This window comes from Streptomyces sp. NPDC044704 (assembly GCF_056433525.1).
Genome location: NZ_JBWKGY010000009.1, coordinates 109925 through 165169, shown reverse-complemented (window position 1 = coordinate 165169; position 55245 = coordinate 109925). Strand labels below are relative to the sequence as shown.

Below are 55245 nucleotides of genomic sequence, written 5' to 3'. Positions count from 1 at the left end.
TCGACGAGGTCGACACCTTCAAGAAGGACGCCTTCCCCACCGACCGGGTCTACGGCGACACCCACGGCAAGGCCGAACTGCGCCTCGTCACCTGCGGCGGCGACCTCACCCCGGACCGCCACTGGGACGCCAACGTCGTCGTGTTCGCCCACCTCACGGGCAAGGCGTAGCCCCGCACGCGATACCTTCAGCAGTTCGGGGCAGGCGCGGAAGGTTCCGGGCCGGGCGAGTTCTTGGAGGCAGCGGCGTGAACGTGCGAGTGACAGCGGCACAGAGTGGCGTGGACCCCTTCGGGACCGCACGGCTGCGACGCGGGGTGCTCGACGCCTGGGGCGCGGGCCCGGCCCGCTTCCGGGAGGACGCCAACGCCGAGGAGGACCTCGCGCTCGGCGGCTACCGGGACCGGCTCGTCGTCGAGTTGGCGCAGAACGCCGCCGACGCGGCCGCCCGCGCCAAGGTCCCCGGCCGGCTGCGGCTCACCCTGCACCCCGGCGAGGGCGGTCACGCCGTCCTCGCCGCGGCCAACACCGGGGCCCCGCTCGACGCGACGGGCGTGGAGTCGCTGAGCACCCTGCGGGCCTCCGCCAAGCGCGAGACCGACGGCTCCGGCGAGACCGTCGGCCGCTTCGGCGTCGGCTTCGCCGCCGTCCTGGCCGTCTCCGACGAACCGGCGGTCCTCGGCCGCCACGGCGGAGTCCGCTGGTCCCTCGCCGAGTCCCGCGAGATGGCCCGGGACGCCGCCGTCGGCAGCCCCGGCCTCGGCGACGAACTCCGCCGCCGCGACGGCCACGTCCCGCTGCTGCGCCTGCCGTTGCCCGCCGAGGGCACCGCCCCCGAGGGCTACGACACCGTCGTGGTCCTCCCGCTGCGCGACGCCGCCGCCGAGGAACTCGTGGAGCGGCTGCTGGCCGGCATCGACGACGCCCTGCTGCTCACCCTGCCCGGGCTGCGCGAGGTCGTCGTCGAGACCCCGGCCGCCGGGCACCGCGTCCTCTACCGGCGCACCGACGGCCCCTACACCGTCATCGAGGACTCCGCCTCCGGCACCCACCGCTGGCGCACCGTCCGCCACAGCGGCCCCATCGAGAGGGAACTCCTCGCGGACCGGCCCGTCGAGGAGCGGCTGCGGCCGACGTGGACCGTCACCTGGGCCGCCCCCGTCAACGCCGACGGCGCGCCCGAACGCCCCCGCACCGCGCCCGTCGTCCACGCGCCGACCCCCACCGACGAGCCGCTCGGCATCCCCGCCCTGCTCATCGCCTCGCTGCCGCTCGACACCTCGCGCCGCCACCCCGCCCCCGGCCCGCTCACCGACTTCCTGGTGGAACGCGCCGCCGACGCGTACGCCGAACTCCTCGGCGCCTGGGACCCGGTGACCACCGCCCTCGTCGACCTCGTACCCGGCCCGCTCGGCAAGGGCGAACTCGACGGGGCCCTGCGCGGCGCCGTCCTCCGGCGCCTGCCCCGCACCGCGTTCCTCGCCCCGGCGGCCCCGGCGGCGCAGCCCGACGAGGAAGCGCCGGAGGAGGCCGGGGAGCGGCGGAGCGCCCTGCGCCCGTTCGAGGCCGAGGTCGTCGAAGGGGCGGGCGCCGACACCGTCCGCGTCCTCGCCGAGGTCCTGCCGACCCTGCTGCCCGCCGGTCTGGAACGCCGCCCCGAGCTGCGCACCCTCGGTGTGGGCCGGCTCCCCCTCGGCGACGCCATCGAGCGGATCGCCGGCATCGAGCGGACCCCGCAGTGGTGGCACCGGCTGTACGACAGCCTCGCCGGAGTGGACCCCGACCGGCTCTCCGGACTGCCCGTCCCCCTCGCCGACGGCCGTACCGCGATCGGCCCGCGCCACCTCCTGCTGCCCGGCACCGACACCCCCGCCGACCTGGCCCGCCTCGGCCTGAAGGTGGCCCACCCGGACGCCGCGCACCCACTGCTGGAGAAGCTCGGCGCCCTCCCCGCCACCCCGCGGGCCGTCCTGACGACCCCGCAGATCCGTGCCGCCGTGGCCGCCTCCCTCGACGCCGGGGAGATCTGGGACGAGGACGCGCTGGACGCCGACGAACTCGCCGAGGTCGTCCTGACCCTGGTCCGCGACGCGGGCCTCGCCCCCGGCGACGAACCCTGGCTGGGCGCGCTGGCCCTGCCCGACGAGGACGGCGAACCCACCCCGGCCGGCGAACTCCTGCTCGCCGGCAGCCCGCTGGCCTCGGTGCTGCGCGAGGACGAGATCCCTTACCTGGACTCCGAACTCGCCGAGCGGTGGGACGCCGACACCCTCGCCGCCTGCGGCGTCCTGACCGCCTTCCAGCTGGTCCGCGCCACCGACGTGGTCCTCGACCCCGACGAGCTGGAACCCCGCGACGGGGACTACGCCGAGCCCGACGACGTCGGCCTGCTGGACGCCGTCGACGTGTGGTGCGAGGACCTCCTCGACCAGTTCCCCGACACCCCCGTACCGCCGGTGGCGACCGAACTCGTCGCCGTCCGGGACCTCGACCTCGTCGACGACGACCGCTGGCCCCAGGCCCTGGCGATGCTCGCGCAGCCCCCGCTGCGCGACGCCCTGGTCCAGCCCGTACGGATCCTCCTCCCCGACGGCACCACCCAGTCGGTGCGCCCGTACACCGCCTGGTGGCTGCGCGACCACCCCGTCCTCGACGGCCGCCGCCCCGCCGGGCTGCGCGCCGCGGGCGGCGATCCGCTGCTGGAGGGCCTGTACACGCCGGCGGACGCCACCGGCTTCGAGGACGAGCAGGTCCTGCGCGCCCTCGGCGTACGCACCACCGTGGCCGCGCTCCTCGACGAGCCCGGCGGCGCGGCCGAGCTCCTGTCCCGGCTCGCCGACCCGGACCGCGAGGTGACGGGCGGCCGCCTGCACGGCCTGTACGGGGCCCTGGCCGACCTGGACCCCGAGCAGGTCACCCTCCCGGACGAACTCCGGGCCGTGGTGGACGGCGAGGTCGTCGTGGTCGACGCGGCCGACGCCCTCGTCGCCGACGCCCCCGACCTGCTGCCCCTCACCGCGGGCCTGCCCCTGCTGCCGGTGGCCCCGTCCCGCGCGGCCGACCTGGCCGACCTCCTCCAGGTGCGCCGCCTCTCGGACACCGTCCCGGCGGAGGTGACCACCCCGGGCGAGGAGCACGAGGTACCGGAGTCCGTACGGGTCCTGCTGGGGCCGGCGACCCCGCCGACGTACCTGGAGCACGAGGAACTGGTCGCGGGCGGCACCGAGCTCGACTGGCGCCGCACCCCGGACGGCACCCTCCACGCGGCCACCCTGGAGGGCGTCGCCGCCGGCCTGGCCTGGGCCGCGGGCCAGTGGCCCCGCCGCTTCGAGGTGGCCGCCCTCCTGGAAGACCCCTCCCGGACGGCGGAACTGGCCCGCGACCGCTGGTTCGACTGAGCTCCGGCCGATGCCCGCGCAGGGACCCGGGAACCCGGTCCCTACGCGGGGAACTTCCGGTCGACCCAGCGGAACGTGAACTCGATCAGGGTCGCGGCGGCGGCGGCGATCGCCACCGCGGTCCACGGCATCGTCGTGCCCACCAGCTTGAGTTCGAAGAAGTCCTGGAGCCAGGGCACGACGAGGACGATCAGGAAGGCCCCGCCCATCGCGCCGACCAGGCCGACGCGCCACCACGTGTACGGGCGGGCGATGATCGCCAGGACCCACATCGAGGTCAGGAACAGGGTCAGGGTCGCCGCGCTGGTCTCGGCCTCCAGCGCCTCGGGGCCGGTGTAGTGGGCGCGCGCCACGATGTACGTCACGAAGGTGGCCGTGGCCGCGATGACGCCGCCGGGGATGGCGTAGCGCATGACGCGTTTCACGAAGTGCGGTTTGGCGCGTTCCTTGTTCGGGGCGAGGGCGAGGAAGAACGCCGGGATGCCGATGGTCAGCGTCGACAGCAGGGTCAGGTGGCGCGGCAGGAAGGGGTACTCGACCTGCGAGCAGACCACGAGGACGGCCAGCAGCACCGAGTAGACCGTCTTCGTGAGGAAGAGGGTGGCGACCCGGGTGATGTTGCCGATGACGCGGCGGCCTTCGGCGACCACCGACGGCAGGGTGGAGAAACTGTTGTTGAGGAGGACGATCTGGGCCACGGCCCGGGTCGCCTCGGAGCCGGAGCCCATGGAGACGCCGATGTCGGCGTCCTTGAGGGCGAGGACGTCGTTGACGCCGTCCCCGGTCATGGCGACGGTGTGGCCGTTGGACTGGAGGGCGCCGACCATGTCCCGCTTCTGCTGCGGGGTGACCCGGCCGAAGACGGAGTTCCGGTCGAGGACGGCGGCCATCTCGGCCCGCTCCGTGGGCAGCCCTCGGGCGTCTACGGTGTCCTGCGCCCCGGGCAGGCCGAGCTTGCCGGCCACGGCGCCCACGGAGACGGCGTTGTCACCGGAGATGACCTTGGCCTTGACGTCCTGGTCCTCGAAGTAGCGCAGGGTGTCGGCGGCGTCGGGGCGCAGCCGCTGTTCGAGGACGACGAGGGCGGTCGGCCGGACGCCGCCGGCCACGGCGGCGTCGTCGAGCTCGCGGGCGGAGCGGGCCAGCAGGAGGACCCGCAGGCCCTGTTCGTTGAGGGTGTTGATCTCCTCCAGGGCCGGGTCGCCGACGGGCAGGAGGACGTCCGGGGCGCCGAGCAGCCAGGTGTTGTTCTCGCCGTCGCCCTCGCTGAAGCTGGCGCCGCTGTACTTGCGGGCGGAGGAGAAGGGCAGTGACTCGGTGCAGCGCCATTCGGCGCTGTCGGGGTAGGCGTCGATGATGGCCTGGAGGCTGGCGTTGGGGCGCGGGTCGGACTCGCCGAGGGCGCCGAGGACCTTCTTGACGTAGGCGGGGTCCGCGCCGCCGAGGGGGCGCAGTTCGGTGACGTCCATGCCGCCCTCGGTGAGGGTGCCGGTCTTGTCGAGGCAGACGACGTCGACGCGGGCGAGGCCCTCGATGGCGGGCAGTTCCTGCACGAGGCACTGCTTGCGGCCGAGCCGGATGACGCCGATGGCGAAGGCGACGGAGGTGAGGAGGACGAGCCCTTCGGGGATCATCGGGACGATGCCGCCGACGGTCCGGGCGATGGCGTCCTTGAGGTTGTTCTCCTTGACGACGAGCTGGCTGATGATCAGGCCGATCGAGGTCGGGATCATCATCCAGGTGACGTACTTGAGGATGGTGGAGATGCCGGAGCGCAGTTCGGAGTGGACGAGGGTGAAGCGGGAGGCCTCTTCGGCGAGCTGGGCGGCGTAGGCCTCGCGGCCGACCTTGGTGGCGGTGAAGGCGCCGCCGCCGGCGACGACGAAGGAGCCGGACATGACCTCGTCCCCGGGCTTCTTCAGGACGGGGTCGGCCTCGCCGGTGAGGAGGGACTCGTCGATCTCCAGGCCGTCGGCCTCGCCGACGACGCCGTCGACGACGACCTTGTCGCCGGGCCCGAGTTCGATGACGTCGTCGAGGACGATCGCGGAGGTGGAGATCTCCGCGGTGGTCCCGTCGCGGCGGACGCTGGGTTTGGCCTCGCCGATGACGGCGAGCCCGTCGAGGGTCTTCTTGGCGCGCAGTTCCTGGATGATGCCGATGCCGGTGTTCGCGACGATCACGAAGCCGAAGAGGCTGTCCTGGATGGGCGCGACGATCAGCATGATCACCCACAGGACGCCGATGATCGCGTTGAAGCGGGTGAAGACGTTGGCGCGGACGATCTCACTGGTGGAGCGCGAGGAGCGGACGGGGACGTCGTTGACGTCGCCGCGGGCGACGCGTTCGGCGACCTGCGCGGTGCTGAGACCGCCCGGTTTGAAGAGGGGGGCGGGCGGCTTCACGGGGTGCACCGGATCGAGCTCGGCTCCCGCGTCGATGGCGGCGCCGGACCGCTCCGGCCCGTCCTGGTCGATCTTCGCCCGCTGCGTCATGCTTCCGACGGTAAAGGGGGTTCGAACGGTTCACCCGCCGAGCGGTCCGAAGATCCGACCTGAGGATGAGCGGAATCCTCCGCTGGTCGCCCCTGTCCCCCGAGCCGTCCCCCGGCCCGTCCCGGAGGCCGGCTACCGGTCGGCGTCGGCGTCGGGCTCCGCGCTGCCGGGCGGGGCGGCTTCGGCCGCGGCCAGTGCCTCCTGCTCGGCGGCGTGGCGCTTGAGGGCGGCGTCGCGGCCGCGGACGTACCAGATGCCGATCAGGCCGAGCCCGCCGCCGGCCGCGCAGGTCCAGACCCACCACAGCAGGTCGCGGTCGGCGAACCATCCGTAGAAGGGGAGCTGGACGACGAACAGGGCGAACCAGAGGATGGTGCCGCCCGTGATGGTGGCGACAACCGGGCCCTCCAAGGGCTCGGGCGCCTCGTGTGTCGCAGTCCACTTCGCCATGCGGCCCAGTCTAGGTGGCCTGATTTCAGGTCTACGCGCGGAGATGGACCACGCTCCGCTCATGTGTTCATACTGAAACGGTTTGCCTACGGCCTGATTCATTCGTATGAATCGCTAAATCAACCAGTTTGAGGACCGCATGAGCACCTCGGCACCCGCCGCGGCCCCCACCAACGGCCTGGACCGCTACTTCAAGATCTCGGAGCGCGGTTCGACCGTGGCCCGCGAGGTCCGGGGCGGTCTGGCCACCTTCTTCGCGATGGCCTACATCATCGTGCTCAACCCGATCATCCTGGGCAGCGCGAAGGACATGTACGGGCACCAGCTCGACGGCGGCCAGCTCGTCACCGCCACCGTCCTGACGGCCGCCTTCACCACCCTCCTCATGGGTGTCATCGGCAACGTCCCCATCGCGCTGGCGGCCGGTCTCGGCGTCAACACCGTCGTCGCCCTCCAGCTGGCCCCGCGCATGAGCTGGCCCGACGCGATGGGCATGGTGGTCCTCGCCGGTTTCGTGGTGATGCTGCTGGTCGCCACCGGCCTGCGCGAGCGGGTCATGAACGCGGTCCCGCTCGGCCTGCGCAAGGGCATCGCGATCGGCATCGGCCTGTTCATCATGCTGATCGGCCTCGTCGACTCCGGCTTCGTCTCCCGCATCCCGGACGCCGCGCACACCACCGTCCCGCTCCAGCTCGGCAGCGACGGCCACCTGCACGGCTGGCCGGTCCTGATCTTCGTGGTCGGCGTCCTGCTCACGCTCGCCCTGCTGATCCGCAAGACGCCCGGCGCGATCCTGATCTCCATCGTGGTCATGACCGCGATCGCGGTGGCCGTCCAGCTGATCACCGACCTGCCGGGCCTCGCCTGGGGCCTGACCGTGCCCGAGTGGCCGGGCAACCCGGTGGCCGCGCCCGACTTCGGGCTCGTCGGTCAGGTCAGCCTGTTCGGCGGGTTCGGGAAGGTCGGCCTGCTCACCGGCATCCTCTTCGTCTTCACCGTGCTGCTGTCCTGCTTCTTCGACGCGATGGGCACCATCCTCGGCGTCGGCGACGAGGCGAAGCTGATCGACGAGGACGGCCACTTCCCCGGCATCAACCGGGTGCTCCTGATCGACGGCCTGGCCGTCGCCTCGGGCGGCGCGACCTCTTCCTCGGCCACCACCTGCTTCGTCGAGTCCACGGCGGGCGTCGGCGAGGGCGCCCGTACGGGCCTGGCCAACGTCGTCACCGGCGGCCTCTTCGCCGTGTCGCTCTTCCTGACCCCGCTCGCCACGATGGTGCCGTCCCAGGCCGCGACCCCCGCGCTCGTCGCGGTCGGCTTCCTGATCCTGGCGGGCTCGGTCAGGGACATCGACTGGAGCGACTTCACCATCGCCGTCCCGGCCTTCCTGGCCATGGTGATGATGCCCTTCACCTACTCGATCACCAACGGCATCGGCATCGGCTTCATCAGCTTCTCCGTGCTGCGCCTGGCGACGGGCCGGGGCCGCGAGGTCCCGGCCGCGATGTACGCCGTGTCCGCCGTCTTCGTCTTCTACTACGCGATGCCGGCCCTCGGCCTCACGTGAGCCCGTAGAACTTCTCCGTCTCGTCGACGGCGGTCTTGAACCGTTCGTCGAAGTCATCGCGAATGAGCGTCCGGACGACATAGTCCTGGACGCTCATTCCGCGTTTGGCGGCATGGTGCCGGAGCCGCTCCAGCAGCTCCCCGTCTATGCGCATGCTCAGCACATGTGTCCCCATGCCGAAAGGGTCGGGCCACAGGGTGCGGACGCGTGTCACTTTCCGCGGCCGACTCACCCGTACGAGTGACTCGATCTATACGGTGTTCCTTAGGCAGGGTAATGAGTTACTCTAAAGACATGCATGACCTTTCCCATGGCGACGACGCTGCCGCCGTGAACGACCTCCGCTCCGCCGTCATGCGGCTGGGCCGGCGCCTCAAGCACCAGCGCGTCGACGAGTCGCTCAGCCCGACCGAGATGTCGGTGCTCGGCACCCTCGCGCGCTGCGGCCACGCCACCCCCGGTGAGCTGGCCCGCCGCGAGCACGTCCAGCCGCCGTCGATGACACGCATCGTCGCGCTGCTGGAGGCCAAGGGACTGGTCACGCTGGAACCGCATCCCGACGACCGCCGCCAGAAGGTGGTCCGCCAGACCGAGGAAGCCGAAGCGATGCTCGAAGAGAGCCGTCGCAAGCGCAACGCCTTCCTGGCCGGGCTCGCGGCCGAGCTCACCGAGGACGAATGGGCCAAGCTCCGCGAGGCCGCTCCCGTCCTGGAGAAGCTCGCGCACCTGTAGGAACGACGCCAGGAGGCGAACGCTTTTGAGTACGGGAACCGGAGCAGACTCCGCACCCGGCCACACATCCACCCCCACTACAGCCGCACCCGCGGGCAAGAACTCCATGTTCAGCTCGCTGAAGATCCGGAACTACCGGCTCTTCGCGACGGGCCAGGTCGTCTCCAACACCGGCACCTGGATGCAGCGCATCGCCCAGGACTGGCTCGTCCTCTCCCTGACCGGCTCCGCCTCCGCCGTCGGCATCACCATCGCCCTGCAGTTCCTGCCGATGCTGATGTTCGGCCTCTACGGAGGCGTACTCGCCGACCGGCTGCCCAAGCGGCCGCTGCTGCTGGCCACCCAGAGCGCGATGGGCCTCACCGGCGTCGCGCTCGCCGTCCTCACCCTGGCCGGACACGTCCAGGTCTGGCACGTCTACCTGGCGGCCTTCCTGCTCGGCCTGGTCACCGTCCTCGACAACCCGGCCCGCCAGACGTTCGTCCCCGAGATGGTCGGCAAGGACCAGGTCGCCAACGCGGTCAGCCTGAACTCCGCCAACTTCCAGTCCGCGCGGCTGGTCGGCCCGGCGATCGCCGGCGTGCTCATCACCGCCGTCGGCTCCGGCTGGGCGTTCCTGCTGAACGGACTGTCCTTCGCCGCGCCCATCGCGGGCCTGCTCATGATGCGGACCGGGGAACTGCACCCGGTGGAACCGCAGCCCCGCGCGAAGGGGCAGCTGCGGGAGGGACTGCGGTACGTCGCGGGCCGCCCCGAGCTGATCTGGCCGATCGCCCTGGTCGGGTTCATCGGCACCTTCGGGTTCAACTTCCCGATCTGGCTGTCGGCGTTCGTCAGCGACGTCTTCCACGGGGACGCCGGGACGTACGGACTGTTCAACACCCTCATCGCGGCCGGTTCCCTCGCCGGGGCACTGCTGGCCGCCCGGCGCGGCCACTCCCGGCTGCGCCTGCTGGTGGCGGCCGCCGTCCTGTTCGGCGGACTCCTCACCGTGACGGCCTTCGCACCCGGCTTCTGGCTGTTCGCGGCCCTGCTGGTGCCCATCGGGGTCTTCGGCCTGACCGTCAACGTCACCGCCAACTCCAGCGTCCAGATGGCCACCGACCCGGAGATGCGGGGCCGGGTCATGGCGCTGTTCATGATGGTCTTCACCGGCGGCACCCCTCTCGGGGCCCCGCTGCTGGGCTGGGTCACCGACACCTACGGAGCCCGGATCGGCATGGCCGCCGGCGGCCTGATATCCCTCACCGCCGCCCTCGCCATCGCACTGGTCCTCTCCCGCGTCGGCAACCTCCGCCTCCACGTGGGCCGCCGCGGCCTCACCTTCGTCCCGGCACGCCCGACCCGCGAACTCACCACCGCGGCGTAGGCCGTCCGCGGCCCCGCCGCCCCGGGCCGGTGGCCGGGGGCGGGGCCAGGGGGTCCGGGGCGCGGCTATGGTCGGGGCATGAGGCTGTTCGCCGCCGTACTGCCGCCGCCCGACGCCACCGCCGAGCTGCGCGCCGCCGTCGCCGCGGCCCCCCGCCTCGAAGGGCTGCGGTGGACCGCCGAGCCCGGATGGCACTTCACCCTCGCCTTCATGGGGGAGGTCCGGGACGAGGTCCTGCCCGACCTGTACGAGCGGCTCCGCCGGGCCGCCTCCCGCACCGCACCCTTCCCGCTGCGCCTCCGCGGCGCCGGGCACTTCGGCGACCGCGCCCTGTGGGCCGGAGCCGCCGGCGGGCTCGACTCGCTGCGCCTGCTCGCCGAGCGCTGCGACGCCGCCGCCCGCCGGGCCGGGGTCCCGATGGACCAGCACCGCCGCTACACCCCGCACCTGACCCTCGCCCGCAGCCGTACCGGCGGCGACCTGGGGCCCTGCCTCGACGCCCTCGCCGGCTTCGAGGGCACCCCCTGGCAGGCCGACACCCTCAGCCTCGTCCGCAGCAACCTCCCCACGAGCGGGGTGCCGGGCGAACAGCCCCGCTACGAGGTCGTACGGGACTGGCCGCTGTCCCCCTGAGCCGCGCCGCCGCCGTGGCTGAGGGTCACGTACAGGTACTCGTCGAGCACCTTCGCCAGCGGCAGCCCGGGCCGGCCCAGGTCCGCCGTCAGCGCGGCCTCGTCCAGCCCGCTGCCCGCCAGCAGCTCCCGCGCCCAGGCCCGGCCCGTGCGCAGGTGGCGCTCGAACGCCGCGCTGTCGCGGCCCCCGTGCAGCCGGGTGGCGATCGCCGCGTCCCACGGCATCACCGTGCGCGGCCGCAGCGCGAACAGGGCCTTCGCGGCGGCGGTCGGGCCGAGGGTGCGGCGGCCGGCCGGCAGCGCGGCCAGCTCCCCGTACGCGGCCGCCAGCCGGGCCACGTCCGCGTCGGTCAGTTCCGCGAGCGGCGCCCCGGGCAGCGGGTGCCGGGTCCACCACGCGGCGAGACCGGCGCCGAGGAGGTCGGGCTCGCCGTCGCGCGGGTAGCGGATGCGGCAGCCCCAGGTGTTCAGCCAGCGGTGCAGCGCGCTGCGGTGCGCGGCGTCGGAGAGGTCGAGACCGGGCGCGGTGTCCGCGACCAGTGCCAGCCAGCTGCGGTCCACCCCGGGGAAGGCCCCGAAGACCCCGGCGGCCTCCCGCAGCCGTGCGAGACCCGGCGCGGGCGGCAGCTCCCCCGCCGGCCCGCCGGGCCCCTCGCCGGCGGAGCCCCGGGTGCGGTGTGGCGCGCCCGGGCCGTCCAGGTGTTCCCGGGCCACCCGGCCCGGTACGCACATGCGCCAGGCCTCGGTAACCAGTTCCGCCAGCTCGTCGGGGCCCAGGGCGGCCATCCGGGCGTGGACCCAGTTGTAGCGCATGTCCCCGGTGCCGGGCAGGGAGAACTTGTCCGGCTCGGACGCGACCAGCGCGGGCCGCTCCTCCTTCGGGAAGGCGAACCCGAGCTCGGTCTCGTCGCGGGAGAGGGCGAGGTAGACGATCCGGCCGATGCGGAACTTCACCCGGTCCCGGACGAGGTGTTCCTCGGTGCGCGGCAGCGCGAGCGCCAGCCGCCGTACGTCCTCCACGGTCACCATGACGGCAGTCTCCCGTACGGCCCCCGCCCGTGGGGGCCGGGGGCCGTACGAAGGACCGGCGGCGGTCGCGTTAGTCTCGACGGGTGGATCCGAAGACCAGAAACCGTGTCATGGCCGGTGTGCTCGTGCTGATGTTCGTCGTCGTCGCCGTGGCGTCCGCCCTGGGCCAGTAGCCGCCCGGTACGGCGCCCCCGGGCGGCGGTCCGGGCGGCGGCGGGCCCGGGATCCCCGGCCCGCCGGGCCCGGCCCCTACCAGGCGAACGCCTCCGGCGACGGGCCCGGACCCGGGAAGATCTCGTCGAGGCCCGTCAGGACCTCCTCGGGGAGCTCCAGCTCCACCGCCCGCAGCGCCGACGCGAGCTGTTCCTCCGTGCGCGGACCCACGATCGGGCCCGTGACCCCGGGCCGGGTCAGCAGCCAGGCCAGCGCCACCTCGCCGGGTTCCAGACCGTGCTTGGCCAGCAGGTCCTCGTACGCCTGGACCTGCGCGCGGACCGTGCTGTTGGCCAGCGCGTCCGCGGACCGGCCCGACGCCGTGCGCCCCGACTCCGCCGCCTTGCGGATCGCCCCGCCCAGCAGGCCGCCGTGCAGCGGGGACCAAGGGATGACCCCGAGCCCGTACTCCTCCGCGGCCGGGATGACCTCCATCTCCGCGCGCCGCTCGGCGAGGTTGTAGAGGCACTGCTCGCTGACCAGGCCGAGGCGTCCGCTGCGCGCCGCCGTCTCGTTGGCCTGGGCGATCTTCCAGCCGGGGAAGTTCGAGGAGCCCGCGTAGAGGATCTTGCCCTGCTGGATCAGGACCTCGACGGCCTGCCAGATCTCCTCGAAGGGGGTGTTCCGGTCCACGTGGTGGAACTGGTAGACGTCGATGTGGTCGGTGCGGAGCCGCGTGAGGCTGGCCTCGACGGCCCGGCGGATGTTCAGCGCCGAGAGCCGGTCGTGGTTGGGCCAGGTGTCGGCCTCACGGGACATGGAGCCGTAGACCTTGGTGGCGAGGACCGTCTTCTCGCGGCGGTCGCCGCCCTGGGCGAACCAGGTGCCGATGATCTCCTCGGTGCGGCCCTTGTTCTCACCCCACCCGTACACGTTGGCGGTGTCAACGAAGTTGATGCCGGCGTCGAGGGCGGAGTCCAGGAGGGCGTGGCTCTCGGGCTCCCCGGTCTGGGGGCCGAAGTTCATGGTGCCGAGTACGAGGCGGCTGACCTTGAGGCCCGTGCGTCCGAGCTGCGTGTACTTCATGGGGCACTAGCCAACTGCTTGGAGTGCGCTCCAGGCAAGACCCTCCCGTGAAGGGCGTGTTACGGCCCGTCCGCCGGCCGGTAGGGGCCGCCGACGCCCCACGCCTGGTGCAGGACGGCCGCGAACTCGCCGGCCAGCCGGTGTTCCCCGGAGGCGTTGGGGTGCGTGCCGTCGTAGGTGTCGTGGCGGATGTCGTACGCCTGCGGCCGTGCGGCCAGCAGGAGCGGCGAGGCGTCCGTCGACAGGTCGGCGACCGCCTTCGCGAGGAGTTCGTTGAAGCGGGCCACCTCCTGCGCGAAGGGCGCCTCGTCGCGGGCCCGGACGTTCGGGATGACCGGCAGCAGCACCATGCGGACGCGAGGCCGGGCGGCGCGGGCCGCGTCGACGAACCGGCGTACGTTGTCGGCGGTTTGGTCGGCGCGGGTGTAGAAGCCGAGGTCGATCAGGCCGAGGGAGACGAGCAGCACGTCGGCCTCGCCGGCCGCGGCGGCGGGTCCGACGAGGGGGGCCATGTGCTGCCAGCCCTCGCCCCAGCCGGCCAGGTGACGGCGGGCGGGCCCGGGGAAGTCCGCGGCGGCGTAGGCGTGGCTGGTGGCCGCGTCGGCGGCGGCGTCGTAGAGCGCGGTGCGCGGGCCGACGATCTCGAAGGGGGTGTCCAGGGTGGCGCGCAGGTGCTGCCACATCCGGTAGCGCCAGGTGTAGTCGCCGGCGCGTCCGATGGTCATGGAGTCGCCGACGAACATGAAACGCATCCGGTCATCATCGCGGATCGCGCGACGGAAGCCCCTGTGACGCCGGACACGCGCAGCGGGCTGGCAGGCTGGGGGAATGCGCCTGTTGCCCCGGTCGTCCGCCGTCGTCGCCGTCCTCACCGCCCTCGCCGTTCCCGCCGCGCTGCCGGGGGCCGCCGCGGCCGCGGAATCCCCCGCGGCCGGGTTCACGATCACCGACCCGCGGATCCGGGAGTCGAGCGGGCTCACGGCCAGCCGCCTGCACCCGGGCGTGTACTGGACGCACAACGACAGCGACGACGGCCCGTACGTGTACGCGGTCGACGCGGCGACGGGCAAGACGGTCGCGCGGGTGACGCTGACGGGGATCGGCACGCCCCGCGACGTGGAGGCGATCTCCCTGGGCCCGGACGGTCAGCTGTACGTCGGGGACATCGGCGACAACCGGGACGGCACCTGGGACCACGTGTGGATCTACCGCTTCCCGGAGCCGAAGCAGCTGGCCGACGCCACCGTGAAGGCCGAGCAGTTCACCGTCACGTACGCGGACGGGCCCCGCAACGCCGAGGCGCTGATGGTGCATCCGGTGACGGGCCGCGTGTACGTCGCGAGCAAGCACGAGCGGACGGGCGGCCTGTACGAGGGACCCGAACGGCTGTCGGCGGGCGGGCCCAACGTGTTCCGGCGGGTCTCCGACGTGCCGTGGGTGACGGACGGGGCGTTCTCCCCGGACGGCGGCCGGCTGACGCTGCGCGGCTACTTCACGGCCCGTACCTACCCGTGGAAGGACGGCCGTCCCCAGGGTGAGGGCACGCGGGTGAGCGCCCCGTTCCAGGGCCAGGCCGAATCCGTGGCGTACTCGGCGGACGGGACCACGCTGATGTTCGGCTCGGAGGGCGCGAACAGCCGGGTCGTCGCGGTTCCGGCGGACCCGGACGGCGGGACCTCCCCCGCCTCCCCCGGCGCCGCGTCGCCGTCGGGCGCGGCACCGGCCCGGCCCGGGTCCCCGCCGCAGGCGGGCGGCCCCGCCGGGGAGGACGGGAGTTTCACCAAGGGCGCGCTGGTCCTCGTGGTGGGCACCGCCCTGGTCCTGGCCGGCAAGCGGCTGCTGCGCCGCCGCACCCGGCCCTGACCGCAACCGGAACCCGCCGGACGGCGTCCCCACCGGTGTGACGGAGCACGGCGGAAGGGGTTGCGGAGGATGAGGGCGGAACTGTCCTCGGCCGCGGTGCCGGCGCGGGACCGGTTCGACTGGTTCACCGAGCTGATAGCCCGCTCGCTGGCGCCGACGTCGATCCGCTGCGAGGAGCCGGAGTCCTTCCGCGCCGAGGCCACCCTGCTGGACCTGGGCGCGGTCCAGGTGTCCGCCTTCAGCTACTCCGCGCTGCGTTCGCGGCGCACGCCGACGCTCATCCGGCAGAACGACCCGGAGCAGTACCAGCTGGCCCTGGTGACCGGCAGCCCGATGTGGATCGCCCAGCGCCGGGGCGAATCCGGCCCCGTGACCGGCGACCTCGTGCTGTGGGACACCTCCCACCCCTACGAGGCGGGCGCCCCCGAGGAGGGGGGCACCGTCCGCGCCGTGGTCATGCAACTGCCCCGGGCGGCGCTGCCGTTCCGGGCCGACCGGCTGGACCGGCTGCTCGCCCAGCGGATCCCCGCGGGCCGGGGCACGGGCGCGGTCCTGGCCCAGTTCCTCGGCACGGTCGGGGCGCATGCGGACGGCTGCGGGGAGCGGGAGCTGGGCCGTCTCGGCACGGCCGCGGTCGACCTGGCGACGGCCTGCCTCGCCGAGCGCCTGGACGTGTACGACGACCTGCCCGCCGAGGCCCGCGAACAGGTGCTGCTGCGGCAGATCGACGCGTTCATCGACCACAACCTCGGGGATCCACGGCTCACGCCCGGCACGGTGGCAGCCCGTCACCACATCTCGGTGCGCCGGCTCCACCTGCTGTTCCAGGGCCGGCCCGAGGGCGTCGCCGCCTCGATCCGGCGCCGCAGGCTGGAGGGGAGCCGCGCCGACCTGCTCCGGCCCGAGCTGCTCGGCCGGCCCGTCCACGCGATCGCCGCGCGGTGGGGGTTCGCAGGCCCGGCCGTCTTCAGCCGGGCGTTCCGCCGGGCGTACGGGACGACCCCGTCGGAGCTGCGCCACGGCGTGCCGTGGCCGCAGGACACCGGGCCGCCGCCTGCCGTCGCGGAGGGCCTGCGCGCAGGATCAACGTTCCTTGCGCGCGGTGCGCAGGCCGGGCCCCCGGGCCGGGCCTAGGCTCGGATTCCGGCCACCCGTTCGGGGACGGTCGGCCACGAACCGCTGCGGGCCGGTTCCTTGCCGTTCACGGGGGTGACGGCGAGGAACCGGACCGGAGTGCGGGGACGGCGCCGGGAAACGGCCCGTCCGTCGAGCGTTCCGCCCCGGGGCGGGGGTACGCGTTCACCCGTCCGCGGGGTCGCGCGCGCTCCGCCCCGCCGGGGCGGGCGTTACGAGTGACCCAGGTCCGACGCCGCCACGTCCGTCACCGGGACCGAGCCGGAGTCGGTGGGCGGGCGCAGGGGGAATTCGTCCGTGGCCATCGAGTCGAGCACCGGCGGCGCCGGCCGCAGCGGCTTCGGCATGACCGCGGCCTCGGAGTGCCCGCCGCAGCCGTACGAGAGGGACACGAGGCGGCCGTCGGCCGGACCGAACTCGTTCGCGCAGACCCCGAAGGCCTGCCCCAGCGAGCCGCCGATCTTGACGAGGAACCCGCAGGACACGCACGACGCGGGCGCCGCCTGCGCCATCGGGGTCTTCGCGCCGAAGGACTCGTCCCAGCGGTCGGCCGCGCTGTGCAGGCCGTACCGCGAGAGCACCCGCGCCCGCCGCATGCCCAGTTCCTCGGCGACCGCGGTGATGGAGCCGCGCGCCGGCACGACCACCCGATCGGTGACGTCGGCGTCCTCCGCCTCGACGAGTTCGGCCATCTGCTCCGAGACGACGGAGTTCGGCGGCGGGGCGTCCTCGTCGGACCAGCCCTGCTCCAGCCGCAGGTCGTCGGCGTCGGTGGGCAGCAGGTCACCCGGACCCATGTCGCCCGGACGCAGCCGCTCGCTCCACGGCACCCATTCGGGGGCCAGCAGCGCGTCGTCACCCGGCAGCAGCACCGTTTCGTCGAGCGTGACGTTCTTCGCGCGGGAGGCGCGGGTCACGGTGACGGCCCAGCGCCAGCCCCGGTAGCCGGGTTCCTTGCACTCGAAGAAGTGCGTGACGACCCGGTCGCCTTCCGCGACGGCGGAGACGTGCTCCCCCACCACTCCGGGGAAGGCGGCTTCCTCGGCCGCCGCACGGGCGAGTTCTACCGCCTCGGCGCACAGGCGGTCGGGGGTACGCGGGGTACGGCTTCGCGTCGTCGCAGCACTCACAGGTCTCGTTCTCTCCTACGCCGTCTCACGAGTGCGCCGTCCGTACTGTCGTCCACAACGACCCGTCGGTCTCGTCCGTACGTAGCGCGGGCGGAGCGGACCAGAGGGCCGCGTCGACGTCCGCGCCCGATCGGCCTCGGGCGCACCCCACTGCGATCCATTCTGCGGGATCGCGAAGAGGCGCGCGGCCAAGAGCAACCGCCGGTGGCGCGCTACGCACGCTACCTCCTCCGAAGCCTTCGTCCCACATGCGAGGTCCGATTCGCGGACAAGGACCGTACCCGGGACGTGCCGGGAGGGGTCCGGGAGGGCCGAGTGGGGCACTATGGCCACGTGGCACCCGCACGGTCGTCCGACGACGGCTCGGGACCGGCCAAGCGGGCCGGCCGGGCCGTCGGGCGTGCCCTGCACCTTCCCATCACCGGTACGGCGCGCGGGATCCGGCGGGCCACGCACGCGCACGGGGCGGGTGAATCGGGACTCGGCCGACTGATCGAACTGCACGCCATCAACGGCGCCGGCGACGTGATGATCACGGTGGCGCTGGCCTCGACGGTGTTCTTCTCGGTCCCCACGGACGAGGCACGCGGCCGGGTGGCCCTGTACCTGGCCATCACCATGGCCCCCTTCACCCTGCTGGCCCCGGTGATCGGCCCGCTGCTGGACCGGCTGCCGCACGGCAGGCGGGCGGCGATGGCGGCGGCGATGCTGGCCCGGGCGCTGCTCGCCCTGATGATGTCGGGCGCGGTGGCGACGGGCGGGCTGGAGCTGTATCCGGCGGCCCTCGGGGTCCTGGTAGCGTCCAAGGCCTATGGCGTCGTGCGCAGCGCCGTCGTGCCGCGGCTCCTCCCGCCGAAGTTCTCACTCGTCAAGGCGAACTCCCGGGTCACCCTGGCGGGCCTGCTGGCCACGGGCGCGGCGGCGCCGGTGGGGGCCGCCCTGCACACGATCGGCCCGCCGTGGCCGCTGTACGGGGCCTGCGCGATCTTCGTCTGGGGGACGTTCGCGGCGTTCCAGCTGCCGCACAAGGTGGACGACGCGAAGGGGGAGCGCCGGGCGCGGCTCTCCACGCACGAGGCGCACTCGCGGCGGCCGGGCCTGCGCACGGTCAGCCGGCCGGTGCTGTGCGGGCTGCTGGCGAACGCGGCCATGCGGGCCCTGTCGGGGTTCCTGATCTTCTTCCTGGCGTTCCTGCTGCGCGAGCACCCGCTCGCCGGGCAGAGCGCGGCGGTGTCGCTGGCGATCGTGGGCGTCGCGGCGGGGCTCGGCAACGCGTGCGGCACCGCGGTCGGGGCGTGGCTGCGGGCGCGGGCACCGGAGGCGATCATCGCCACGGTGCTGTGCCTGACGCTCGCGGTGGCGGTCGCCGCGGCGGCCCTGTTCAGCGGGGCGATGATGGCCGTGCTGGGCGCGACCGCCGGCTTCTGCCAGGCCCTCGCGAAGCTGTCGCTGGACGCGATGATCCAGCGGGACGTCCCGGAGGCCGTCCGGACCTCCGCCTTCGCCCGTTCGGAGACACTGCTCCAGGTGGCGTGGGTGCTGGGCGGGGCGATCGGCATCGTGCTGCCGCTGAACGGGGTACTGGGCATGGCCGTCGCCGCGACCATCGTCGCCTGCGGCACCACGATGGCCCTCCGCGGCCTCCTCTCCACCCCCCGCCACCACCCCGGCCACTCCCGCCCCCGCGTCGCCTGACACCCCGCCGGACGGACCGCGGGCGGGGGTGAGCCACACCGCACCACCCCCGTGCGGCGGTCGGGGCGGGTGGCCCGATAGCCTTCGGCTCATGACCGCACCGCTTTTCCCGGGTAGGGCCCGCCGCAGCGTCGCGGCCCTCGGAGCCGTGTCCGCCGGCCTCCTCCTCCTCTCCGCCTGCGACAAGCCGACTCCGCTCGCGACCGTGACCGTCGGCTCCTCCACGGTGTCCGCCGAGTCCGACTGCCGCGCCGACGGCAAGGACCTCTCCATGGACCGCGTCCAGGAGTGCCTGACCAACCTGAAGGACGCCAAGACCATCGACTACGGCCGCGGCGACACGCTGCGCCTCGGTGTCGAGCCGGAGGTCGTCGAGGACGGCAAGCAGTGGCAGGCGGTCCTCGACGGACAGCCGATCACCGAGCCCTCCTCCAACACCTACCGCAGCTTCCAGGGCGCCGACGTCTTCGCGACCGGCGGCCAGGGCGAGGCGCCCGCCTCGAAGATGCTCGGCTTCGTCCAGGTGGGCGAGGACGGCAAGCCGCTCGCCGTCTGGTCGTTCAAGCTCAAGCTGAAGTAAGCGGGGCTTCCCGTGCGCGCGCTCGTCGTGACCGCGGTGGCCGCGGAGGCCGAATCCGCGGCCTCCGGTCTCACCCCTCATCCGGACCCGGTCACCCCGGAGCCGCGCACCCTGCCCGGCGGGTACCTCATCACCCGCCGGGACCTGCCCGGTCTCGCCGTCGACGTGCTCGTCGGCGGTGTCGGCCCGGCCGCCGCGGCGGCCGCCACGGCCACCGCGCTCGCGCTGGCCGACTACTCCCTCGTCATCTCCGCCGGCATCGGCGGCGGGTTCGCGCCCGCCGCCCCGCCCGGTTCCCTGGTGGTCGCGGACGCGCTGGTCGCCGCCGATCTGGGCGCCGAGACGCCCGAGGGTTTCCTGCCCGTCGCCGAACTCGGCTTCGGCCGCAGCGTGCACCTGCCGCCCGCCGAACTGGCCGCCTCCGCCGCGGAGGCCACGGGGGCGCTGCTGGCGCCCGTACTGACCGTCTCGACCGTCACCGGCAGCGCCGCCCGCGCCGCCGAACTCGCCGCCCGGCACCCCCTCGCGGGCGCGGAGGCCATGGAGGGCTTCGGGGTGGCGGAGGCCGCCGCCGCGCACGGGCTGCCGGTCCTGGAGATCCGCGCCGTGTCCAATGCCGTCGGGCCGCGCGACCGGGCCGCCTGGCGGATCGGGGAGGCGCTGGCCGCCCTCGCAGACGGCTTCCGCGCCCTGGGACCCGTACTCGTCAACTGGGGAGAACGACATGAGCACCGGTGACCGCGCCCGCCTGGACATCGCCTACTCGCCCTGCCCGAACGACACGTTCGTGTTCGACGCGTGGGCGCACGGCCGGATCCCGGGGGCGCCCGCCCTCGACGTGACCTTCGCCGACATCGACGTCACCAACGGCATGGCCGAGCGCGGTGAGCTGGACGTGCTGAAGGTGTCGTACGCCGTCCTGCCGTGGGTGCTGGAGGAGTACGCGCTGCTGCCCTGCGGCGGGGCCCTGGGGCGCGGCTGCGGGCCGCTGGTCCTCACCCGGGAGCCGGGCGCGGACCTGGCCGGGAAGACCGTGGCCGTGCCGAGCGAACGGTCCACCGCCTACCTGTTGTTCCGGCTGTGGGCGGCCGACGTGCTGCCGGAGGGCGTCGGGAAGGTGGTCGTCCTGCCGTTCCACGAGATCATGCCGGCGGTGCGCGACGGCCGGGTGGACGCCGGACTGGTCATCCACGAGGCCCGGTTCACCTACCGGGACTACGGGCTGCACTGCCTGGCCGACATGGGCGAGCACTGGGAGTCCACGACGGGCCTGCCGATCCCGCTCGGCGCGATCATCGCCAAGCGGTCGCTGGGCGAGGAGACGCTGCGCGCGCTGGCCGGGGCGGCCCGTGCCTCGGTGCGGATGGCGTGGGACGACCCCGAGGCGTCCCGGCCGTACGTGCGGGCGCACGCGCAGGAGCTGGATCCGGCGGTCGCCGACCAGCACATCGGGCTGTACGTCAACGAGTTCACCGCCGACCTCGGCGACGCCGGGTACGCGGCCGTCCGCGGGCTGCTGACCAGGGCCGCCGCAGAGGGTCTTGTTCCGGCCATCCCGCCGGACGCGCTCGCCTTCCCGTAGCGTCCGCGGCCGCACGCGGCGGTGCCCCGCGGCTCGTTCGAGCGGCGGGGCACCGTGGCCGTCCGGGCGGTCAGACGTCGAGCTGGTCGGCCACCGCGCGAAGCAGTCCGGCGATCTTCGTGCCGTGCACCTTGTCGGGGTAGCGGCCCCGCTCCAGCATCGGCGTGATGTTCTCCAGCAGGGTCGTCAGGTCCTGCACGATCGAGGCGAGCTCGTCGGGCTTGCGGCGCTGCGCGGCCGCGACCGAGGGCGCCGGATCCAGCACTGTCACGGAAAGTGCCTGGTCACCGCGTTGCCCCGCGACGACGCCGAACTCGACGCGCTGGCCGGGCTTGAGCGCGTCGACCCCGGCGGGGAGCACCGACGAGTGGACGAAGACGTCTCCGCCGTCGTCGCGGGAGAGAAAGCCGAAGCCCTTCTCGCTGTTGAACCACTTGACCTTGCCGGTAGGCACGTCCGTCCTCTGTCCTTGTACTCGTCGGGTCCGGTCGGCCGGGGTGAGCGGCTCCGGATAGCAGTGCAGCGGGTCCTTCGACCCGCCTCCTCCAGGCTAATGGTCCAGAAACGGGTGACAAGACGTTCCCCGGTCCTTCCCGGGGCCCTTCCGCCGTCCTTCCGGTTCACTGCTTCGGCCAGGGAACTACCCTGGTGGGGTGACTGTTACTCCTCATCCCGACGATGCGCGGCCCGGCGACGGACTCGTCAAGGCCGGCGGCATCGTGTTCATCGCGGGCGCGGTGGCGACCCTCGCGACGATGGCCCCGCTGTTCCTCGACGTCGATCCGTTCCCGTCGTACGCGTGGGCCGTGTGCATGCTGATGGGCGTCGGCTTCGCCATCTCGGCGGCGGGCGTGCTCCGCTCGGCCGCGGCGCAGCGCAAGGCGGCCCGGGCTTCCCAGGCCGCCTGAGGGGGGCGCGCCGCCGGACAGCCGACCGGAACGCCGCCCGGACCGCCGCCCCGCCCGGCTCAGGCCGCGCGGGCCGCCGCGTACTGCGCCAGCCACTGCGGGAGCGCGGTGAGGTCCGCGAGCACCACGTCGGCGCCCGCCGCGCGCAGTTCCGTCGCCGAGCACGGACCGGTCGCCACCGCCACGGACACCGCGCCGGCGGTCCGGGCACCCCGTACGTCGCCGACGTGGTCGCCGACGTAGACCTGCGCCCCGTACTCGCGCAGGGCTTCCGCCTTGGCCTCCGCCCACAGCCAGCCGACGACGGCGTCGGCCTCGATGCCGAGGTGCTCCAGGTGGTGGCGGGCGTTGGGCTCGTTCTTCGCGGTGACGACGATCGCCCGGCCGCCGAGGGCCTGGACGGCGGCGATGGCCTCACGGGCCCCCGGCATGGCCGGGGTCGGCTCGATGGCGTGTGTGGGATAGATCTCCCGGTAGCGGTCCCGCATCGCCGGGATCTCCGCCTCGGAGAACCAGTACGCGAGTTCCTCCTCCAGGGGCGGCCCGAGGCGCGTGATCGCCTCGTCCGCGTTGATGAAGGCACCCGTCTCGGCCGACAGCGCCTGGTACGTGGCCTTGATGCCGGGACGGGAGTCGATCAGGGTCATGTCGAGGTCGAAGCCGACCGTCAAAAGGGCGGCGCCGGTCACGGTGTGGGGGTGGGAGGTCATGGGCCCATTGTGCCGAGACCCCACCGGCTAAGCGGAACGAGGACTTAGCTTTGCCTTACCAGAACGTGAAATGTGGTGACATCCCGACCCCCGTTCTCGGGGCTCCCTCCAGGCTTTCTCCAAGGACGTGTCGCATTCGGCCGCCGGGCCCGCGACATCCGGCCGCACCGCTCAGCCGCTCCGCCACGCCCGACCGCGCCGCACCGGAGGGCACCCCGCCCGCCCGCCGGAGGCTAACCGCGGCGGGAACGCCACAAGAGGTACACCGCCGTCGCCAGCGCCGCCCCCCGGGCCAGGCCGGGCCACATGTCGTGGAACGCCGCGCCCAGCCCGTCGTCGGCCAGGGCCTCGCCCCAGCGGCCCGCGCGCCGGCCCCACAGCCACAGCACCGCCCCGGTGAAGATCCCGCCCGGCAGCCCGAAGACGACCCACTTGCGTTCCGTCGGCCCGAGCACCCGGGACCCGTACGCCACCAGCCAGCCGACGGCGAACAGCATCCAGTACCCGCTCAGCGCCCCCGCGACGAGGAGGACGGCGGCCAGCAGCAGGAACGTGTGCGGGCGGCGCCGGCCGGCCGGGGCCCCGGCCGCGTCGGGGGCGGGGGCGGCGGCCACCTTGCGCTGCTCGCGGCGTTCCCGGCGCTCGCGCAGGACCCGTACGAGCTTGCGCGTCCCCGACTCCGAAGGCCCCGGCGGCGTCGCGGGGGCGGGCGCGGAACCCGGCCCGGACCCGGATCCGTCGGGGTCGTCCTCCCGTTCCCGGAAGAGGTCCGGGATCTCGATGCCGCCCGCGAAACCCTCGACCTGCGGCCCGGTCCCGAGCGCGGCCGCGCCCGGCCCGACGCGCCACCAGTCGGGCTCGGCCCCGTCGGGGGTGCCGAGTTCGTCCAGCCCGGCGAGGTGCGGCGGCACGTTCCGCGGCTCCTCCGCCGGGGGCGGCGCGGGCCTGCGCCGCAGCCGGCCCCGCTGCGTCGGCACCGCGGCGGCCGCCACCTCCGGGACGGTGACCGGCGCCGGCGCCGCGGCGCGCGTCAGCTCGCCCACGGTGTCCAGGACCTCCTCCGGCGTCCCGATCCGCTCCAGGATGCCGCGTACGGCCGCCGTGGTCTCCGGTTCGTACGTGGCGCGCCGACGGTCGATCTCGTCCCGCAGTCCCGACACCAGCCGCATCCGGTCACCCGACGACAGCTGCCGTCGCTGCGCCAAGTCCCCGACCCGGCTCAGATATTCGTAGACCAGATGGTCGCTCTCGATGCCCACGCCCCGGCTCCTCACGTCCCGCCTGCCCCGAAGGTAGCGCGTGCGCCCGTGGAGCGGCCGTCGGCGCAACGGATACCGTTGACCGGATGGGGACCGGCCGACTGACCGGCCGACGTGACCAGGAGGCGACAACGTGCCCGAGGCAAGCACCGCTGCGGCATCCCCGCGCTCCCTCGCCGAGGCGCTGCGCGCCCGCGACGACGTGGCCCTCGCCGCCCTGCTGCACGCGCGCCCCGACCTGCTGAACCCGGTGCCCGGCGACGTCACCCAGCTGGCGACCCGCGCCGGGACCCGCGCGTCGGTGGTGCGCGCCCTGGACCGCCTGGACCGGTTCGCCCTCCAGACGGCGGAGGCCCTCGCGGTGGCCCCGGACCCGTGCCCGTACGCGGTACTGGAGTCGCTGCTGACCGGGGAGAACGGGGCGGACGCCGCGGAGGGCGGCCCGGCCCGTGCGGAGCTGCCGCGGGCGCTCGGGACGCTGCGCGACCAGGCCCTGGTGTGGGGGGACGAGGACCGGCTGCGGCTGGTGCGGACCGCCCGGGAGCTGCTCGCGCCGTCCGCGCAGCGGTCCTCCCCGACGGGGCTCGGGCCGACGGTGTCCGAGGCGACGGCCGGCATGTCGCCGACCCGGATCCAGGAGATCGTGGCGGCCGTCGGGCTGCCCCCGACCCACGACGCGGTGTCCGCGGTGACCGCCCTGACCGGGCTGTTCACCGACCGGGAACGGATGTCCGCGCTGCTGGACGAGGCCCCGGCCGAGGCCCACCAGGTGCTGGGGCGGCTCGTGTGGGGGCCGCCGTACGGGGAGGTGACCCCGCAGCCCGCCCCGCCGGTGCGGTGGCTGCGCGACCGGGGTCTGCTGCTGCCCGCTTCGGCACGGACCGTCGTCCTGCCCCGCGAGGTGGCGCTGCACCTGCGGGGCGGGCTCGCGCACCGGCGGACGGCCCCGCTGGCGCCGCCGGTCGGCGCGCGCCGCGAGCACCGTCCACAGCTTGTGGACGCGAACGCCGCCGGGCAGGCGCTGGCCGCGCTGGCCACCGTCGAGGAGCTGGTGAAGTCCTGGGAACACGCCGGGCCGGCCGTCCTTAGGGCGGGCGGGCTCGCGGTGCGGGACCTGAAGCGGGCCGCGGCGACGCTGGACACCACCGAGCCGTCGGCGGCGTTCTGGATCGAACTGGCCTACGCGGCCGGGCTGCTGGCCAGCGACGGGGAGGCGGACGAACGGTACGCGCCGACCCCGGCCTTCGACCTCTGGTGCGAACTCCCGCCCGCCGAACGCTGGTCGGCACTGGCCTCGGCCTGGCTCCCGGCCACCCGTACGGCCGGTCTCGTCGGCGAGCAGGACGCCAAGGGCCGCACCCTGTCGACGCTGGGCCCCGACCTGGACCGGTCGGCGGCGCCCGAGGTGCGCCGCCGGGTCCTGGACCTGATCGCCGACCTGCCGGAGGGCGGTTCGCCCGACCCGGACGCCCTGCTGGACCGGCTCGCCTGGGAGCGTCCGGTGCGCGGTACGAGCGACCTGCGGGCCCGGCTCGCGCACTGGACGCTGACCGAGGCGGAGGTCCTCGGCGTCACCGGCCGCGGCGCGGTCAGCGCGTTCGGCCGGGCGCTGCTGGAACACCGGGACCCGGCGCCGCTGCTGGCCCCGCTGCTGCCCGAGCCGGTGGACCACGTCCTGCTCCAGGCCGACCTGACGGCGGTGGCGCCGGGACCGCTGCGCCGGCCGCTCGGCGACACCCTGGCCGTGCTCGCGGACGTGGAGTCCAAGGGCGGGGCGACGGTGTACCGCTTCACGCCGGGCTCGGTACGCCGGGCCCTGGACGCCGGGCACACCGCCGTCGACCTGCACGCCTTCCTCGCCGAGCACAGCCGGACCCCCGTGCCGCAGCCGCTGTCGTACCTGATCGACGACGTGGCGAGACGGCACGGGCACCTGCGCGTCGGCGCGGCCTCCTCGTACGTGCGCTGCGACGACGACGGCATGCTCAACGAGATCCTGGCCGACAAGCGCTCCGCGGGGCTGGGCCTGCGCCGCCTCGCGCCGACCGTGCTGGCCGCGCAGGCCGAACCGGGGGCGCTGCTCGACGGGTTGCGGGCGATGGGGTACGCGCCGGCGGCGGAGTCCCGTACGGGCGACGTGCTGGTGGCGCGGGCCGACGCGCACCGCACCCCGGCGCGTTCGGCGCCGGTCCCCGTCCCGGACGGGCCGCCGGTACCGGACGCGACGCTGCTGGGCGCGGCGGTACGGGCGATCCGCGCGGGCGACCTGGCGGCGACGGCGGTCCGCAAGGAGCCGCCGCCGGGCTCCTCGGCCGACTCCGCGGCTCCGGCCCCCGGCGAGCTGCCGCGGACGAGCGCGGCGGAGACCCTGGCGACGGTCCAGGCGGCCGCGCTGACCGGCTCGGCGGTGTGGATCGGCTACGTGAACGCGGAAGGCTCGGCGAGCCAGCGCGTCATCGCCCCGGTCCGCGTGGAGGGCGGCTTCGTCACCGGCTACGACCACACGGCAGACGAGGTCCGCACCTACCCCCTCCACCGCATCACGGGCGTAGCCGAACTGGCAGAAGACCAGGTCTGACCCCACCCCACCCGCCCCCTTGCGCCCCCACTCCAGCCCCGCCGGCGTTTGAGGCGCGGGGGCCCGGGGGCAGAGCCCCCGGCAACGGCGCCGCACCCGCCCGTGGCCCGGGCGCAGCCCGCCCCACCCCAGCCCCGCCGGCGCTTGAGGCGCAGGGGCCCGGGGGCGGAACCCCCGGCAGCGGCGCCGCACCCGCACGGGTCCGGGCGGAGCCCGGGGAACGGAGGAAGGGCGGGGCGGGGAGCTGCACCGCGCAGCGGCACCCCCGAAAACCCGGTGGATCAGCGGCCAGCGCCCCGGCAGGGTGACCCCATGCCCCAAACCCCCACCCACCAGATCCGCGCCGCCCACACCGCCACCACCGTGACGGTGTACCAGGCCTACGCCCCGCACCTGGGCACCCCCGCGGCCCGCGACGGCCGGTTCCCACCCGCCTGGAAGCGGGAGCGGATGACGTGGATCAAGCCGTCGTTCCTGTGGATGATGTACCGCTGCGGCTGGGCCACCAAGGCCGATCAGGAGACGGTCCTGGCGATCGAGATCACCCGCGAGGGCTTCGACCGGGCGCTGGCCCAGGCGTGCCTGTCGCACTACGTGCCGGGCGTCCACGCGGACCGCGCCGCCTGGCAGGAGGCCCTCGCGGCGGCCCCGACGCGGGTCCAGTGGGACCCCGAACGGGACCCGCACCTGAACCCGCTGCCGTACCGCTCCCTCCAGCTGGGCCTGTCGGGCCCCGCCTCGCGGGCCTACGCGGACGAGTGGACGGTGTCCATCCGCGACGTCACCCCGCTGGCCCGGGAGATCCACGGCCTGGTCCGGGCCGGCCGGGACGCGGACGCGACCGCCCTGCTCCCGGCCGAAACCCCCTATCCGGCGGGACCGCTCCCCCACCTGGGCGCGTAGCCCTGGGCGCGTAGCCGCCCTCAGCGGGGCGCGTAGTCGATCCGCCCGGCGTCGAAGGGCCACGCCTCGCGGAGCCAGCGCGACACCGCCGCGTGGACGGGGGCGTCGAGGTACGCCCGGTCGGCCCGTACCCACGAGGTCACGCGCACCCGCTCCGGCGCGTCCTTGGCGGGGTACACGTACAGGCACCCGATGACGTCGCCCTGGCCCGCCCCCTCCAGCACCGTGTACGTGAACCCGCGCCGTTCCTCGAAGTCGCGGGCGTGACGCACCAGGTCGGCGAGGTTGGCCTCGGCGCTCATGCCCTCCGCCGGCGGCCAGCCGCCGAGGAAGCCGGGGGTGGCGCGGACGTGCTCGATGCTGCCGCTCCAGGCGGCGAGGTCCCGCTCGTTGTGCTGCGGGCCGAGCGGCTCCAGCCGGAAGCCCTCCCCGTCGAGGGTGCGCGGCACCTCGAACCCGTCCGGTACGAAATCCTGCTTATCTTCGGTCATGTGCGGACGCTATGCGCCCGCCGAGCGGGTGTCAGCGCCTTTTCCACCGGCCACCGGTCGTCGACGTGCCGCCCGTACCCGGCGACGGCGAGGACCTTCGCCCAACCGCCCCCACCGGCCCCGCGCACCGAGCGTGCCGCGCTGGGGCGAAGCCGTCCTCGGCGTCCTCTCCGAGGCCGGCCCCGGGCCCGGGGCCGAGTCGGCGCCCTGCGCGTCCTGCGCGCCCACGTGAGCGGCGGCATCCGGCGGGAGCCCCTCGGCGTCCTCCCCGGCGCGGGCACCGCCGTCGCCGCGCTCCCCCCGGCGGAGTCCCCGTGCCTGACCGGGACGGGCCCGCCCCGCCCCCTCCCCCGCCCCGGACGCCGGGGTGCCACGGCGGCCCGGTGCTGCTCCGGCGCGGCCTCGCCCCGGGCCCGCGCTGACGCCCCGCCCGTGAACCCCCGTACGTGAGGCACACTGGAGGTTTGGCCGAACGGAAAGGTGCTCCCGTGAACTCAGGCCCACTCATCGTCCAGAGCGACAAAACCCTCCTCCTGGAGGTCGACCACGAGCTCGCCGGGGCAGCGCGCCGCGCCATCGCCCCGTTCGCCGAGCTGGAGCGGGCTCCCGAGCACATCCACACCTACCGGATCACCCCGCTCGGCCTGTGGAACGCCCGGGCCGCCGGGCACGACGCCGAGCAGGTCGTCGACGCGCTCGTCGAGTTCTCCCGCTACCCCGTCCCGCACGCGCTGCTCGTCGACGTCGCCGAGACGATGGCCCGGTACGGCCGCCTCACCCTGTCCAAGCACCCCGTCCACGGGCTGGTCCTGACCAGCACCGACCGGCCGGTGCTGGAGGAGATCCTGCGGTCCAAGAAGGTCGCACCGCTGGTCGGCGCCCGGCTCGACCCCGACACCGTCGCCGTGCACCCCTCCGAGCGCGGGCAGATCAAGCAGACCCTCCTCAAGCTGGGCTGGCCGGCCGAGGACCTCGCCGGGTACGTCGACGGCGAGGCGCACCCGATCGACCTCGTCGAGGACGGCTGGGCGCTGCGCCCCTACCAGCAGCAGGCCGTCGAGGGCTTCTGGCACGGCGGCTCCGGGGTGGTCGTGCTGCCCTGTGGCGCGGGCAAGACGCTGGTCGGCGCCGGCGCCATGGCCAAGGCGCGGGCGACCACGCTGATCCTGGTCACCAACACCGTCTCCGCCCGCCAGTGGAAGCACGAGCTGGTCAAGCGGACCTCGCTGACGGAGGAGGAGATCGGCGAGTACTCCGGCACCCGCAAGGAGATCCGGCCCGTCACGATCGCCACCTACCAGGTCCTGACGACCAAGCGGAAGGGCGTCTACCCTCACCTGGAGCTGTTCGACTCCCGTGACTGGGGCCTGATCCTGTACGACGAGGTCCACCTGCTGCCCGCACCGGTCTTCAAGTTCACCGCCGACCTCCAGGCCCGCCGCCGCCTCGGCCTGACCGCCACCCTCGTGCGCGAGGACGGCCGCGAGTCGGACGTCTTCTCCCTCATCGGGCCCAAGCGGTTCGACGCCCCGTGGAAGGAGATCGAGGCGCAGGGCTACATCGCGCCCGCCGACTGCGTCGAGGTCCGGGTCAACCTCACCGAGTCGGAGCGGCTCGCGTACGCGACCGCCGAGACGGAGGAGAAGTACCGCTTCTGCGCGACGACCGCGACGAAGCGGAAGGTCACCGAGGCACTGGTGCGCAAGCACCAGGGCGAGCAGACGCTGGTCATCGGGCAGTACATCGACCAGCTCGACGAGCTCGGCGAACACCTGGACGCGCCCGTCATCAAGGGCGAGACCTCCAACGCGCAGCGCGAGAAGCTCTTCAACGCCTTCCGCGAGGGCGAGATCAGCGTGCTGGTCGTCTCGAAGGTCGCGAACTTCTCCATCGACCTGCCCGAGGCGACCGTCGCCATCCAGGTGTCCGGCACGTTCGGCTCCCGCCAGGAAGAGGCGCAGCGCCTCGGCCGGGTGCTGCGCCCGAAGGCGGACGGGCACGAGGCGCGGTTCTACTCGGTCGTCGCGCGCGACACCATCGACCAGGACTTCGCCGCCCACCGCCAGCGCTTCCTGGCGGAGCAGGGCTACGCTTACCGGATCATGGACGCCGACGAACTGCTGGCCGACGGCTGACCGCACACCCCGCCGCCCCTCCCCGACCGCGCGTCGCCCCGCCCCGGGACGGCGACCTCCCCACGCCCGGCCGCCCCGCGCCCGGCCGCCCCTCCCGGGGCGGGGCACACCGGGGCGGCGGCCGGGCCCGTAGGGCCCTGGTCCCCGCACCGCAGCGCGGCCCGGGCCCGGCGGCGGCCCAGGGCGGCGGTGAGGACGGCCAGCAGTGGAACGGCCCACACCCACAGGTGGGGCCAGTGGAGCAGCAGGTCCCGCCCGGTCCGGGGGAGGTGCCGGGCCCAGAAGTCGGCAGAGGCCTGCGGGAGCACCAGCAGGCCCAGCAGGCCGGTCCCGGCGAACCCGGCCAGGGCGGTCAGCCCGGCCCGGACCCGGCCGGTCAGCAGCAGGTACGGGATGAAGACCGCCGGAGTCAGGGTGATCCCGGCGGCGGTGCCCAGCGCGAAGCCCCTGCCGAGGGCGGTGCGCGCCCGGCCCAGGTCCCAGACGGCCAGGCAGGCGAGCGCCAGGTTGATCTGGCCGGGCAGCGGGGTCTGGAACAGCGGCTCCAGCCACAGCCCGGCGATGGTGGCGGCCAGGACGGGGCCCGGCCGGCCCCTCAGTCCCGCGAGGCGGCAGGACAGCAGGATCAGCAGGGCGAGCAGGCCTGCGTTGCCGAGGACGAGCACGGCCTTCAGTACGCCGGACGGCAGCCAGGCGGCCGGCGTGAACAGGATCGCGGCGAACGGCGGATAGGCGGCGGGCGGATGCCACTCGGCGGCGGAGAAACCGTGGACGAGGGCCTCGGCCATCGGCACGCGCAGGGCGATGCACAACACGCCCAGGGCCAGCAGCGAGCCCGTGACCAGCAGACCGGCGAGGGGCGACGGCGAGCGGTCGGGATCGGAGCTCCGGGTCACGCGCGTGACCCTAGTGGATCAGCGCGCCGGTGCCGCCGGGATCAGGCCACGGCCCGCGCAAGGTCACGCCCCCGGACGGCAGGAACCCCGGCGCCGGGCCGCCTACGGCCCCTGCGGCCCCCGGCCGGTGGAGGGGACCGGTCAGCGGCGTATGACGCCCGCGTCCTCGGCGTATTCACCGAGGACGACGACGCTCACCGCGGTGGCGGCGAAGACCTTCGCGGCGCGCAGGACGCTGCCGAGGCCGTGACGGGAACGGTGGTCGGAGGTGGCGGTGGCGCCGCTCGGGCGGCCGCCCCGGATCGGGGTGAAGGTTGCGGTGCTCATGTATCCATGGTCCGTCCCGCCCCCTCCCCGCGCATCGCCCTGCGGAGGGAATCCCCGGGCCTCCCGTGTCCTCCTCACGACCCACGCCACCCCCTAGGGAATGGCTCCAAGGTCTGACCCTCTCCCGTATGACACCCGTACGGGGGTCCTGTCACCCCAGGACTTCCGGCCCGGATAACCGTTCGCGCGCCGCGCCCCCGGTGACTAGAATCTCCGCTCTTGCCGCCTCCCGCCGCCCCATCGGGGAGAGCCGCCCGCCGCACGGAAACCGGCGGGCATCTGTTCCGTACCAGCAGCTGGAGGCAGTCCCGTGCCCGCGCACGCCCCCGAATCCGACCCGCTCGCCCGCGAACGGTCCCACCTGACCGCCTCCCGCTCCGCCCTCCGCGCGATGCGCGAGGACGTCGAGGCCCTCGACATCCGCGACGTCACCGCGAACTGGGTCAACGCCATCGTCCTCCAGGCGCAGATCGACGACCGCATCAAGGCCCTGGCCGACCTCGCCCACACCCCGCTGTTCTTCGGCCGCCTCGACTACCTGCACGCGCCCGGCGCGGAGCTGGCCGAGGGCGCCGAGGGCGAGCAGTTCTACATCGGCCGCCGCCACGTCCACGACGCCGACGGCGACCCGATGGTCATCGACTGGCGCGCGCCCGTCTCCCAGCCGTTCTACCGCGCCTCCAAGGCGGACCCGCAGGACGTCGCCCTGCGCCGCCGCTTCGGGTACACGGGCGGCGAACTGACCGCGTACGAGGACGAGCACCTCTCCGACCCCGCCGAGGCGGCCGCCGTCAGCAAGCTCCTCCAGCAGGAGATCGAGCGGCCCCGCGTCGGCCCCATGCGCGACATCGTCGCGACGATCCAACCGGAGCAGGACGAGATCGTCCGCTCCGGCCTGTCCGGATCCGTCTGTGTACAGGGCGGCCCCGGCACCGGGAAGACGGCCGTCGGCCTGCACCGCGTCGCGTACCTCCTCTACGCGCACCGCGACCGCCTCGCCCGTACCGGCACCCTCGTCATCGGGCCGAACCGTTCCTTCCTCCACTACATCGAGCAGGTCCTGCCGGCCCTGGGCGAGCTGGAGGTCAAGCAGGCCACCGTCGACGACCTCGTCACCCGCCCCGGTCTGGAGGTGCGCGGCGCCGACGAGGCCGCGACGGCCGTGGTCAAGGGCGACGCCCGGATGGCCCGCGTCCTGCGCGACGCCGTCCGCTCGCACGTCACCCCGCCCACCGAGCCCCTGATGGTGGTGCGCGGCTCGCGCCGCTGGCGGGTCCCGGCGTACGAGCTCGCGGAGATCGTCGAGGAGCTCCAGAAGCGCGACATCCGCTACGGCGCGGCCCGCGATGCGCTGCCGCAGCGCATCGCGCACCAGATCCTCGTCCGCATGGAGCAGGCGGGCGAGGCCCCCGACGACCGCGTGCAGGACGCGGTGGCCCGCAACGCGGCCGTCAAGGCGGCCGTGAAGGAGATCTGGCCGCCGGTGGACCCGGCCAAGCTGGTGCTGCGGCTGCTGTCCGACCCGGAGTTCCTCGCGGTCCACGCCGAGGGCGTCCTCACCGCCGACGAGCAGAAGCTCCTGCTGTGGCCCAAGCCGTACCGCAGCGCGAAGTCGGCGAAGTGGTCGGCGGCGGACCTGGTCCTCATCGACGAGGCCGCCGACCTGGTGGAACGCACCCACTCCCTGGGGCACGTCGTCCTCGACGAGGCCCAGGACCTGTCCCCGATGCAGTACCGGGCCGTGGGCCGGCGCTGCACGACGGGCTCGGCGACGATCCTCGGCGACCTCGCGCAGGGCACGACCGCGTGGGCGACGCGGAGCTGGGACGAGGCCCTGACGCACCTGGGCAAGCCGGAGGCGGTCGTCGAGGAACTCACGGCGGGCTTCCGCGTGCCGCGCGAGGTCATCGCGTACGCGTCCCGGCTGCTGCCGGCGATCTCCCCGGGGCTGGCCCCCGTCTCCTCGGTCCGCGAGACCCCCGGGTCCCTGACGGTCACGCACACCACCGACCTCACGCCGGCCGTGGTCGACGCCTGCCGGGCCTCGCTCGCGCACGAGGGGTCGATCGGCCTGATCGCGGCGGACGCCCGGATCCCGGCGCTGGCGGAAGCCCTCCTGGAGGCGGGCCTGCCGTACCTGGCGCCCGGCGAGGAGACCACGGCGCAGTCACGGCTGACGCTGGTGCCGGCGTCGCTGGCGAAGGGCCTGGAGTACGACTACGTCGTCCTCGACGAGCCGGCGGCCATCGTCGACGCCGAGCCGGACGAACGCACGGGGCTCCGCCGCCTGTACGTCTGCCTCACCCGAGCCGTCTCCGGCCTGACGACCCTCCACTCAACCCCCCTCCCCACACCCCTGACCTGACCCCCACGCCTCAACCAACGGCGGGCCGGGGCCCCAACCAACACCGGAGGTTCCCGGGGCTCCGCCCCAGCCCCCGCGCCTCAAGCGCCGGCGAGGCTGAAGTGGGCCGGCAACGCAGCGGACCCTACGCAAGCCGGCCCGGCGGAGCCGGGAAACCCTGGGGCTCCGCCCCAGACCCCGCGCCTCAAACGCCGGCGAGGCTGAAGCGGGCCGACGAGGCCGGAATGGGCCAGCAAGGCCGACAAGGCAGCAGCCCCCGCGCCAGCCGGACATGCCAGCGGGACTGAAGCAGCCCACCGACCTCACGGGAGCCGCAATCGCCACGAAGCGGCCCCCCGGCCTCACGGGCGCCGCGATCGCAGCGAAGCGACCCACCGGACCCACGGGAGCCACGGGACCCACGGGACCCACGGGACCCACGGGACCCACGGGCGCCACGATCGCCACGGGCGCCACGGGCGCCACGGGCGCCACGGGCGCCACGGGACCCACGGGCGCCACGGGACCCACGGGCGCCACGGGACCCACGGGACCCGCGGGACCCACGGGACCCGCGGGAGCCGCGGGAGCCGCGGGAGCCGCGGGAGCCGCGGGAGCCGCGGAGCGGCCCAACCCGGAACCGACCCGTCCCAACCCCCCCGCACCCGCACCCGCACCGGAACCGTCCCGGGCCGGGGGTGGGGACGGGGTGGGGGGTCGGCCGGGGCTCAAACGTGATTTGTTGGCGCCCTGTCCCGCCCGGCAGACCAAGTCCGGACGAGGCGCCATAAATCATGCCCGCCCCGGCCGACCCCCCCCCCCGGCCCCGCCCCCGGCCCCACCCGCAGCCCCCCACCGGGGGAACGGCACCACCCCCCGCCCGGCCAGGGCAGAGGCAGGGTGGGCCCTACCCCACCGCCCTACCCCACCGCCCTACCCCACCGCCCCCCGCCACTGCGCCACCGCCGCCGCCGAGACCGGGTGGTCCCAGCCCGACGGCCGGGCCGCGCCCCCGATGTGGAACGCGTCGATCCCCGCCTCCCGCAGCCTCGGCAGGTGCGCGAGGGACAGCCCCCCGCCGACCAGGATCCGCGCCCCGTACCCCGGCTCGCCGGCCCCCGACCGCGCCGCCTCGGCCAGCAGCACCGGCATCCCCTCCGACACCCCCGCCGCCGACCCGGCCGTCAGGTACGTGTCCAGCCCGGGCAGGTCCGCGAGCGCCTTCCGCAGCTGGTCCCGGTCCGCGGAGCGGTCGATCGCCCGGTGGAAGGTCCACCGGCAGCCGTCGAGCTCCGCCACCACCGCCTCCACCGCCTCCACGTCCGCGCTGCCGTCCGGGTTCAGGAACCCGAGTACGAACTCCTCCGCGCCCTCCGCCCGCAGCCCCCGCGCCGCCTCCACCAGCCCGGCCAGGGCACCCGCGGCGAACCCGTCCGTCCTGCGGAGCATCACGCGCAGCGGGATGTCGACCGCCGCCCTGATCGCCGCGAAGGTCTCGCGCGGCGGGGTGAGCCCGTCGGCGGCCATGTCGGTGACCAGTTCGAGTCGGTCCGCCCCACCGGCCTGGGCGGCGACCGCGTCCTCCACGTCGAGGGCGATCACCTCCAGGAGCGCACGGTTGCTCATGTGATCCCATCCTTAGGAAAGAAATCTGCTCGTATGACCCGAGTGACCCGAGTGACCCGAGCCGGGCCGGTACGGGCCGGTACAGGCCGTACGGGCCGGTACGGAAAATAGGTCTAGTCCAATATCCAGGGTACGGCCCCCCGCCCCCACCCCACCAGCACAATCACGCCACCCCCACAATGTGCGCATGAACACGGCTCCCGAGCACACCGACACCCCACAGGACGAGGACCTCCGCGCGCGCTGGCGGGCGACCGTCACCGCCGCCGGCGCGGACCCCGCCGTCGACCCCGCCCCCTACGCCGACCGGCTCCTCACCGCCTGGGCCGAGCCGCAGCGCGAGTACCACACCACCACCCACCTCGCCGACGTCCTCGCGCGGATCGACGTACTGGCGGGCCACGCCGCCGACCCGGCCGCCGTCGAGCTCGCGGCCTGGTTCCACGACGCCGTGTACCGGCCCGACCGCTCCGAGAACGAGGAGCGCAGCGCGGTCCTCGCCGAACGCGCCCTCCCCGAGCTCGGCGTCGACCCCGCCCGCACCGCCGAGACGGCCCGCCTGGTCCGGCTGACCGTCACCCACGACCCCGCCCCCGGCGACACCAACGGCGAGGCCCTCTGCGACGCCGACCTCGCCGTCCTCGCCGGAACCCCGGACGCGTACGCCGCCTACGCCGCCGCCGTCCGCGCGGAGTACGGATTCGTCCCGGACGACGCCTTCCGCGCCGGCCGCGCCGCCGTGCTGCGCCAGCTCATCGCCCTCCCCCGCCTCTTCCGCACCCCGTACGGCACCGCCCACTGGGAAGCCCCGGCCCGCCGCAACCTGGCCGCCGAGCTCGACGCCCTCACCGACGTGACCTGACATACGGACCGTCACACGGGAATGCGCCCCGCTAAGACCTGGTTTGTGTATGTCATGCCCGCAGCCTCATCAGCACGCACCCGCATGCCCGTCGCCGTGTACGTCCTCGGCCTGTCCGTCTTCGCACTCGGTACCAGCGAGTTCATGCTCTCGGGGCTCCTCCCACCGATCGCCGAGGACATGGGCGTCACGATCCCCCAGGCGGGCCTGCTCATATCCGCCTTCGCGATCGGCATGGTCATCGGCGCCCCGCTGCTGGCCGTCGCCACGCTGCGACTGCCGCGCCGCACCACCCTCGTCGCCCTGATCAGCCTCTTCGGCCTCGGGCAGGTGGCCGGCGCGCTGGCCCCCACGTACGGGCTGCTCTTCGCCTCCCGCGTGGTGTCCGCGCTGGCCTGCGCCGGGTTCTGGGCCGTCGGCGCGGCCGTCGCCATCGCCATGGTCGACAAGGACCAGCGCGCCCGCGCCATGGCCGTCATGATCGGCGGCCTGTCCATCGCGAACGTCCTCGGCGTCCCCGCGGGCGCCTTCCTCGGCGAGCACCTCGGCTGGCGTTCCGCGTTCTGGTCGGTCGGCGCGGCCTCCGCGATCGCCCTCGTCGGCATCCTGGCGCTGATCCCGAAGATCCCGCTGCCCGCCGAGAAGCCCCGCCTCGGCCGTGAGCTGCGCATCTACCGCGACCGCCAGGTGTGGCTGTCGATCGGCGTGACCGCGCTGGCCGCGGGCGGCATCTTCTGCGCGTTCAGCTACCTGTCGCCGCTGCTCACGGACGTGGCCGGGCTGGACTCGCGGTGGGTCCCGTGGATCCTGGGCCTCTTCGGCGTCGGCGCGCTGATCGGCACCACCATCGGCGGGCGGGTCGCCGACGCGCACCTCTTCGGGGTGATGATCTGGGGCATCACCGCCTCGACGGTCTTCCTGACGGCGCTGGCCCTGCTGGCGTCCGTGCAGGTCGCGGCCGTGGGCCTGTCGTTCCTGATGGGCGTCTCGGCGTTCTTCACCGCGCCCGCGCTGAACGCCCGCATGTTCAACGTCGCCGGGGCCGCCCCCACGCTCGCCGGGGCCACCACCACGGCCGCGTTCAACCTGGGCAACACGGGCGGGCCGTGGCTCGGCGGCACCGTCATCGACGCCGGGTACGGCTTCGCCTCGACCGCCTGGGCCGGAGCCGCCATGACGGTCGTCGCGATCGGCCTGGCCGTCGCCGCCCTCCGCCTGGACCGCCGCACCCCGCACCGCGCCACCCGCGTGGTCGGCGGCTCGCAGCCCGCCCCGGCCCGTGCCGCGGCGGCCGGAGTGACCGGAGCCGCGGAAGCCGCCGAAGCCGCCCGCGGCTGAGCCCCCGCCCGCCGGCTCAGGCCGGGCGGCCCTTGGGGCGGCGGAGGCCCGCGTCCGTCAGCCGGCGGACCAGTTCCTTGCTGCCGATCTCCACCGCCCCCGCCCCGACCGCGTCGGCGTAGCGGTGCGAGGGCACGTCGTAGTGGTCCCGTTCGAAGGCGCGCGCCGGGCAGCCGATGGACTCCGCGAAGGCGTGCAGTTCCTCGTACGAGACGTCGCTGACCAGGTGCGACCACATGCGGCCGTGCCCGGGCCAGACCGGCGGGTCGATGTACACGGTCACGGGCGGCTCACCGGCCCGGATGGAAGACGGGGCCGAGGCCGCCCACCGCCGCCACCCGTACGCCCGCCTCCGAGCACACCCACTGCGGGTCGGGTCCCAGTTCCGGCTCCACGTCCAGCGCGTGCGGGTCCCCGTGCCCGCACACGGGGCACAGCGGCCAGCGGCCGTACTTGTCCAGCAGTGCGTCCTGCACGTCCTGGGCGACGAGCCCGGGAAGGTAGTCGACCCCCTCCGGCCACTGCTCCACCCACCAGCGGCGGTGCGTGACCGAGTCCTCGACGAGGGAGACGACGTCGGCATCGGCGACCTCACCGGCGGCGAGGTCGGCGAGAACGAGGGCGCGGGCGACGTGCAGCGCCTGCTCCAGGGGGGTCGCGGTGTCCATGGGCTCATTGTGGACCCGCCCGCCCCGGGTGGCGAAGACCCCCTGACCGGGCCCCGGGCCCGCGCAGGCCCTAAGTCCCGCCGGACGCGGGCCTCATGGCGTCTTGACCCTCCCCGCCGCTGAAAATAGATTTCAGACGTGAGCAAGAACGCGAAAGAAACTTTCAGCGGCGTGGGCGCCGAGCCCCCGGCCGGCGCCCCGCACCCCGCCCCGGCCCATGCCCATGCCCCGGCACGGACCCAGGCCCCGGCAGAGGCCCCCGCCCCCGCCGCCCTCCGCGCCCGCGTGCGCAGCCTCGGCCCCTCCATGACCCGCTCCGTGCAGGCCGTCGCCGAAGCCGTCGCCTCCGACCCGGCCGGCTGCGCCCAGCTCACCGTCTCCGCCCTCGCCGAGCACACCGGCACCAGCGAGGCCACCGTCGTCCGCACCGCCCGCCTCCTCGGCTATCCCGGCTACCGCGGCCTGCGGCTCGCCCTCGCCGCGCTCGCCGCCCAGCAGGAATCCGGCGCCGCCCCGGCCGTCACCGTCGGCATAGCCGTCGACGACCCCCTCGCCGACGTCGTCGCGAAACTGGCCCACGAGGAGGCGCAGACCCTCGCCGACACCGCCGCCGGGCTCGACCTGGCCCAGCTGTCCGGCGCCGTCGACGCCCTCGCCACGGCCCGCCGCATCGACATCTACGGCGTCGGCGCCTCCGCCCTCGTCGGCCAGGACCTGGCGCAGAAGCTGCTGCGCATCGGCCTCGTCGCCCACGCCCACAACGACCCCCACCTCGCCGTCACCAACGCCGTCCTGCTCCGCCCCGGTGACGTGGCCGTCGCCGTCACCCACTCCGGCAGCACCGGCGACGTCATCGAACCGCTGCGGCACGCCTTCGAGCACGGCGCGACGACCATCGCCGTCACCGGCCGCCCCGGCAGCCCCGTCGCCCACTACGCCGACTTCGTCCTCGCCACCTCCGCCGCCCGCGAGACGCAGCTGCGCCCGGCCGCCATGTCCAGCCGGACCAGCCAGCTCCTCGTCGTCGACTGCCTGTTCGTCGGGGTCGCGCAGCGGACGTACGAGACCGCCGCGCCGGCCCTCGCCGCCTCCTACGAGGCCCTCGCCCCCCGGCACCGCGCCACCGCCCCCACCAGCAAGCGCGCCACCCGCTAGGAGCCCCCGCCCATGACCGCGTACGCCGCCCTCCGCGCCCAGCTCGACACGCTGACCACCGAGGCCTTCCGCCCCGAGCTCGCCGACATCGACCGGCTGTCCACCCTGGAGATCACCCGGATCATGAACGCCGAGGACGCCACCGTCCCGGCCGCCGTGGCCGGGCAGCTGGAGGCGATCGCCGCCGCCGTCGACGGGATCGCCGTACGCATGGCCCGCGGCGGCCGGCTCGTCTACGCGGGCGCCGGCACCGCCGGCCGGCTGGGCGTCCTGGACGCGAGCGAGTGCCCGCCCACCTTCAACACCGACCCGGCCCGCGTCGTCGGCCTCATCGCGGGCGGCCCCTCCGCCATGGTCAAGGCCGTCGAGGGCGCCGAGGACTCCAAGGAGCTGGCCGCCGAGGACCTCGCCGCCCTCGGCATCGGCCCCGACGACACCGTCATCGGCGTCTCCGCCTCCGGCCGCACCCCGTACGCGATCGGCGCCGTCGAGTCCGCCCGTACGCGCGGCGCGCTCACCGTCGGCCTGTCCTGCAACGCCGGCTCCGCGCTCGCCGCGGCCGCCGACCACGGCATCGAGGTCGTCGTCGGCCCCGAACTCCTCACCGGATCCACCCGGTTGAAGGCCGGCACCGCGCAGAAGCTCGTACTCAACCTCATCTCGACGGTCACGATGATCCGGCTCGGCAAGACCTACGGGAACCTCATGGTCGACGTCCGCGCCTCCAACGAGAAGCTGCGCGCCCGCTCCCGCCGCATCGTCGCCCTGGCCACCGGCGCCCCCGACGAGGAGATCGAGGCCGCGCTCACCGCCACCGGCGGCGAGGTCAAGGACGCCATCCTGGTCATCCTCGGCGGCGTCGACGGCCCGGCCGCGGCCCGGCTGCTCACCGACTCCGACGGCCACCTCCGCGCCGCCCTCGCCCACGCCCACGACGCCGACCGCACCCGCTGACCACCCCCGTACCGCCCGCACCCCCGACGCAAGGCGAGACCACATGTCCACTGACAAGAACCGCGCCACAGCCGCCGCGATCCTTCCTCTGGTCGGCGGCCCGGACAACATCACCTCCATCGCGCACTGCATGACCCGCCTGCGCATCGGCCTGCGCGACCGCGCCCTCGTCCGGGAAGAGGCCCTCAAGGCGGTCCCCGCGGTCCTGGGCGTCGTCGACGACGACACGTACCAGATCGTCCTCGGCCCGGGCACCGTCGCCCGCGTCACGCCCGAGTTCGAGGCCCTCGTCGAGGAGGGCCGCTCCGCCGCGCCGCGGACCGGGACACAGGCGCGGCAGCAGCCCGTCACCGCCGAGGAGCTCGCCGCGCAGGGCGCGGCCCTCAAGGACGCCCGGAAGGCGAAGAACTCCACCCCCTTCAAGCTGTTCCTGCGGCGCATCGCGAACATCTTCGTCCCGCTGATCCCCGCGCTCATCGGCTGCGGCATCATCGCGGGCCTGAACGGCATGCTCACCAACCTGGGCTGGCTGCCCGCCCTCGTCCCCGCGCTCGCCGCGATGGCGTCCGGGTTCATGTCGCTGATCGCCGTCTTCGTCGGCTACAACACCGCCAAGGAGTTCGGCGGCACGCCGGTCCTCGGCGGCGCGGTCGCCGCGATCATCGTCTTCCCCGGCGTCGCCAAGATCGACGCGTTCGGCCAGCAGCTCTCCCCCGGCCAGGGCGGCGTCCTCGGCGCGCTCGCCGCGGCCCTGCTCGCCGTCCAGGTCGAGAAGTGGTGCCGCAAGTGGGTCCCCGAGGCCCTCGACGTGCTCGTCACCCCCACCCTCACGGTGCTGGTCTCCGGCCTCGTCACCCTCTTCGGCCTGATGTTCCTCGCGGGCGAGGTCTCCTCCGCCATCGGCACCTTCGCCCACTGGCTCCTCGCCACCGGCGGCGCCTTCGCCGGACTCGTCCTCGGCGGACTGTTCCTCCCGCTGGTGATGCTGGGCCTGCACCAGGCCCTGATCCCCATCCACACCACCCTCATCGAGCAGTCCGGCTACACGGTCCTGCTCCCCATCCTCGCCATGGCCGGCGCCGGCCAGGTCGGCGCGGCCGCCGCCGTCTACCTCCGGCTCCCGCGCAACGGATCGCTGCGCACCACCATCAAGTCGGCGCTGCCCGCCGGACTGCTGGGCGTAGGCGAACCGCTCATCTACGGCGTCTCCCTGCCGCTGGGCCGCCCCTTCGTCACCGCCTGCGCGGGCGGCGCGGCCGGCGGGGCCTTCGTCGGCCTGTTCAGCCAGCTGGGCGTCGGCGTCGGCTCCACCGCCATCGGCCCCTCGGGCTGGGCCCTGTTCCCGCTCCTCGACGGCAAGGCGGGCATGGGCGCCACCATCGCCGTCTACGCGGGCGGCCTCGCCGTCGGCTACCTCGCCGGGTTCCTCGCCACGTACTTCTTCGGCTTCACGAAGCAGATGCTCGCCGACCTCAACACCGGCCCGGACCCGGCCTCCCCGGCCTCCGCCACCGACCCGGAGAAGGAACCGGCGATGGCCTGAACCCCGTACGGGGCGGCGGCTCCCTCAGGCGTTCTCCACCAGCCGGGCCACCAGCACGAAGCCCGCGCCGAGCAGCAGGAGGAGGGTGTACACCGCGACCAGCCTGCGCCGCCCGCGCCGCAGGCTGCCGACCGCCGACACCATCCCGAAGCCCGCGGCGATCAGCCCGAGGGCCCCGAGCACGGCGGCCGCCCCGTACACCCATCCGTTGTCCCCGAGGAAGCGCAGCAGCAGCAACGCGGGGAACAGCAGCACCATCGCCGGCATGCTGTCCGCCGACGACACCTCGCGCGCCCCGGCCCCCGGCCCCTGCGCCTCCCCCGCGTCCGGCCCCGCGTCCGGCCCCGCCGCGTCCCGCTCGACCGCATCCCGCTCCGGCATCCCCCGCCGCCTCCCCGTACCCGCCCGTGACGTCCACCCGCGAAGACGCCCGCGCCGCCCTCGGGGTTGCCCGGCCCGGCGGGCCCGGCCTGACGGACGGCCGGCCGGACGGACGGACGGATGGCCGTCACGCGCCGCGTCAGAAGGCGGGGCAGAGGTGCGCGTGCGCCACGTCGAGGATCTTCGCCGCCTTCGCGAGGCCGTGGCCCTCGGGGTGAGTGGGGCTGGTCCAGCGTTTGTTGACCTGGTCCGTCTGCCTGGCCCGGTCCCCCGGGAAGTTCTTGACGGTGCCGCAGGTGTCGATGCCGCGGCTGACGGCCTTGTCCCCCTTGCCGTGGACGATGTCCCGGTCGATCGCGTCCAGCCCGTCGAGGAAGGCCTGCCGCGCGGGCCCCTTGGGTGCGGCGGGAAGGCCGGCGGCCGCGCGGAGGGCATCGGGATCGTGAGCGGGCGACGGCTTCGCGGCCGCCGCAGACGCCCCGGGCTTCGGCTCGGCGGGGGCGACCTCGGTGCATCCGGTGAGTACGAGGAGCCCCGCGGCGGCGGCCAGGGTGAGGAGGGTGTGGTGTGGGCGCATCGGGCCATCGTCGCGGCGAGCGGGTGCCCGCGTACCGCCTGTGACGGGTCCGTTACGCGCGAAGGCCCCGCGCGGGGCGGGGCTCTCGTGTCCGGGCCCACCCGGATCGGCTGGTCAGACTCCGGCGGCCTCCTCAAGGAAACGGGCCAGGTCGTCCACGCCGTACCCGAGCTTCGGCCCCCGTTCGGCCGCCATCAGCAGCAGCTGCCCGACGATCTCCGCGCCCCAGCCGTCCGTACCGTCCTCGGACCACTCCCAGAGCTTGTCGATGCCGAGCCCGGTCATCAGCAGCCCGTGCCCGGTACGGATCTCCGCGCACAGCTCCGCGACCGCGTCCAGCAGTCTCCCGCCCGGCCGCTCGCACCGCAGCCCCAGGCATCCCCCGAGGTCCTCGGCCACGCACCCCTGCGGCGGGCTCGTCCGGAGCCCCTCGTAGCGCGGATCGTCGAAGCCCGGGTACCCCTCCACCGGGCAGTGCACCAGCGTGAACCGCTGCCATCCCGGCGGCGGGGGCGGCTTCGGGCTGCCCGCCGTCGGCCCGTGCGCCCCGCGCGGCGCGAGGGCCGTCTCCAGCCCGCGCAGCCTCCAGCCGAGCTCGAACGCGAACTCCGCCGCGTCCACCGACTCGCTCACGCGCCCGCCCGCTCGTGCAGGACGGCGGCCAGCCGCAGCGCGGTGTCCAGGTTGCAGCGGCCCAGGTCGACCAGCGGCAGCCCGTACGTCCCGGCGGCGGAGACCCGCTCGACGTCGAGCGAGGGGAACAGCACCCCTACTCCGGCCAGGGACTCCTTCAGCTGCCGGACGGCCTCTTCGGCCGCCTCCATGCGCTCCTGTGGGGTGAGCACCATGACATGTCACCTTTCTACTCTGAGTATTCAGCTTCCTCACACAGAGTGGCGACGCGCTCGCTAGCCTTACAAGTGCGGACCCCGCAACAACCCCGCATGTTGGTCAGGGAGTTGCCATGCCACCGAAAGACCTCGACCCCTCCGCCTCACCCCGCGCCCTCCTGGGCGCGGAACTCCGCGTCGCGCGCGAACGCGCGGGCCTCAGCCAGGCCGAGCTCGGCGAGCCGCTCTTCGTGAGCGGCTCGTTCATCGGACAGCTGGAGGCCGGGACGCGCCGGATGCACCTCGAATTCGCCGTACAGATAGACGAGATCCTCGGCACGAACGGCTTCTTCACCCGCAACTGCGGTGCGGCGGCCAAGTCCAAGTACCCGGACCACTTCGCGGCAGCGGCGGAAGCGGAGGCTCTGGCCAAGGAGATCCGGGACTACGCGCCGCAGTTGATTCCTGGACTACTCCAGACCGAGGCCTACGCCCGGGCTGTCTGCCGCGCCTACCAGCCGACGGCGCCGGAACAGGACATCGACGAGCTGGTCGAGAACCGGCTGGCCCGCGCGTCGCTCCTCGCCAACCCAACCGCCCCATTGTTGTGGTGCGTGTTTGACGAAGCGGTCATCCGCCGCGAAGTCGGCAGTCCGGCAGTCATGGCTGAGGCCCTGCGACACATCATCAGGTTGATCCGGTCCCACCGGATCATCGTCCAGGTCATCCCGTTCAGTGCCGGTGCGCATGCCGGAATGATGGGGCTCATCAAGCTGATGTCGTTCGACGACGCTCCTCCGCTCTCCTACGCCGAAGGCAACGGGACGGGCCAGCTGTTCGACGATCCGACCACGGTTGCCCGCCACCGGCTGAACTACGATCTGCTCACGGCCAGCGCGCTCTCGCCTCGGGAATCGCTGGCCATGATCGAGTCCGCGGCGGAGGATTACGAACGTGCCTGATTACAACCTCTCAGCAGCCATCTGGCACAAGTCGAGCTACAGCGGCGGCGATGGCGGCGAGTGTGTGGAAATGGCCACCTGGCGGAAGTCCACCTACAGCGACGGCACTGGCGGCGACTGCCTCGAAGTTGCCGACGGCCAGCACGACCTCGTACCCGTGAGGGACTCCAAGCAGCCCGAAGGCCCGCACGTGGTGTTCCACGCGCGGGCCTGGGCGACCTTCGTCGCGGCGCTCTGAGCCCGTGCTCAGAGGCCGTCGGTGAACAGCAGCTTGTTCGGGCTGTCGTCGCTGAGGTTCTGGACGATGTCCTTCGTGGACACCTCGTCCAGGAAGTCCGTCACCTCGGCCGGCAGCGCGTTGGGGTGCTCCGACTTGTAGAGGGCGGCGACACCGGTGACGTGCGGCGCGGCCATGGACGTGCCGTTCAGGGACACGCTGCCGCCGCCCAGCCGGGCGGAGATGATGTCCTTGCCCGGAGCGTAGATGTCGAGGCAGGTGCCCCAGTTCGAGAAGTCGGTCTCCTGGTCGAAGCGGTCCGTCGCGCCGACCGTCACCACGCGTTCGGCGGAGGCGGGCGAGACTCGGCAGGCGTCACGGTTGTCGTTGCCCGCCGCGATGATCGGCAGAACGCCCCGGTCGGCCACGGCCGTCGCGGCCGTGTTCACCGCGGTGAGCCGGTCGCCGCCCAGCGAGGCGTTCAGGACGGCCGGCTGCTGCGCGTTGCGGGCCACCCACTCGAAGCCCGCGATGATCCCCGACCAGGAACCCCGGTTGTCGCACCCGAGGACACGGACGCTGACCAGGTTCACCTTGCGCGCCACACCGAAGGTCGTACCGCCGACCGTGCCCGCGACGTGCGTGCCGTGACCGTTGCAGTCCGCGCCGTTGCGGCCGTCGCCGATCGCGTCGAAGCCCGCCCGCACACGGCCGGCGAACTCGGGGTGCTGGAAGTCGATGCCGCTGTCCAGGATGTACGCGGTCACGCCCTGGCCGCTGCGGTTGGCGCTGAAGTTGTTGTCGAGCGGCAGGAACCGCTGGTCGATGCGGTCCAGGCCCCACGAGTTCGAGGGCGCCTTCGTCTGCGCCCCCTTGGCCGGGGCCGGCGGGCCGGTCACGCTCGCGTCCTCCGCCACGGACTCCACGCCGTACGCGCCCCGGACGGCCTTCAGCTGCTTCGCGTCGAGGGACGCGGCGAAGCCGTTGATCGTCTGGGTGTAGGAGAACTTCGTCTTCAGACCGAGGGACTTCGCGAACGCCGCCGGGTCGAACGTCTTGTCGAGGGTCACGATGTAGCTGCCGGGGATGGCGTTCGCGGAGCTGATCAGCGGCGCCGGGATCGGCTCCGGCGTGTCGGCGGAAGCCGAACCGGCCGCCACGGAGGTCAGGACGAGGGCGGCGGCGGTGGTCAGGCGCGCGGCAAGCAGACGCATGGAGGGAGCTCCCTGAAGTGCGTGTGGATCGGCGTGGGTGGAGCCGCACCCGTGACCGGCGAACGGCTCCCGGGGGCGGCCCTCCCGTACATCGGGTTCCGCCCGGAGAAGACTTGAGCCACCCGCATCCGCATGGCCGAGCGTCCCCACCCCGTGGAAGGCCCCGTCGGACCGGCCGCGGAAAGGATCATTCCTGCGGGTTCTCCGGGGCCGCGCACCGGCGGCACGGCCCCGGAGAATTCATTCGTACGGGCGACGTGACCCGACCGGGGTCAGAGTCCGCCGGTGTACAGCAGCACGTTCGGGCTGGTCTTGCTGACGCTCTTGAGCACGTCCTTGGTGGCCTCGCTGTCCAGGAACTCGTTGAGCTCGCCCGGGTCCGCCTCGGGGTGTGCCGCCTTGTAGAGGGCGGCGACGCCCGCGACGTGCGGTGCGGCCATCGACGTACCGTCTTGGGCCACGCTGCCACCGCCCAGCTTCGCGGAGACGATGGCCGCCCCCGGCGCGTAGAGGGAGACGCACGAGCCGTAGTTGGAGAAGTCGGTCTCCTCGTCCCACTGGTTGCTCGCGGCTACGGTGAGCACTCGGGCGGCGGAGGCGGGCGAGACACCGCACGCGTCCTTCGAGGAGTTGCCCGCCGCGATGACGGGGAGCACACCCGCGTCGGAGAGCGCGGTGGCGGCATTGTTCACGGCATCCGACTTGTCCCCGCCCAGCGAGCCGTTCAGTACGGCCGGCTGCTTGGCGTTCTTGGCCACCCAGTCCAGGCCCGCGATGATCCCCGACCAGGTGCCCTTGCCGTCGCAGCCGAGGACGCGGACGCTGACCAGGTTCGCCTTCCTCGCGATTCCGTACGTCTTGCCCGCGACCGTGCCCGCGACGTGCGTGCCGTGGCCCTGGCAGTCCTGGCCGTTGCGCCCGTCGTTGACGGCGTCGAAGCCGAACGTGGCACGCGTGGCGTCGGGCCCGCCGAACTCGGTGTGGTTGTAGTCGATGCCGGTGTCGAGGATGTACACGTTCACCCCGGCGCCGTTGCCCTCGACGGTGAAGTTGTTGTCCAGCGGCAGCTCCTTCTGGTCGATCCGGTCCTGCCCCCACGAGTTCGACGGGGCCCGCAGCGCCGCCCCCGAGCTCAGCACGGACTGGACCTTCGCGTCCTCCTCGACCGACTTCACGCCCAGGCTGTTGCGGACGATCGTCAGCTGGAGCGGGGTCAGCGGCACCGCGAAGCCGTTGAGCGCCGAGCTGTAGAGGAACGACGGCTTCAGGCCCAGCTTCTGCGCAACCTTCGCCGCGTCCACGCCCTTCTCCAGGGTGACGATGTACTGGCCGGGCACCGCGTTGGCGGCCGTGAACAGCGGCGCCGGGGTCGGCTCCGGGGCCGCGGCGGACGAGGTCGCCGTACCGGCGACGACCGGGGCGAGGGCGATGAGGGCGGCTGTGGCCACACGTGCGACGAGGCGCATGGGGGAACTCCCTGACGGGGTGGGGGTCGGCATGGGGAAGCCGCCCTCGCGGCATCACGTCCTCCGCGAGTGCGGCCCCCACTTCCATCGGTGCACGCGTGCAGCGGCTGAACCGCCGACCCCCGGGTGGCCGATCGCCCGGCAGACCCTCGGCCCGGCCTGTCCCACTATCTGCAGAAACGAATATTCGCCTGTGCCGCCGGACAGTGGCCCGGCCCCGCACGGCGGTCGGCGGCCCCGGAAAGATCACCCGTACGGCCGCGACCGCGAGGTGGTGGCCCGTCACCAGCCCCAGACCGGGTCGATGTCGAAGGTCGGGAACAGGGTGTCGTCCTGCGGGTCCAGGTTCACGAAGACGTAGCGGCCCGGCGGTCCCGCGAAGAACTCGAAGTGCCCGCTGAGCGGCAGGTCCCGCAGGACCGTCGGCTCCTCCTCGCGCCGCCTGCCGTCCGCCGGGCCCAGCCGGATCAGGTACGTCCACCAGAGGTCCGAGCCGATCACCGCGACCTCGCCCGGCCGCGTCACCGACAGCCCCCGCACGGTCTGCCCCGCCAGGTCCTGGTGCCACAGCCGCCGGCCGTCGGTCAGGGAGTACGCGGACACCCCGGTGCGCTTCCCGTCCTGCACCGGAACGACCATGCGGTCCCCGGTCACCACCGGGAAGGGCGGCCCGGGCAGCAGGTCCTCCGCCTCCCCGGACAGCGGTACCGAACCCCGCGCGCGGCCCGCCCCGTCGAAGAGCAGCACCGCGTGCGTGCCGCGTTCGGCGGACTCCTCCACGCGCAGGGCGAGGGGCCGGGCGGACAGCACGCGGACCTCACGCAGGGCGGTCGCCGTCGGCAGGGCGCTCTGCCAGAGGCGGGCTCCCGTACGGGCGTCGACGGCGGTGATCCGGGACGCCGAGGTGCAGTCCTCGACGTACAGGGCCTGCTCCCCGGCCCCGTCGACGGCCGCGACCGCGCACTCGGGCGGGACCGGGATCCGCCACCGCTCGGCGCCCTCGCGCAGGTCGAGGCCGATCAGGGCGCCCTGCTCCGTGACCACGGCGGTGGACCCCACGGCCGCCGCCCGGGCCCGCACCGGCCGGCCGCCGGGCGGAGTGAGGTCCCGGCTCCACAGGCGGCGGCCCTCGGCCAGGTCCACGGCGTCGACGCGCTCCCCGCACCGGGCCGCGTCCCGCCCGAAGGCGACGATCCCGGTCCCCGTGGAGGGGGTGCGGCTCAGCGCGCAGACGGCGGAGCCGTCCGGGGCCGCGTAACGCCAGTTCTTGCGGCCCTCCCCGTTGAAGGCGACCAGCATGTCCGTACGGGCCCGGACCAGCGTCCCGGACCGCTCCTCGCGCCACAGACCGACCGGCTCCACGGCCGCCGGCCGGTCCGCCACCTGCCACCCCGAGACGTCCATATGGGGGCCGCGCATCCACGCGAAGCCCAGCCATCCGGGCCACAGCGCGACCAGCGCGACGACGACGGCCAGGAGCCGGGCCAGGCAGCCGCGAGCGGGCCGCGCCTCCCGGACCACCGTCCACAGCAGGTACGTGACGAAGCCCGCGAGCGGCGCGCACAGCATCAGCCAGCCCGTACCGCGCGGGCAGTCGTCGCCGTCGCAGCCGCCCGGCGGCCCGTCGACGAAGACCAGCTTGCCGAACAGCACGACGTACAGCGCCGTCACCGCGGTGCCCGCGGCGGCGGCGCCGAGCGCCCCGGCCCCGACGGCCCACCGGAACGAACGCCGAGCCCATGACGATGCGTTGTCCATGATCCCCCCGGCCGCAGCGTAACCGCCGCGCGGATCCGGGGGGTTCAGAGGCCCGCGCCGCCGGTGGCGTCGACGACGCGGCCGGTGACCCAGCGGCCGGCGTCGGAGGCGAGGAAGCCGACGACGTCGGCGATGTCCTCCGGCCGGCCGACCCGGCCGAGCGCCGCGAGGGACGCGGCGTGCGCCTCGGCCTCCGCGTTGCCGCGCAGCCAGCCCGCGTTGACGTCGGTGTCGACGATGCCGGGGGCCACCGAGTTGACGGTGATCCCGCGCGCGCCGAGCTCCTTGGCGAGGTTGAGGGTGAGGTTGTCGAGCGCGCCCTTGGTGGCTCCGTAGGCGAGGATCTCGGGCATCGCGATGCGGGCGGCGCCGCTGGAGACGTTGATGACGCGCCCGCCGTCGCGCAGCCGGCCGAGGCCCTCCTGCACGACGAAGAACGGCGCCCGTACGTTGACGGCGAAGACCCGGTCGAAGTCCGCCTCGGTGACCCGGCCGAGGGGAATCGGCAGTCCGATGCCCGCGTTGTTGACGATGATGTCGACCCCGTCGAGCCCCAGTCCGTCGTACGCCTCCCACAGGGCGGCGGCGTCCCCGTGGTGCCCGAGCTCGGCGTGCAGCGCGTGGGCCCGGCCGCCCGTCCCGGTGATCCGCCCGACGGTCTCCCGGGCGGCCGCCTCATCGCTCGCGTACGTCAGCACGACGGTGACGCCGTCGGCGGCGAGCCGCTCGGCGACGGCCCGGCCGATGCCCCTGCTGCCGCCCGTGACCAGCGCGTTCTTCCCCATGACGGATCCCCCTCAATTCAGTAACGATCACTACAGAAAAAACGTAACACAAGATCCATAGCGATCGCTACAGAAGTTTTGGCGTCAGGGCGTGCGGCTTTGCGCCCGCCGGCGCGGGGCCTCGTCGTCCGGGGTGTCCGGGCTCGCGAAGTGGAAGGGGACGCCGAGGTGCGCGGCCAGGGCGCCGCCGGCCCGTTCGGCGGCCACCGCGGCCGGGTGCCGGCCGTCGTAGTCCGCGTCCTCCCCGAGGTACCGCTCGGCCATGCCCCAGTAGACGCTCGCGATGCCCTTGTCCTCGGCCGGCTCCTCGGTGATCGCCCGCAGCACCACGAACCAGTCGTGGACGGTGTCGCCGTCCCAGACCGCCTCGACCGCCACGACGCGTCCGGCGGTCCCCCGGGCCCGGCAGGCCAGGGACTCCAGATCGAGCGGGCTGTCCGGCGAGCGGACGACCCGGTCGCCGTGGTGGGCGTAGCGGTCGCTCACGATGCACTGCGCGTCGCCGACCCCGACACCGTCCTAGGGCCTGTCGTCAAACTCCCGTCGTCGCCCGGAGGGCGGCCCTGCGGCGTCTGGTGCGTGCTCTCGGTGCGCCGGGCGGAAGCCCGCGTACTGGACGTACTTGGCTTTCGCCCGGTGCGGCGAGAGCGCGTGCCAGGCGTCGCGGGGCAGACGGGAGTTTGACGACAGGCCCTAGTGGAAGCCGACCTCGACCAGGAGCCGGATCGCCGGCAGCTGGGCGTCCTGGAGCACGTACCCGTCGACCTGGTCCCGGATCCCCTGCGGCAGCCGCTCCCACCACTCGGTCCGCGCCGTTTTCCCCATCATGCGAAGCCCCCGTGTCCGCGCGGCCCTCACCACGGGGCCCCCGCGCGACCCTAACCCCGGGCGGACTCGACGAACGCGCGAATAAGAGCGGGGGACTTGACCCCGCGCTCGCTCTCGACGCCGCTGGAGACGTCCACGCCCCAGGCGCCCGTCGCCGCGAGCGCCTCGCGGACGTTGCCCGGGGTCAGCCCGCCGGCCAGCAGCCACCGGCCCACGGGCGCGGAGAACTCCGCCGACCCCCAGTTCCACGGCTTGCCCGAGCCCGGGTCCGGGGCGTCGAGCAGCAGCAGGTCCTCCCCGAGCTCCCCGCAGCGCTCCACGTGCTCGGCGGTGGCCCGGAGCAGCGTCCGGCCGGGCGCGCGGAGTTCCTCGTAGTACTCGGGCCCCTCGTCCCCGTGGAGCTGTACGGCGCGCACCCCGCTCTCCTCGGTGAGCCGGCGCACCTCCCCGACCGGCTGCCGCCGGAACACCCCGACGGTGAGCACCCTGTCCGGCACGCCCGCCACGAGGGCCCGCGCCGTGGCGGCGTCCACCGTGCGGGGGCTGCCCGGGGCGAAGACGAAGCCGACGGCGTCGGCCCCGGCGGCCACGGCCACCTCCACGTCGTGGGCGGTCTTCAGGCCACAGATCTTGACGAAGGGAGTGCTGCGTTCGCTCATACCCCGATCCAACCAAACCCGGCCCCCCACCGCCGCCCCGTCCCAAGCGCCGGGCACACCACCCCCGCACCCCACCGGCCGGGGACGAGGCCGCAAAACCGCTCGGTCCGGGGCCCGGGCGGACCTCAGAATGGCCCCATGGACGACAACGGGGTGGACATCACCACAGGCGGAGCGGACTCCGCGCTCGACGCGCGGCTGAGCAAGGAACTGGACGCCTTCAACCTGGCGGCCACGGCGGGACACGAGCAGGCGGAGTTCACCGTACGGATCACGGACGCGGACGGCGCGCTCGTCGCGGGGCTGTCCGGCTGGAGCTGGGGCGACCGGGCGGGCATCGGCATGACGTGGGTCCGCGCGGACAGCCGGGGCGGCGGCTGGGGCGCGAAGCTGCTGGCCGCGGCCGAGGAGGAGGCCCGCCGCCGGGGCTGCGTGAGCGTCCTGGTCTCCTCGTTCACCTTCCAGGCCCCGGCCTTCTACGCCCGCCACGGCTACGAGGAGACCGCCCGCGTCCCGGGCTTCCCGGCCGGCCACGAGGACGTCTGGTTCCTCAAGCGCCTGGCCTGACCCCGTCGAGCGCCTGGCCCGACCCCGTCCGCCCGCCGCCCGGCGGAAACGCCCGAGGGCGGCACCCCCCGTGGGGTGCCGCCCTCGTTCGAGAACAGCCGATCAGCCAGGGGCCGATCAGAAGTCCATGTCACCGCCCGGCATGCCGCCGCCCGCGGGGGCACCGGCCTTCTCGGGCTTGTCGGCGATGACGGCCTCGGTGGTGAGGAAGAGGGCCGCGATCGACGCCGCGTTCTGCAGCGCGGAACGGGTGACCTTCGCCGGGTCGATGATGCCCTCGGCGATCATGTCGACGTACTCGCCGGTCGCGGCGTTCAGGCCCCAGCCGATCTGCAGGTTGCGGACCTTCTCCACGACGACGCCACCCTCGAGACCACCGTTGACGGCGATCTGCTTGAGCGGGGCCTCCAGCGCGAGCTTCACGGCGTTGGCGCCGGTCGCCTCGTCACCGGTGAGCTCCAGCTTCTCGAAGACCGAGGAGGCCTGGAGCAGGGCCACGCCACCACCGGCGACGATGCCCTCTTCGACGGCCGCCTTCGCGTTGCGAACGGCGTCCTCGATGCGGTGCTTGCGCTCCTTGAGCTCGACCTCGGTCGCGGCACCGGCCTTGATGACCGCGACGCCGCCGGCGAGCTTCGCCAGGCGCTCCTGCAGCTTCTCGCGGTCGTAGTCCGAGTCGGAGTTCTCGATCTCGGCGCGGATCTGGTTCACGCGACCGGCGACCTGGTCGCTGTCACCGGCACCGTCGACGATGGTGGTCTCGTCCTTGGTGATGACGACCTTGCGGGCGCGGCCGAGCAGGTCGAGACCGGCGTTCTCCAGCTTGAGGCCGACCTCCTCGGAGATGACCGTGCCGCCCGTGAGGATGGCGATGTCACCGAGCATGGCCTTGCGGCGGTCGCCGAAGCCCGGGGCCTTGACGGCGACGGACTTGAAGGTGCCGCGGATCTTGTTGACGACCAGGGTCGACAGGGCCTCGCCCTCGACGTCCTCGGCGATGATCAGCAGCGGCTTGCCGGACTGCATGACCTTCTCCAGGAGCGGCAGCAGGTCCTTGACCGAGCCGATCTTGGAGTTGACGATCAGGATGTACGGGTCGTCGAGGGACGACTCCATGCGCTCCATGTCGGTGGCGAAGTACGCCGAGATGTAGCCCTTGTCGAAGCGCATGCCCTCGGTGAGCTCAAGCTCCAGACCGAAGGTCTGCGACTCCTCGACGGTGATGACGCCTTCCTTGCCGACCTTGTCCATCGCCTCGGCGATGAGCTCGCCGATCTGGGTGTCGGCGGCGGAGATGGAGGCCGTGGAGGCGATCTGCTCCTTGGTCTCGACGTCCTTGGCCTGCGACAGCAGGGCGGCGGAGACGGCCTCGACGGCCTTCTCGATGCCACGCTTGAGGGCCATCGGGTTGGCGCCGGCGGCTACGTTGCGCAGGCCCTCGCGGACGAGCGCCTGGGCCAGCACGGTGGCGGTGGTCGTACCGTCGCCGGCGACGTCGTCCGTCTTCTTGGCGACTTCCTTGACCAGCTCGGCGCCGATCTTCTCGTACGGGTCCTCGAGCTCGATCTCCTTGGCGATGGAGACACCGTCGTTGGTGATCGTGGGGGCGCCCCACTTCTTCTCAAGGACGACGTTGCGACCCTTGGGGCCAAGGGTGACCTTGACGGCGTCGGCGAGCTGGTTCATCCCACGCTCGAGACCGCGCCGGGCCTCCTCGTTGAACGCAATGATCTTGGCCATCTGAAGTGGTCCTCCCGGACAGGGGTGGATTGCTCCGGACCGCGCCCGCGCCCGCGACGGACGGCCTGCGGACCCGGCGGTTCCTTCCCGCCGGACCCTGCGGGCCTCACCGGCCCGGTCCTCGTCTTAGTAGCACTCTCACCTGGAGAGTGCTAACGCCAATGATTAGCACTCGACCCCCGCGAGTGCAAGCGGCTTCGAGCAACGCCCCGCCGACTTCGCGCCAGGGGCCGGGCGGCACAAGGGTCCCGGGGGCCCCACGCAGGAGGGGCCCACATCCCGTGTCCGGGATGTGGGCCCCTCCTGCGTGAGTGCGTCGGTGGTCGATCGCGCTTGGACTCAGCCGGCCGCGAGCTTGACCATGTCCGCCTGCGGGCCCTTCTGGCCCTGCGAGATCTCGAACTCGACCCGCTGACCCTCTTCAAGGGTGCGGTACCCGTCCATCTGGATGGCGCTGTAGTGGACGAACACATCCGCGCCACCGTCGACCGCGATGAAGCCGTAGCCCTTCTCCGCGTTGAACCACTTGACGGTGCCCTGAGCCATGCCTAACTCCCCTATTACTGGCCCTTGCGCAGATCCGCACTTCGCGGACCCGGGTCAGAACTTGCGCCGGAACGCCTCGACCGGGGCTGAATGTATCCGCACCGCTGCTGTCTGCAACAGGTCAATCCGACGAGAATTCTGGACACGCGGAAACATTGAAATAGAGTGAAAATTTGGCATATTCCAGGGCAACTCGGGCCTGACAATCCACGCCAAAGCCCCAAAGCGCGCGCACATGTTGACTCAATGTCAACCCTCTCGCGACCCGCTCATATGCGGCGGGCAAGACCAGCGGAGGGGACTTCCCCAACTCTACCGCGACCAATCAAGCAGAATTGCCCCCTCCGCTTATTGGCGGAGGGGGCAATTCGGAAAAGCGGTCACCCGGGAAGGGTGCGGTCCGGCGGGGATCAGCCCCCGGCGACGGCCGGAATGATCGAGACGCCGGCACCGTCGGGCGTCGCCGTCTGCAGGCCGCCCTCGAAGCGCACGTCGTCGTCGTTGACGTAGACGTTCACGAAGCGGCGCAGCTTGCCCTGGTCGTCCAGGACGCGCGCGGCGATGCCCGGGTGGTTCTTCTCCAGGGAGTCGATGACCTCGGCCAGGGTCGTGCCCTCGGCCGGGACCTCGGCCACGCCGCCGGTGTAGGTGCGCAGGATGGTGGGGATGCGGACGTTGACGCTCATGGCGCTACCGCCTTTCCGGGTGTCGTGGTGGAGGTCAGGCGAGGTTGGCGGCGCGGAAGGCGTCCAGGCTCGGGCGGATCGTGGCGGTCTGGCCGCTGTCGGCGGCCACCGCCTCCAGGGTCTTGAGGCCGTCGCCGGTGTTCAGGACCACGGTGGTCAGCGCCGGGTCCAGCTGCCCGTTCTCGATCAGCTTCTTCGTGACGCCGACGGTCACGCCGCCCGCGGTCTCGGCGAAGATGCCCTCGGTCTGGGCGAGGAGCTTGATGGCCTCGACGACCTGCTCGTCGTTGACGTCCTCGACGTAGCCGCCGGTGCGCCGGGCGATGTCCAGGACGTACGGGCCGTCCGCCGGGTTGCCGATCGCCAGGGACTTGGCGATGGTGTTCGGCTTCTGCGGGCGGACCACCTCGTGCCCGGCCTTGAAGGCGGTGGACACCG

Annotated in this window: 56 protein-coding genes (2 of these 56 only partly in view); 25 read left to right on the top strand and 31 right to left on the bottom strand. The window is 73.7% G+C overall.

What is annotated here, in order from left to right:
* Together AC07B0_RS22995 and AC07B0_RS22990 are read left to right on the top strand one after the other, a co-directional pair.
* Nucleotides 1-170, top strand: the end of a protein-coding gene (locus AC07B0_RS22995; protein ID WP_469380629.1) for a class F sortase. 463 nt of this gene lie to the left of the window's left edge; only the last 170 of its 633 coding nucleotides appear in the window; its start codon lies off the left edge, out of view; its stop codon occupies nt 168-170.
* 83 nt (nt 171-253) lie between these two features.
* Complete coding sequence (locus AC07B0_RS22990; protein ID WP_478898867.1) at nt 254-3397, top strand: sacsin N-terminal ATP-binding-like domain-containing protein; 3144 nt, start codon at nt 254-256, stop codon at nt 3395-3397.
* 41 nt (nt 3398-3438) lie between these two features.
* Here AC07B0_RS22990 and AC07B0_RS22985 read toward each other — a convergent pair whose 3' ends face one another.
* Both AC07B0_RS22985 and AC07B0_RS22980 read right to left on the bottom strand, forming a co-directional pair.
* A complete protein-coding gene (locus tag AC07B0_RS22985) occupies nt 3439-5892 on the bottom strand; it encodes an HAD-IC family P-type ATPase (RefSeq protein WP_469380628.1) in 2454 nt (817 codons plus the stop codon).
* A gap of 132 nt (nt 5893-6024) precedes the next feature.
* On the bottom strand, nt 6025-6342 hold the full coding sequence (locus AC07B0_RS22980; RefSeq protein ID WP_469380625.1) for a DUF2530 domain-containing protein: 318 nt from the start codon (nt 6340-6342) through the stop codon (nt 6025-6027).
* A gap of 139 nt (nt 6343-6481) precedes the next feature.
* Between AC07B0_RS22980 and AC07B0_RS22975 the strand changes: the two genes are divergently transcribed.
* Nucleotides 6482-7909, top strand: a complete 1428-nt coding sequence (locus tag AC07B0_RS22975) for an NCS2 family permease (protein WP_356875869.1) — start codon at nt 6482-6484, stop codon at nt 7907-7909.
* Here AC07B0_RS22975 and AC07B0_RS22970 read toward each other — a convergent pair.
* Nucleotides 7902-8084, bottom strand: coding sequence for a ribbon-helix-helix protein, CopG family (locus AC07B0_RS22970; RefSeq protein WP_266574969.1), 183 nt, complete (start codon nt 8082-8084; stop codon nt 7902-7904). The two genes, AC07B0_RS22975 and AC07B0_RS22970, sit on opposite strands and share 8 nt — an antisense overlap.
* Before the next feature lie 119 nt (nt 8085-8203).
* On the opposite strand from AC07B0_RS22970, the gene AC07B0_RS22965 reads away from it, so the two are divergent.
* The 3 genes from AC07B0_RS22965 to thpR all read left to right on the top strand — a co-directional run bounded on the left by AC07B0_RS22965 (nt 8204) and on the right by thpR (nt 10643).
* Nucleotides 8204-8641 carry a MarR family winged helix-turn-helix transcriptional regulator gene (locus tag AC07B0_RS22965; protein WP_073919573.1) on the top strand — a complete coding sequence of 146 codons (438 nt, stop codon included), beginning with the start codon at nt 8204-8206 and terminating at the stop codon, nt 8639-8641.
* Nucleotides 8642-8666: 25 nt separating this feature from the next.
* Nucleotides 8667-10010 (top strand): MFS transporter, encoded by a 1344-nt coding sequence (locus AC07B0_RS22960; RefSeq protein ID WP_467296537.1) that lies wholly within the window; start codon nt 8667-8669, stop codon nt 10008-10010.
* Nucleotides 10011-10088: 78 nt separating this feature from the next.
* A complete protein-coding gene (gene thpR, locus AC07B0_RS22955; protein ID WP_356875874.1) occupies nt 10089-10643 on the top strand; it encodes an RNA 2',3'-cyclic phosphodiesterase in 555 nt (184 codons plus the stop codon).
* On the opposite strand, the gene AC07B0_RS22950 is transcribed toward thpR, so the two are convergent.
* The 3 genes from AC07B0_RS22950 to AC07B0_RS22940 all read right to left on the bottom strand — a co-directional run bounded on the left by AC07B0_RS22950 (nt 10607) and on the right by AC07B0_RS22940 (nt 13662).
* Nucleotides 10607-11671, bottom strand: a complete 1065-nt coding sequence (locus AC07B0_RS22950; protein ID WP_356875876.1) for an MmcQ/YjbR family DNA-binding protein — start codon at nt 11669-11671, stop codon at nt 10607-10609. The two genes, thpR and AC07B0_RS22950, sit on opposite strands and share 37 nt — an antisense overlap.
* Before the next feature lie 249 nt (nt 11672-11920).
* Nucleotides 11921-12910: an aldo/keto reductase gene (locus AC07B0_RS22945; protein ID WP_356875878.1), complete on the bottom strand. Its 990-nt coding sequence runs from the start codon at nt 12908-12910 to the stop codon at nt 11921-11923.
* A gap of 59 nt (nt 12911-12969) precedes the next feature.
* Nucleotides 12970-13662, bottom strand: coding sequence for a GDSL-type esterase/lipase family protein (locus tag AC07B0_RS22940; protein ID WP_356875880.1), 693 nt, complete (start codon nt 13660-13662; stop codon nt 12970-12972).
* Between the two features lie 76 nt (nt 13663-13738).
* Between AC07B0_RS22940 and AC07B0_RS22935 the strand changes: the two genes are divergently transcribed.
* Together AC07B0_RS22935 and AC07B0_RS22930 are read left to right on the top strand one after the other, a co-directional pair.
* Nucleotides 13739-14773, top strand: a complete 1035-nt coding sequence (locus AC07B0_RS22935) for a WD40 repeat domain-containing protein (protein ID WP_478898813.1) — start codon at nt 13739-13741, stop codon at nt 14771-14773.
* Nucleotides 14774-14842: 69 nt separating this feature from the next.
* On the top strand, nt 14843-15907 hold the full coding sequence (locus AC07B0_RS22930; protein ID WP_478898812.1) for an AraC-like ligand-binding domain-containing protein: 1065 nt from the start codon (nt 14843-14845) through the stop codon (nt 15905-15907).
* A gap of 212 nt (nt 15908-16119) precedes the next feature.
* On the opposite strand, the gene AC07B0_RS22925 is transcribed toward AC07B0_RS22930, so the two are convergent.
* Nucleotides 16120-17037 (bottom strand): DUF3027 domain-containing protein, encoded by a 918-nt coding sequence (locus AC07B0_RS22925; RefSeq protein WP_356875886.1) that lies wholly within the window; start codon nt 17035-17037, stop codon nt 16120-16122.
* Nucleotides 17038-17352: 315 nt separating this feature from the next.
* Here AC07B0_RS22925 and AC07B0_RS22920 point away from each other — a divergent pair, with 315 nt between their 5' ends.
* From AC07B0_RS22920 to AC07B0_RS22905, 4 genes are all read left to right on the top strand, one after another.
* Nucleotides 17353-18732, top strand: coding sequence for an MFS transporter (locus AC07B0_RS22920; protein WP_478898811.1), 1380 nt, complete (start codon nt 17353-17355; stop codon nt 18730-18732).
* 91 nt (nt 18733-18823) lie between these two features.
* Entirely contained in the window at nt 18824-19312 is a 489-nt protein-coding gene (locus AC07B0_RS22915; RefSeq protein ID WP_356875890.1) for a DUF2771 domain-containing protein, read from the top strand.
* Between the two features lie 12 nt (nt 19313-19324).
* Nucleotides 19325-20050 (top strand): futalosine hydrolase, encoded by a 726-nt coding sequence (locus AC07B0_RS22910; protein WP_356875892.1) that lies wholly within the window; start codon nt 19325-19327, stop codon nt 20048-20050.
* On the top strand, nt 20037-20894 hold the full coding sequence (locus AC07B0_RS22905; protein ID WP_467296525.1) for a 1,4-dihydroxy-6-naphthoate synthase: 858 nt from the start codon (nt 20037-20039) through the stop codon (nt 20892-20894). The genes AC07B0_RS22910 and AC07B0_RS22905 overlap by 14 nt, the downstream gene beginning before the upstream one ends.
* A 70-nt stretch (nt 20895-20964) precedes the next feature.
* On the opposite strand, the gene AC07B0_RS22900 is transcribed toward AC07B0_RS22905, so the two are convergent.
* Complete coding sequence (locus AC07B0_RS22900; protein ID WP_030012939.1) at nt 20965-21348, bottom strand: cold-shock protein; 384 nt, start codon at nt 21346-21348, stop codon at nt 20965-20967.
* Nucleotides 21349-21547: 199 nt separating this feature from the next.
* Here AC07B0_RS22900 and AC07B0_RS22895 point away from each other — a divergent pair, with 199 nt between their 5' ends.
* Nucleotides 21548-21802, top strand: coding sequence for a hypothetical protein (locus AC07B0_RS22895; RefSeq protein WP_356875896.1), 255 nt, complete (start codon nt 21548-21550; stop codon nt 21800-21802).
* Between the two features lie 59 nt (nt 21803-21861).
* Here AC07B0_RS22895 and AC07B0_RS22890 read toward each other — a convergent pair whose 3' ends face one another.
* Complete coding sequence (locus tag AC07B0_RS22890; RefSeq protein WP_356875898.1) at nt 21862-22512, bottom strand: HAD family hydrolase; 651 nt, start codon at nt 22510-22512, stop codon at nt 21862-21864.
* Between the two features lie 233 nt (nt 22513-22745).
* Entirely contained in the window at nt 22746-23771 is a 1026-nt protein-coding gene (locus tag AC07B0_RS22885) for a hypothetical protein (RefSeq protein WP_469380606.1), read from the bottom strand.
* Nucleotides 23772-23904: 133 nt separating this feature from the next.
* On the opposite strand from AC07B0_RS22885, the gene AC07B0_RS22880 reads away from it, so the two are divergent.
* Together AC07B0_RS22880 and AC07B0_RS22875 are read left to right on the top strand one after the other, a co-directional pair.
* Nucleotides 23905-26349 carry a helicase-associated domain-containing protein gene (locus tag AC07B0_RS22880; RefSeq protein ID WP_469380604.1) on the top strand — a complete coding sequence of 815 codons (2445 nt, stop codon included), beginning with the start codon at nt 23905-23907 and terminating at the stop codon, nt 26347-26349.
* Nucleotides 26350-26661: 312 nt separating this feature from the next.
* Nucleotides 26662-27252: a DUF4291 domain-containing protein gene (locus AC07B0_RS22875; RefSeq protein WP_469380602.1), complete on the top strand. Its 591-nt coding sequence runs from the start codon at nt 26662-26664 to the stop codon at nt 27250-27252.
* A gap of 20 nt (nt 27253-27272) precedes the next feature.
* Here the strand turns inward: AC07B0_RS22875 and AC07B0_RS22870 are convergent, their stop codons facing one another.
* Nucleotides 27273-27743 carry an N-acetyltransferase gene (locus AC07B0_RS22870; protein WP_469380600.1) on the bottom strand — a complete coding sequence of 157 codons (471 nt, stop codon included), beginning with the start codon at nt 27741-27743 and terminating at the stop codon, nt 27273-27275.
* Between the two features lie 488 nt (nt 27744-28231).
* Here AC07B0_RS22870 and AC07B0_RS22865 point away from each other — a divergent pair, with 488 nt between their 5' ends.
* Nucleotides 28232-29878: a DNA repair helicase XPB gene (locus tag AC07B0_RS22865; RefSeq protein ID WP_356875910.1), complete on the top strand. Its 1647-nt coding sequence runs from the start codon at nt 28232-28234 to the stop codon at nt 29876-29878.
* Here AC07B0_RS22865 and AC07B0_RS22860 read toward each other — a convergent pair.
* The gene (locus tag AC07B0_RS22860; protein ID WP_478898810.1) at nt 29836-30774 is read right to left on the bottom strand and encodes a glycosyltransferase family 87 protein; all 939 of its coding nucleotides are present in this window, start codon (nt 30772-30774) and stop codon (nt 29836-29838) included. The genes AC07B0_RS22865 and AC07B0_RS22860 overlap by 43 nt on opposite strands.
* Before the next feature lie 141 nt (nt 30775-30915).
* The gene (locus AC07B0_RS22855; protein WP_356875914.1) at nt 30916-31101 is read right to left on the bottom strand and encodes a hypothetical protein; all 186 of its coding nucleotides are present in this window, start codon (nt 31099-31101) and stop codon (nt 30916-30918) included.
* Between the two features lie 310 nt (nt 31102-31411).
* Here AC07B0_RS22855 and AC07B0_RS22850 point away from each other — a divergent pair, with 310 nt between their 5' ends.
* Nucleotides 31412-33466, top strand: coding sequence for a HelD family protein (locus AC07B0_RS22850; protein ID WP_478898809.1), 2055 nt, complete (start codon nt 31412-31414; stop codon nt 33464-33466).
* Between the two features lie 912 nt (nt 33467-34378).
* Here AC07B0_RS22850 and AC07B0_RS22845 read toward each other — a convergent pair.
* Nucleotides 34379-35071 carry a copper homeostasis protein CutC gene (locus tag AC07B0_RS22845; RefSeq protein ID WP_478898808.1) on the bottom strand — a complete coding sequence of 231 codons (693 nt, stop codon included), beginning with the start codon at nt 35069-35071 and terminating at the stop codon, nt 34379-34381.
* Nucleotides 35072-35258: 187 nt separating this feature from the next.
* On the opposite strand from AC07B0_RS22845, the gene AC07B0_RS22840 reads away from it, so the two are divergent.
* Nucleotides 35259-35933 carry an HD domain-containing protein gene (locus AC07B0_RS22840; RefSeq protein ID WP_356875920.1) on the top strand — a complete coding sequence of 225 codons (675 nt, stop codon included), beginning with the start codon at nt 35259-35261 and terminating at the stop codon, nt 35931-35933.
* A gap of 84 nt (nt 35934-36017) precedes the next feature.
* Entirely contained in the window at nt 36018-37271 is a 1254-nt protein-coding gene (locus AC07B0_RS22835) for a Cmx/CmrA family chloramphenicol efflux MFS transporter (RefSeq protein ID WP_356875922.1), read from the top strand.
* Between the two features lie 16 nt (nt 37272-37287).
* Here the strand turns inward: AC07B0_RS22835 and AC07B0_RS22830 are convergent, their stop codons facing one another.
* The gene (locus AC07B0_RS22830; protein ID WP_356875924.1) at nt 37288-37554 is read right to left on the bottom strand and encodes a DUF4031 domain-containing protein; all 267 of its coding nucleotides are present in this window, start codon (nt 37552-37554) and stop codon (nt 37288-37290) included.
* Between the two features lie 7 nt (nt 37555-37561).
* Nucleotides 37562-37939, bottom strand: a complete 378-nt coding sequence (locus tag AC07B0_RS22825; RefSeq protein ID WP_356875926.1) for a hypothetical protein — start codon at nt 37937-37939, stop codon at nt 37562-37564.
* A 285-nt stretch (nt 37940-38224) separates the two neighbouring features.
* Here AC07B0_RS22825 and AC07B0_RS22820 point away from each other — a divergent pair, with 285 nt between their 5' ends.
* From AC07B0_RS22820 to AC07B0_RS22810, 3 genes are read left to right on the top strand one after another with little or no spacing between them, the layout of a single operon-like run.
* On the top strand, nt 38225-39094 hold the full coding sequence (locus AC07B0_RS22820) for a MurR/RpiR family transcriptional regulator (protein WP_478898866.1): 870 nt from the start codon (nt 38225-38227) through the stop codon (nt 39092-39094).
* Between the two features lie 12 nt (nt 39095-39106).
* Entirely contained in the window at nt 39107-40048 is a 942-nt protein-coding gene (murQ, locus tag AC07B0_RS22815) for an N-acetylmuramic acid 6-phosphate etherase (RefSeq protein ID WP_356875928.1), read from the top strand.
* Between the two features lie 43 nt (nt 40049-40091).
* Nucleotides 40092-41591, top strand: coding sequence for a PTS transporter subunit EIIC (locus AC07B0_RS22810; protein ID WP_356875930.1), 1500 nt, complete (start codon nt 40092-40094; stop codon nt 41589-41591).
* A 24-nt stretch (nt 41592-41615) separates the two neighbouring features.
* On the opposite strand, the gene AC07B0_RS22805 is transcribed toward AC07B0_RS22810, so the two are convergent.
* From AC07B0_RS22805 to AC07B0_RS22790, 4 genes are all read right to left on the bottom strand, one after another.
* Nucleotides 41616-41972 carry a hypothetical protein gene (locus AC07B0_RS22805; protein ID WP_478898807.1) on the bottom strand — a complete coding sequence of 119 codons (357 nt, stop codon included), beginning with the start codon at nt 41970-41972 and terminating at the stop codon, nt 41616-41618.
* A 139-nt stretch (nt 41973-42111) separates the two neighbouring features.
* The gene (locus tag AC07B0_RS22800; protein ID WP_478898806.1) at nt 42112-42549 is read right to left on the bottom strand and encodes a hypothetical protein; all 438 of its coding nucleotides are present in this window, start codon (nt 42547-42549) and stop codon (nt 42112-42114) included.
* Between the two features lie 114 nt (nt 42550-42663).
* Nucleotides 42664-43182: an amidase gene (locus tag AC07B0_RS22795; protein ID WP_356875936.1), complete on the bottom strand. Its 519-nt coding sequence runs from the start codon at nt 43180-43182 to the stop codon at nt 42664-42666.
* Complete coding sequence (locus AC07B0_RS22790) at nt 43179-43397, bottom strand: hypothetical protein (RefSeq protein ID WP_356875938.1); 219 nt, start codon at nt 43395-43397, stop codon at nt 43179-43181. Before AC07B0_RS22790 ends, AC07B0_RS22795 begins: the two co-directional genes overlap by 4 nt.
* Before the next feature lie 116 nt (nt 43398-43513).
* Between AC07B0_RS22790 and AC07B0_RS22785 the strand changes: the two genes are divergently transcribed.
* Both AC07B0_RS22785 and AC07B0_RS22780 read left to right on the top strand, forming a co-directional pair.
* Entirely contained in the window at nt 43514-44341 is an 828-nt protein-coding gene (locus AC07B0_RS22785) for a helix-turn-helix domain-containing protein (RefSeq protein ID WP_467296499.1), read from the top strand.
* Entirely contained in the window at nt 44325-44579 is a 255-nt protein-coding gene (locus AC07B0_RS22780; protein WP_467296642.1) for a DUF397 domain-containing protein, read from the top strand. The genes AC07B0_RS22785 and AC07B0_RS22780 overlap by 17 nt, the downstream gene beginning before the upstream one ends.
* Nucleotides 44580-44587: 8 nt before the next feature.
* Here the strand turns inward: AC07B0_RS22780 and AC07B0_RS22775 are convergent, their stop codons facing one another.
* The 7 genes from AC07B0_RS22775 to AC07B0_RS22745 all read right to left on the bottom strand — a co-directional run bounded on the left by AC07B0_RS22775 (nt 44588) and on the right by AC07B0_RS22745 (nt 51268).
* Entirely contained in the window at nt 44588-45772 is a 1185-nt protein-coding gene (locus AC07B0_RS22775; RefSeq protein WP_478898805.1) for a S8 family peptidase, read from the bottom strand.
* A gap of 272 nt (nt 45773-46044) precedes the next feature.
* Nucleotides 46045-47238 (bottom strand): S8 family peptidase, encoded by a 1194-nt coding sequence (locus AC07B0_RS22770; protein ID WP_478898804.1) that lies wholly within the window; start codon nt 47236-47238, stop codon nt 46045-46047.
* 282 nt (nt 47239-47520) lie between these two features.
* Nucleotides 47521-48996, bottom strand: coding sequence for an outer membrane protein assembly factor BamB family protein (locus tag AC07B0_RS22765; RefSeq protein ID WP_478898803.1), 1476 nt, complete (start codon nt 48994-48996; stop codon nt 47521-47523).
* Between the two features lie 44 nt (nt 48997-49040).
* Nucleotides 49041-49781, bottom strand: coding sequence for an SDR family oxidoreductase (locus tag AC07B0_RS22760; RefSeq protein WP_478898802.1), 741 nt, complete (start codon nt 49779-49781; stop codon nt 49041-49043).
* A gap of 84 nt (nt 49782-49865) precedes the next feature.
* On the bottom strand, nt 49866-50267 hold the full coding sequence (locus AC07B0_RS22755) for a hypothetical protein (protein WP_478898801.1): 402 nt from the start codon (nt 50265-50267) through the stop codon (nt 49866-49868).
* A 207-nt stretch (nt 50268-50474) separates the two neighbouring features.
* Entirely contained in the window at nt 50475-50609 is a 135-nt protein-coding gene (locus AC07B0_RS22750; protein ID WP_478866545.1) for a hypothetical protein, read from the bottom strand.
* A 50-nt stretch (nt 50610-50659) separates the two neighbouring features.
* Complete coding sequence (locus AC07B0_RS22745) at nt 50660-51268, bottom strand: phosphoribosylanthranilate isomerase (protein WP_478898800.1); 609 nt, start codon at nt 51266-51268, stop codon at nt 50660-50662.
* A 138-nt stretch (nt 51269-51406) separates the two neighbouring features.
* Here AC07B0_RS22745 and AC07B0_RS22740 point away from each other — a divergent pair, with 138 nt between their 5' ends.
* A complete protein-coding gene (locus tag AC07B0_RS22740; protein ID WP_478898799.1) occupies nt 51407-51835 on the top strand; it encodes a GNAT family N-acetyltransferase in 429 nt (142 codons plus the stop codon).
* A gap of 117 nt (nt 51836-51952) precedes the next feature.
* On the opposite strand, the gene groL is transcribed toward AC07B0_RS22740, so the two are convergent.
* The 4 genes from groL to thrC all read right to left on the bottom strand — a co-directional run.
* Nucleotides 51953-53575, bottom strand: coding sequence for a chaperonin GroEL (gene groL / locus AC07B0_RS22735; RefSeq protein WP_356875958.1), 1623 nt, complete (start codon nt 53573-53575; stop codon nt 51953-51955).
* 339 nt (nt 53576-53914) lie between these two features.
* On the bottom strand, nt 53915-54121 hold the full coding sequence (locus tag AC07B0_RS22730; protein ID WP_008743607.1) for a cold-shock protein: 207 nt from the start codon (nt 54119-54121) through the stop codon (nt 53915-53917).
* A 410-nt stretch (nt 54122-54531) separates the two neighbouring features.
* A complete protein-coding gene (locus tag AC07B0_RS22725) occupies nt 54532-54807 on the bottom strand; it encodes a MoaD/ThiS family protein (protein ID WP_467296487.1) in 276 nt (91 codons plus the stop codon).
* A 34-nt stretch (nt 54808-54841) separates the two neighbouring features.
* Nucleotides 54842-55245 carry the final stretch of a threonine synthase gene (gene thrC, locus AC07B0_RS22720; RefSeq protein ID WP_356875962.1) on the bottom strand. 886 nt of this gene lie beyond the right edge of the window, so 404 of the gene's 1290 nt are visible here — the last part of the coding sequence; its start codon lies off the right edge, out of view — the gene reads right to left on this strand; the stop codon is at nt 54842-54844.

Excerpts from the sequence above, each read along its gene's own strand:
- AC07B0_RS22970 (WP_266574969.1), bottom strand. The coding sequence starts at position 8,084 with ATGGGGACACATGTGCTGAGCATGCGCATAGACGGGGAGCTGCTGGAG.
- AC07B0_RS22760 (WP_478898802.1), bottom strand. The coding sequence starts at position 49,781 with ATGGGGAAGAACGCGCTGGTCACGGGCGGCAGCAGGGGCATCGGCCGG.
- AC07B0_RS22775 (WP_478898805.1), bottom strand. The coding sequence starts at position 45,772 with ATGCGTCTGCTTGCCGCGCGCCTGACCACCGCCGCCGCCCTCGTCCTG.
- AC07B0_RS22905 (WP_467296525.1), top strand. The coding sequence starts at position 20,037 with ATGAGCACCGGTGACCGCGCCCGCCTGGACATCGCCTACTCGCCCTGC.
- AC07B0_RS22980 (WP_469380625.1), bottom strand. The coding sequence starts at position 6,342 with ATGGCGAAGTGGACTGCGACACACGAGGCGCCCGAGCCCTTGGAGGGC.
- AC07B0_RS22730 (WP_008743607.1), bottom strand. The coding sequence starts at position 54,121 with ATGGCTCAGGGCACCGTCAAGTGGTTCAACGCGGAGAAGGGCTACGGC.
- AC07B0_RS22825 (WP_356875926.1), bottom strand. The coding sequence starts at position 37,939 with ATGGACACCGCGACCCCCCTGGAGCAGGCGCTGCACGTCGCCCGCGCC.
- AC07B0_RS22840 (WP_356875920.1), top strand. The coding sequence starts at position 35,259 with ATGAACACGGCTCCCGAGCACACCGACACCCCACAGGACGAGGACCTC.
- AC07B0_RS22800 (WP_478898806.1), bottom strand. The coding sequence starts at position 42,549 with ATGCGCCCACACCACACCCTCCTCACCCTGGCCGCCGCCGCGGGGCTC.
- AC07B0_RS22945 (WP_356875878.1), bottom strand. The coding sequence starts at position 12,910 with ATGAAGTACACGCAGCTCGGACGCACGGGCCTCAAGGTCAGCCGCCTC.
- AC07B0_RS22870 (WP_469380600.1), bottom strand. The coding sequence starts at position 27,743 with ATGACCGAAGATAAGCAGGATTTCGTACCGGACGGGTTCGAGGTGCCG.
- AC07B0_RS22890 (WP_356875898.1), bottom strand. The coding sequence starts at position 22,512 with ATGACCTCCCACCCCCACACCGTGACCGGCGCCGCCCTTTTGACGGTC.
- AC07B0_RS22835 (WP_356875922.1), top strand. The coding sequence starts at position 36,018 with ATGCCCGTCGCCGTGTACGTCCTCGGCCTGTCCGTCTTCGCACTCGGT.
- AC07B0_RS22950 (WP_356875876.1), bottom strand. The coding sequence starts at position 11,671 with ATGGTGACCGTGGAGGACGTACGGCGGCTGGCGCTCGCGCTGCCGCGC.
- AC07B0_RS22875 (WP_469380602.1), top strand. The coding sequence starts at position 26,662 with ATGCCCCAAACCCCCACCCACCAGATCCGCGCCGCCCACACCGCCACC.
- AC07B0_RS22985 (WP_469380628.1), bottom strand. The coding sequence starts at position 5,892 with ATGACGCAGCGGGCGAAGATCGACCAGGACGGGCCGGAGCGGTCCGGC.
- AC07B0_RS22750 (WP_478866545.1), bottom strand. The coding sequence starts at position 50,609 with ATGATGGGGAAAACGGCGCGGACCGAGTGGTGGGAGCGGCTGCCGCAG.
- AC07B0_RS22810 (WP_356875930.1), top strand. The coding sequence starts at position 40,092 with ATGTCCACTGACAAGAACCGCGCCACAGCCGCCGCGATCCTTCCTCTG.
- murQ (WP_356875928.1), top strand. The coding sequence starts at position 39,107 with ATGACCGCGTACGCCGCCCTCCGCGCCCAGCTCGACACGCTGACCACC.
- AC07B0_RS22915 (WP_356875890.1), top strand. The coding sequence starts at position 18,824 with ATGACCGCACCGCTTTTCCCGGGTAGGGCCCGCCGCAGCGTCGCGGCC.
- AC07B0_RS22935 (WP_478898813.1), top strand. The coding sequence starts at position 13,739 with ATGCGCCTGTTGCCCCGGTCGTCCGCCGTCGTCGCCGTCCTCACCGCC.
- AC07B0_RS22790 (WP_356875938.1), bottom strand. The coding sequence starts at position 43,397 with ATGGTGCTCACCCCACAGGAGCGCATGGAGGCGGCCGAAGAGGCCGTC.
- AC07B0_RS22765 (WP_478898803.1), bottom strand. The coding sequence starts at position 48,996 with ATGGACAACGCATCGTCATGGGCTCGGCGTTCGTTCCGGTGGGCCGTC.
- AC07B0_RS22940 (WP_356875880.1), bottom strand. The coding sequence starts at position 13,662 with ATGCGTTTCATGTTCGTCGGCGACTCCATGACCATCGGACGCGCCGGC.
- AC07B0_RS22965 (WP_073919573.1), top strand. The coding sequence starts at position 8,204 with ATGCATGACCTTTCCCATGGCGACGACGCTGCCGCCGTGAACGACCTC.
- AC07B0_RS22805 (WP_478898807.1), bottom strand. The coding sequence starts at position 41,972 with ATGCCGGAGCGGGATGCGGTCGAGCGGGACGCGGCGGGGCCGGACGCG.
- AC07B0_RS22745 (WP_478898800.1), bottom strand. The coding sequence starts at position 51,268 with ATGAGCGAACGCAGCACTCCCTTCGTCAAGATCTGTGGCCTGAAGACC.
- AC07B0_RS22930 (WP_478898812.1), top strand. The coding sequence starts at position 14,843 with ATGAGGGCGGAACTGTCCTCGGCCGCGGTGCCGGCGCGGGACCGGTTC.
- AC07B0_RS22740 (WP_478898799.1), top strand. The coding sequence starts at position 51,407 with ATGGACGACAACGGGGTGGACATCACCACAGGCGGAGCGGACTCCGCG.
- AC07B0_RS22855 (WP_356875914.1), bottom strand. The coding sequence starts at position 31,101 with ATGAGCACCGCAACCTTCACCCCGATCCGGGGCGGCCGCCCGAGCGGC.
- thpR (WP_356875874.1), top strand. The coding sequence starts at position 10,089 with ATGAGGCTGTTCGCCGCCGTACTGCCGCCGCCCGACGCCACCGCCGAG.
- groL (WP_356875958.1), bottom strand. The coding sequence starts at position 53,575 with ATGGCCAAGATCATTGCGTTCAACGAGGAGGCCCGGCGCGGTCTCGAG.
- AC07B0_RS22725 (WP_467296487.1), bottom strand. The coding sequence starts at position 54,807 with ATGAGCGTCAACGTCCGCATCCCCACCATCCTGCGCACCTACACCGGC.
- AC07B0_RS22770 (WP_478898804.1), bottom strand. The coding sequence starts at position 47,238 with ATGCGCCTCGTCGCACGTGTGGCCACAGCCGCCCTCATCGCCCTCGCC.
- AC07B0_RS22845 (WP_478898808.1), bottom strand. The coding sequence starts at position 35,071 with ATGAGCAACCGTGCGCTCCTGGAGGTGATCGCCCTCGACGTGGAGGAC.
- AC07B0_RS22975 (WP_356875869.1), top strand. The coding sequence starts at position 6,482 with ATGAGCACCTCGGCACCCGCCGCGGCCCCCACCAACGGCCTGGACCGC.
- AC07B0_RS22785 (WP_467296499.1), top strand. The coding sequence starts at position 43,514 with ATGCCACCGAAAGACCTCGACCCCTCCGCCTCACCCCGCGCCCTCCTG.